Genomic DNA, 57,671 nt, shown 5'->3' with positions numbered 1-57,671 from the left:
GCTGCGCACCTCGCCGGTGGCGATGTACCAGCAGGCATTGCCCACGCAGGGATGGGCCGGATCGGCCTGGGCACGGTTCTTCTGCCGGATCTCGAACAGCGCCAGGCCCAGGTTCAGGTGGCCGCCCAGCAGTGCGCCCTTGATGCCGGCCTCCAGGTTGTTGCCCTGTACCGGGTCCAGCAGTTCACCGGCATAGGTGTAGCTGCTCTGCGGCTGGAGGATGCGCGCATGGCTGGCATAGGCGTTCCACTGCGGGCCGAGTGCGTACACCAGGCCTGCATAGGGGGTGAACTGCGTGCCCATGCGCGTGCGCACGCGGCTGGCGGCTCCGCCTGCGCCGCCCGTCTCTTGCTCCCAGCGCGTGAAGCGCCCGCCCAGCACCAGCTTCAAGGGGTCGGCCAGCTGCAGCCGCGCCATGCCGTACAGGCCGCTTTGCCGCGTCTCGGTGGGGCCGCGCGTGGCGTAGCTGCCGACCAGGGGCAGCGGCACGCCGTGCGGATTCCAGTTCCAGACATCGACCGGGCTTTGCGGCAGATTGAGGATGGAGGCGGCCCATTGCGTGCTGCGCGTGCGCTGGCGGTTGAAGCCGGCCAGCAGCTCGTGCGTGCGGCCCCACAGCTGCACCGGGCCGCTGGCAAAGGCATCCACACTGGTCTGGCTGTCGTCGAAGCGGTAGGCCGCACCCGTGAGGCGCCCGCCCAGGCCCGTGGCGGGATTGACAGCGCCGTTGGCCCCGGCATAGAGCAGCTCGGAATCGCCGGAGAGGTGATTGAGGTTGAGCCTGGCCTGCCACCCGTTGCTCCAGACATGCTCGACGCCGGCAAAGCTGCGCGTGGTGTTCCAGTCGAAGCGGTCCCAGGCCGCGTCCAGATAGGTGCTGCGCGGCAGGCCCACATCGCGGCCGTCTGCATAGAAAGGCACGCCCGCCATGTTGGTGGTGGAGCGTATGCGCTGATGGTGCACCCCGGCGTGCACCGTGGCGCCGGGCGCCAGGTCCAGCTCGGCAATGGCGTAGAGATTGCCGGTGCGCTCGCCAGCCACGTCGTAGAAGAAGTCACGCTCCTCCTGCGTGGCCACCACGCGGGCACGCAGGCTGCCCGAGGCATTGAGCGGGCCGCCGACATCGGCCTCGGCGCGACGCCGGCCCCAGCTGCCCAGGGTCAGCCCCGCGCTGCCGGCAAACTCCCGCGTGGGCCGCTTGGGCACGAGGTTGACCGTGGCGGCAGGGTTGCCCGTGCCATGCAGCAGGCCTGCGGCGCCGCGCACGATCTCCACGCGCTCGTACATGGCCATGTCCATGCGCGGGCTGGCCGTGTTGCCCATGAGAATGGGCACGCCGTCCTGCTGGAACGAATCGATCTTGAAGCCGCGCTGGTAGTAGCCCGTGGTCAGCAGCTGGAAGGGCTGCACGGTGACACCGGGGGCGTTCTGCATCACGTCGTCCAGGCTGTAGAGGTTTTGTTCGCGCATGCGCTCCTGCCCGATCACCGTGACCGACTGGGCGATTTCCTGCAGGCTCTGGCCCAGCTTGTCCACGCCCGTGCCGGTGACTGCGCTGGCGCGGACCGTGATCCCTGGCAGTGCGGCTGTTTCAGGCGCGCTGCCTGCATCAACCGCCTGCGTCTCGGCATGCAGCCGGGCCGATCCGCCCGTGGCAAAGGCCAGGCACAGGGCCAGTGGCAAGGGGCGCAACACCAGGGGCCGCGCCGCTTTCATTGACGATGAATCCATCACTCCTCCCGAATTTCAAATGAGAACCAATCTCATCCAAATTCTGAAAGACGTGGGCAGCGTCCATGCGCGATTGCGTCACGGCCTGCCGCGATCCCGGCACGATCACGGCAAAATCACGGCACGATTGCAGCGTTGCAAAGCGGCAGCGGAGTCTGTCCTGGGATGGAGACTATCCGCGCCGCAAGGCGCTGGGCAGCACGCCATGGTGGCGCTGGAAGACCTTGCTGAAATGCGAGGGGCTGTAGCCGCTGAGCGCGGCCGCCTGGGCCACATCCATCCGCGCAGAGGCCAGCAGCTCGTAGGCGCGCGCCATGCGCTGGGCCTGCAGCCATTCGGCCACCGTGCAGCCAAAGCACTGGCGAAAGCCCTGGGTGAGCTTGTTCACGTTAAGCCCCACCTCACGCGCCAGAGCGCGCAGGCCCGGTGGATCATCCAGGCGCTCGCGCAGCAGCTGCGCCGCACGCTCCAGTTGCTGGCGTCCGCGCCCGGACAGGTCTTCTTCCCCGGGCCGGGGCATGCACAGGGCCAGCAGCTCCAGCCCCTTGCCCGCCAGATAGAGCTGGCGCGCCGCGCCCTGCAGCGGACAGTGCAGGATCTGCTGCGCCACCGCGCGCTGGGCGGCACTGGCCTGGGCATCGCGGATGAGCGAGCCGCAGGCGCCGGATGCACCGGAATCTCCAGGAGCGCCTGCCTCCATCGCATCGGCCAGCCCCTGCGGCGTCAGGCCCAGGCTGGACGCCAGGCCCGACATGGGCAGGCTGGCCGACACGTACTCCAGATCCGAGCCCTGCTCCATCCCATGCAGCACGTCATGGGGTGCATCGCGCAGGCGCAGGTGTACGGAGGGACCGCACAGCCGCACGGGCGCCGAGCGTTCCAGCTGGTAGCTGATGCTGCCGGACAGCACCAGCACGAGCTTGACCCCGGCCTGCTCGCTCTCGCTGAACCACTGCGTGCGGTCAAAGCGCAGCCGGCCTGCCGACAGGCTGAGCATGGGCGTGGGCATTTGAACGGCGCCGCCGGGGGAAGAAGCAGGAAGGGTGCGGTCCTTTTTCATGGGCGGGTCCGGGCAGCTTGCGCCGTGGTGGCAGGGATCATGAGGGGCGCATGTTAATGCAATCCATTCTCATTTGCATAGCAAGGCCGAACAGGTCATTCGCCCGCCGCATGACGTCCTGCCAAAACATTGATTGACGTCAAGACAGCCACCACCCAGCATTGGCCCGCCTGAAAAATCCGCCGCCGGCCCCAGCCGCTGCGCCACCAAAAACACCGACAAGGAGACATCCCCCATGCCCCGCACCCTTTCACGCAAGCAATTCCTGCGCGCTGCCGCGCTGCTCGGCGCCACGCTGCTGCCCCTGCCCCAGGCCTGGGCGGATGCCTATCCCACCCGGCCCGTCAAGCTGGTCGTGCCCTTCGCCCCTGGCGGCAATACCGATGTGCTGGCGCGCATGGTGGCGCAGGGCCTGTCCGAATCGCTGGGCCAGCCCGTGATCGTGGAAAACATCTCCGGCGCCAACGGCTCCATCGGTGCCAGCCGCGTGGCTTCGGCGGCCAATGATGGCTACACGCTGCTGTTCGGCACGGCCGGCACCCAGGCCATCAACCAGAGCCTGTACAAGAACCTGAGCGAGAAGAGCCTGGGCGATTTCGAGTACGTGGCCCTGGTGACCACCATTCCCAATGTGCTGGTCGTCAACGAGACGCGCACGCCCGCCAGGACGGTGAAGGACCTGGTGGCACGCGCCGCCGCGCAAAAGACCGGCATGAGCTATGGCTCGCCGGGCAGCGGCTCCACGGTCCACCTGTCGGGCGAGCTGTTCAAGAGCGCCACCCAGCTGGACATGGTGCATGTGCCCTACAAGGGCAGCGCGCCGGCCCTGACCGACCTGCTGGGCGGCCAGATCGATTTCATCTTCGAGAACGTGACGCCCGCCCTGCCCTTCGTGCAGTCGGGCAAGCTCAAGGCCCTGGCCGTGACCTCCGAGCAGCGCCTGCCCGCCCTGCCCGATGTGCCGACCATGAAGGAAAGCGGCTACCCCACCTTCGTGACCGGCACCTGGAACGGCGTGCTGGCACCCAAGGGCACGCCGGCCGCCATCGTCAAGCGCCTGGAAGAGGCCACGCTCAAGGTGGCGGGCCATGCCGACTTCAAGTCCAAGGTGACGGCACTGGGCGGCGAAGTGCGCCTGCTGGACTCCAAGGCCTTCCGCGAATTCACGCGGGCCGAGTACCAGCGCTGGAATGCGATCGTGCAGACGGCGAAGCTGGAACGGCAATAACGTCGGCTCCGGTCCCCGCCTCCGGCGCCCGCTGGCGGCGGGTCCAGAACGGCTCGGCCGCCCAGCGCTGCTCCAGCGCGTAGTAGTGCTGGTGGTGGGTGCGGTACGCGGCGCGTATCGTGCCGATCCACGCACTCCAGGACGGCAGCGCATCGGCATCGCCCGCCAGGCTGCGGCGCACGGCCTGGGCGGCCTCGCTGCCCGTGACCAGGCTGTTGAGCAGGCCCTGCGATGCCAGGGGATCGAAGGACAGGCCTGCATCGCCCACGGCCAGCCAGTCCGGCCCGCTGGCTGCATCAAGCCATTGTTCGTGGGCGGCGGCCACGCGCAGCGGCTCCAGCAGCCGGCTGCCCCTGCTGCGCGCGCCCACCAGGGCCGTGTGATGCGCCATTTCCAACAGATCGGCCGTGCTGCGCAGGCGCCGGGCTTCAGGCAGATCGATGTCGGTCTGCCAGGCAATCACGCAACTGCCATCGGGCAGGTCGGCGCTGTACCACCAGCCTTCGGCGTCCGACTCGATCATGGTGGTGCCTGCATGCTCATGCGATGGCGGCTCCACCCAGGCGTGAAAGCAGACCAGGCGGCCACCACGGTGGACCTGGGCGCCCGCCTGCCGGGCCACGCGGGCCGCGCGGCCCGTGGCATCGACCACGATGCGGCAGGACAGCTCCAACGGGCCGTGCGCCGGGTCGCCCTGCGCCCTATCGATCAGGCAGCGCCAGCGCATGGGTGCGCCCGGTGGCTGGCGCTGCATGCTGCGCAGCGTGGCGGGCACCAGGCAGGGCACGCCACGGCTGCGCGCAGCCTCCAGCAGCATGGCGTCGAAGCGCTTTCGGTCCAGGTGCCAGCCCGCGCCATGCGGGTCGAACAGTGCGTCCTGAAAGATAACCTCGGAGCTTCCCCACAATGACCGCCGCGACCAGGCAGGACGGTGGCCCTGTGCCGCGAACGCATCCCACACGCCCAGGTCGGACAGAATCACCCGGGCCGCAGCGGGCAGGGTTTCGCCAATGGCCCGCCCAGCCTGCACGGCGCGTCCTACCAGCGCCACGCGGCAGTGCCCTGCCAGTTGCGCGGCAACGGCCGCGCCCGCCGGCCCTGCGCCCACGACGAGCACATCCAGTTCATCCGGCAGCGGCGCGGCGGCCATGGCGTGCGACGGCATGCCCGGCACTCAGCGCGGCAGCACCGGGCCGCGCTGCGTCATGGCGCGCAACTGCTGCTCGTTGTCTGCATCGAAGGGCTCGATGCGGGGAGGCGCCTCCTGCCCGTCCGGTTGCACCGCAGTCTTGAGCATGTGCAACGGCGCCGGGGCGATGCGGTTTTCCACCTGCATCACCGGCGGGAAGTCCTTGTCGCCCCGCACTCCGGGCCGACTCTCGATGACGCCCATGTCACCGAAGTGGCTGATCATGCGGTTGATCTCGCTCTCATAGCCTTCCTCACCCAGTGTGCGGAACCACGACTCGCGGCGGTTGAAGGCAGCGACACGCTGCTCGCGCGGCAGTTCGGTGTCGATGACTCTTTCATAGGCCTCCTGCGTCAGCACCTGGTTGGGCACGCGGGCTGGCCAGAACGTGGGCAGGTAGGGGTCGTAGCGTGGGCCATAGCCGGCGTAATAGCCGCTGCGGCAGCTGGCGGTGTCGGTCTGCCAGGGGACCGCCATCCAGCGCGTGAGGTCGCCGGCCACCTGCGCATACAGCGGCCCGCTCTCGGACAGGGCCACCGCAGGCGTGAGCCGGGAGCCGTAGAGCTGCAGCTCGGGCGGGTTCACTGTCGCCTCGCGGATGCGGAACGGCGCCCGGTACATGCTGGCGTGCCGCATGGGCCAGGTGATCTCGCAGCCCGGGTGGAAGGCGTCGGCCAGGCAGTCGTCCATGGCGGCATGGTCGAGCATGGCCGGCTGCTCCTGCAGCGGCACGTCGGCGAGCTGGGCAGGGTACTGCTGGCCGGGTTTCCAGTCGGACAGGAAATGGCCGCCGGCCCACAGGTCCAGCATTCTCAGCTGCGTGGGGGTCAGTGCCGCATGCTGGCGCGGCGTGTCGGCGGGCGGCACGGCCATGGCGTCGCCATACAGCCAGGGCCAGGGCTGGGGGGATGCGCCATCACGGTCAAAACGGCGGAAGGCATTGGCCACCTGCTGGCGCAGCTCGGCCCAGGTCGTGCCCGGGCTGTTGAGCCTGGCGATCCATGCCTCGTCATCTGCACTGGCCGCCCCGCCCCAGCCGAACTGGGATGCAAAGCCCTTGTTCGCCCACTGCAGGCTGCTCTGGCGCTGGAGTATGGGCAGGATGTGCCGGCTGAAGGAGACGTGCAGCGGGAAGGCGGCCATGCCCGAGTGGATGTACACATCCTCCATCAGGTCCTTCATGGTGCGCACAGACTTCATCTGCGGGCCGTAGTTGGGCGGCGCAACCGTGACCCATGCCGCATCCACCGGCACGGAAACGCCAGCCACGACGACCTTGGCACGCACGGGGCCGTCGGCCACATCGTCATGCCAGCCCTCGTTGTTCGCAAACGTGGTGGCCTTGGAGCCATCCACGGAGGCAGAGACGCCACGGCCTCCCAGCACGAGAAGCTGGCCCGTCTTTTCAATGCGCAATTCGCCCAGATAAACCGGCTTGCCGCAGAAACTGCCGCTGTCGAATGCCACCGGGGCCGAGCCTTTGGCAATGCAGCGGGCTCCGGGTCGAATGGCCAGGCTTTTCCGGTCCTTCACCGTGGCATTGCGCAAAATCGTGGGATCGGCTGCTGCGGCTTCAGGCACGTCCAGCGCCAATTGGAATTGATACCAGGCGGCCTTGGTATTGGCCAGTTCGACTTCCCATTCGATCTGGTCCTGGTCGGCCGTGAGTTCACGCACCACCTCGCCCGCGGCGTTGTAGCCGTAGATGCGAAAGCGCGCAGCCTGCCGCTTGAGCGCGCCCTGCGCATCGCGCAGGCTGCCTGGCGCCATGGGCGGCACATGCATCAGCTCGGGGCCGACATAGTACTCATCCGGACTATTGCCAATACGCGCCACACCAATTCCCGGGTGTATGGCTGCACGCACAATGGTGGAGTCGATTCCCATTCGTCGCCCTTTCAGTTGCTGAGGCACTGATTGCAACAAACAGTATCAAAAAAGCCGAGACAAAGTTAATTATCGGGAATCAACAATCCATAGCAAAGCAAGAATGAGTTCAATTGAACCCATTCATTCGCCAATAGATGAACTGCTATTGATAATGAATTAGCAGGATAAATATCAATTCACAGCAGCACGATGTCGTATTGCTCCTGTGCCATGGCTGTCTCGGCCTGCAGGGAGATGGGCTTCTTGATGAAGTCGGACAGGCCTGCCAAGTGCTGGCTTTCCTCGTCCAGGAACATCTCCACCACCTTGGGCGAGGCCACGATGCGGAACTCGCGCGGGTTGAACTGGCGCGCCTCGCGCAGGATTTCGCGCAGCACCTCGTAGCAGACGCTGCGCACGGTCTTCACATGGCCCTTGCCCTGGCAGACCGGGCAGGATTCGCACAGCATGTGGGCCAGCGATTCGCGCGTGCGCTTGCGCGTCATCTCCACCAGGCCCAACTGCGAGAAACCGCCCGCCATGGTCTTGACGCGGTCGCGCCCGAGCTGGCGCTTGAATTCGGACAGCACCTCGGCCTGGTGGTCGTCGCGCACCATGTCGATGAAGTCCACGATGATGATGCCGCCCAGGTTGCGCAGGCGCAGCTGGCGCGCGATCTGCTGGGCCGCTTCCAGGTTCGTCTTGAAGATGGTGTCGTCGAAATTGCGCGCCCCCACGTAGCCGCCGGTGTTGACGTCCACCGTGGTCAGCGCCTCGGTCTGGTCCACGATCAGGTAGCCGCCGGACTTGAGGTCCACGCGGCGGCCCAGCGCGCGGGCGATTTCCTCGTCGATGGCGAACAGGTCGAAGATGGGCCGCTCGCCGCGGTAGTGCTGCAGCTTGGGAACGGCCGCCGGCATGTATTCCTGGCCGAAGGTCATGAGCAGGGCGAACTGCTCCTTGGAGTCGATGCGGATGCTCTGCGTGCCCTCGCCCACCAGATCGCGCAGCACGCGCTGAAGCAGGTTCAGGTCCTGGTGCAGCAGCGACATGGGCGGCAGGCGCACCGAGGCGTCCTTGATGCGGCTCCAGGTCTTGCGCAGGTAGCGGATGTCGTCGGCCAGCTCGGCGTCGCTGGAGTCCTCGCCATTGGTGCGCAGGATGAAGCCGCCGCCCCCGCCGGTTTCCTTGGTGCCCACCAGGCCCTGCAGGCGGGCGCGCAGCGCGTCGCGCTCGCCCTGCGGGATTTTCTGCGAGATGCCGATATGGTCATCCTGGGGCAGCAGCACCAGCAATCGCCCCGCAATGCTGATCTGCGTGGACAGGCGCGCACCCTTGGTGCCGATCGGGTCCTTGATGACCTGCACCATGATGGTCTGGCCTTCGAAAACCTGCTTTTCGATGGGCACGACAGGCATGTCCTTGCGCGCGAACATGGGGGCCTCGCCCCCTTCCTGCCGCTGCCAGACATCGGCCACATGCAGGAAGGCCGCGCGCTCCAGGCCGATGTCGATGAAGGCCGACTGCATGCCCGGCAGCACGCGCGAGACCTTGCCCAGATAGACGTTGCCGACCAGGCCGCGCTCCAGCGGGCGCTCCATGTGCAGCTCCTGGACGGCGCCGTTCTCGATGATGGCCACGCGCGTTTCCTGTGGCGACCAATTGATCAGAATGTCTTGCTGCATGCTGTGCCTGTGGTGTGCTTTGTCGTTTGTATTTCTCGGCCATGGCGGCCCGGCAATCATTGCGCCGGTGGCCGCTTGCCACTATCTTGCCGCGCCATCCGCTGCCATCGGCGGTCTGCGCATGCCTGCACGCCCCTGCGGGCCCAGGTCGGGGAGCCGGCCTACAGTGCCCAGCCCAGCTCGCGCAGCAGCGCCGCCGTCTCGAACAGCGGCAGGCCCATGATGCCCGAGTAGCTGCCGTGCAGCCACTGCACATGGGCCGCCGCGCGGCCCTGTATGCCATAGGCGCCGGCCTTGCCCATGGGCTCGCCCGAGGCCACATACGCGTCGATCTGCTGCGCGCTCATGGCCGAGAAGCAGACCTGGGACACCGACAGCGCAGCCAGGCGCCGCGTGCCGTGCTGTATGGCGACGGCGGTCAGCACCTCGTGCTCGCGGCCCGCAAGCGCGGTCAGCATGCGGCGGGCATCGGCGGCATCGGCAGGCTTGCCAAGAATGCGGCCATCCAGCGCCACCGTGGTGTCCGAGCACAGCACGGGCGCCACAGCCAGAGCGCGGCGCGCATGGCGGGCCATGGCGGCATCGAGCTTGAGCGCGGTGACGCGCTGCACATAGTCGCGCGCTGCCTCATCGGCCAGCTCGGCCTCTATGGCCTCGGCATCTTCGGCAATGTCGCCCTCGGCGTTGGGCAGCAAAAGCTCATGGGCCACACCCAGCTGCTCCAGCAGCTGGCGGCGGCGGGGGCTCTGGGAGGCAAGGTAGATGAATGGCGGCATGATAAGAATGAGAAATGCCTTCAGCCCTTTGTTGCAAAGCGCTGAAGGCTATCAAAATCATAGTATCACGAGATCCTCGGATCCGCGTGACAGGGCCGCTGGCAGAGGCTGGGAGCCGGGATAGGCCCTATTCCCGGTGGTAGGGATGGCCGGCGTTGACCGACCAGGCACGGTACAGCTGCTCGATGAGCAGCACCCGCACCATGGCATGCGGCAGGGTCAGGTCCGACAGGCGGATGCGCTCGTGCGCAGCCTGCCTGAAGGCGGGGTCCAGTCCGTCCGGGCCGCCGATGATCAGGGCCACGTCGTCGCCCTCCAGCTGCCAGCCCTGCAGGCGCTGGGCCAGTGCCTTGGTCGTCAGATTGGTGCCGCGCTCATCGAGCACGACGATGCGCGTGCCACGCGGAATGGCGGCCTCGATGCGCTTGCGCTCGGCCGCGTACAGGGTCTCGACCGTCTTGGAGCCGCGCGGCTCGGTCTTGACGGCCTTGAGCTCCACCTTGAGCTCCGGGGGAAAGCGCTTGGCATAGTCGTCGTAGGCCGTCTGCGCCCAGTCGGGCACATGCTGGCCCACGGCCACGATCAACAGCTTCATGCAGCGTCAGTCCCGAACCGTTCAGGCCTTCGCGCGGGGAGCGCGCTTGGCGGCCGGCTTTGCAGCAGCACCTGCCTTGGGCTTGGCGGGAGCGCGGTTGACCACCACGGTCTTGATGGCCTTGGGCGCTGCCGTCTTGCGGGCCGGCGCCTTGGCGGCGGCCGACTTCACGGCGGCGGACTTGGGAGCGGCCGACTTTGCAGCAGCCGGCTTGGCAGCCGCGGAACGGGGTGCAGCGGCCTTGGCAGGAGCTGCCTTCTTGGCAGCGGGCTTCTTGCCTGCAGCAGGTGCAGCGGCAGAAGCGGCCTTCTTGGCAGCAGGCTTGGCGGCCGTTGCAGCAGCCTTCTTGGAAGCGGCCTTCTTGGCCTTTTCCTCGGCCTTGTCGGTGGCGGCCGAGCGCGTGGGCTTGGGAGCACCCAGCTTCAGGCGCACAGGCGTCTCGCCCCAGATCTCTTCCAGGCGGTAGTACTGGCGGATGGCTGGCTGCATCACATGGACCACGGCCTGGCCGCAGTCCACGATGATCCACTCGCCGTTTTCTTCGCCTTCCTGGCGTGGCACGGGAAAACCGGCCTGCTTGACGGCGTCGCGCACGCTGGAGGCCAGCGCCTTGGTCTGGCGGTTGGAGGTGCCCGCAGCCACGATCACGCGCTCGAACAGCGGCGAGAGCTTTTCGGTATTGAAGACCTGGATGTCTTGGGCCTTGACGTTTTCGAGGCCGTCAACAATGGCGCGTTGCAGCTTGGTCACGTCGCGCTTGGCTGCGGAATCCGATTTGGTGGAAGTGGTCATCAGGCGGTGATCAGTGGAATAGAAATGGGATCAATATAGCGCGAGCGCCGTGCGGCCCGTAGAGGGCTTGGCTGTAGCGGCGCTCCAAAATGCATGGAGTTCGCCCACAGATCGCCGGAAGATTTCGCGCCGAAGAAAGTGGAGAACGCAGCCAACGCTGCGCCTCAAGCTATTGAAATTATAGTTTTGCCGCCTATTCCCTTGCACGCGCGGATTTCGCCACGCGGCCGGAGATGGCGGCAATGGAACTCAAAGCCAGTCGCGGCGCACCAGGAATTGCTCCAGCAGCGCGCGCTCGGGCGTGCCGGGCGCGTCCTCGCGCTGGTAGCTCCAGCTCGCATGCGGGGGCATGGACAGCAAGATGGATTCCGTGCGCCCGCCGGACTGCAGGCCGAAGTGCGTTCCCCGGTCCCAGACCAGGTTGAACTCCACGTAGCGGCCGCGGCGGTAGCGCTGGAAATCGACCTGCTGCTGCCCGTAGTCCATGGCCTGGCGGCGCTCGACGATGGGCAGGTAGGACTCCAGAAAGGAATCTCCCACCGAACGCAGCATGTCGAAGCTGCGCGCCTGGCCCAGCTCAGAGAAGTCGTCGAAGAAGATGCCGCCGATGCCGCGCTGCTCGTTGCGGTGCTTCAGGCAGAAGTACTCGTCGCACCAGGTCTTGAAACGCGGGTAGAGCGTGTCGCCAAAAGGCGCCAGCGCATCGCGGCAGACGCGGTGAAAGTGCCGTGCATCTTCCTCGAAGCCGTAAACCGGTGTCAGGTCCATGCCGCCGCCGAACCAGCAGGTGGGCTCGTTGCCCGGATGCCCTTCCGCACCTGAGCCGGCCGCGCCTGAGCCGGCCGCACCTAAGCCGGCCGCAATCATTCGCACATTCATGTGTACCGTAGGCACAAAAGGATTGCGCGGATGGAAGACCAGGGACACGCCCATGGCCTCGAACGGCGCACCCGCCAGTTCAGGCCGGTGCTGCGTGGCCGAGGGCGGCAGCTGCGGCCCGCGCACATGCGAGAAGCCGCAGCCCGCGCGCTCGAACACGCGGCCGCCCTCCATGATGCGGGTGATGCCATCGCCCTGCAGGCGCTCGCCGGGGCCCTTGCTCCAGGCGTCGGACAGAAAGCGTGCACCGCCCTCGCCTTCCACCTGCTCCAGCGCCTGCGTGATGCGGGCCTGCAGGCCCGTCAGGTACTCGCGCACCTGGGCCACGGGCAGCGCCTGCCCGGTCGATTGCTCTGCCATGGACTCAGTTCTTCACAGCACGGAAGCCGATGTCGCGGCGGTACTGGGCACCATCGAAATGGATGCCGCGCGCCACGTCATAGACCTTTTGCTGGGCCTGCTTGACGCTGTCGGCCAGCACGGTGACGCACAGCACGCGGCCACCACTGGTGACGGGCACGCCGTCCTTGAGCTGGGTGCCGGCATGGAAGACCATGGCATCGGCGGCGTCCTGCGGCAGCCCGCTGATGGCATCGCCCTTGCGCGGGTCCTCGGGGTAGCCGGCCGCAGCCATGACCACGCCCAGCGCCGTGCGGCGGTCCCATTGCAGCTCGACCTGGTCGAGCTTGGCATCGGTGGCCGCCAGCATGACGTCCACCAGATCGCTCTTGAGGCGCATCATGATGGGCTGGGTCTCGGGGTCGCCCATGCGGCAGTTGAACTCCAGCGTCTTGGGATGGCCGGACGCGTCGATCATCAGGCCCGCATAGAGGAAGCCGGTGTAGGGAATGCCGTCCTTTTCCATGCCGCGGATGGTCGGCAGGATGATCTCGCGCATGGCGCGGGCATGCACGTCGGCCGTGACCACGGGCGCGGGCGAGTAGGCGCCCATGCCGCCCGTGTTCGGGCCCTGGTCGCCGTCCTTCAGGCGCTTGTGGTCCTGGCTGGTTGCCAGGGCCAGGACGTTCTTGCCGTCGCACAGCACGATGAAGCTGGCTTCCTCGCCGGCGAGGAATTCCTCGATCACCACGCGGGCGCCGCCGTCGTTGTGGGCCACGCCGTACTTGTTGTCCACGAGCATGAAGTCCACGGCGTCGTGGGCTTCCTGCAGCGTTGTCGCAACGACCACGCCCTTGCCTGCGGCCAGGCCGTCGGCCTTGACCACGATGGGCGCACCCAGGCGGTCCACGTAGGCATGGGCCGCCACCGGGTCGGTGAAGGTTTCATAGAGCGCCGTGGGGATGCCGTGGCGCGCCATGAAGTCCTTGGAGAAGGCCTTGGAGCTTTCCAGCTGGGCGGCCGCCTTGGAGGGGCCGAAGATGCGCAGGCCGTGGGCGCGGAACTCATCGACCACGCCGGCAGCCAGTGGAGCCTCGGGGCCGACCACGGTCAGCGCGACCTTCTCGGCCTGCGCCCACTCGCGCAGCGCCTGCGGGTCGGTGATGTTGAGGTTTTCCACCTTGCCGCCGGCCAGGCCCGTGCCACCGTTGCCGGGGGCCACATAGACCTTGGTCGATTTCGGCGATTCAGCCAGTTTCCACGCCAGGGCGTGCTCGCGGCCTCCGCCACCAATCACAAGAATTTTCATAGTTCAGCGTTGTGGTAGACGTCCTGTACGTCATCCAGGTCTTCGATCATGTCCAGCAGCTTTTGCATGCGGGCTGCGTCATCGCCTTGCAGGGCGATGGTGTTTTCCGGGCGCATGGTGACTTCAGCCACCTCCGGCGTCAGGCCCTTGGCCTGCAGCGCGTCGCGCACGGTTTCGAACTCTGCGGGTGCGGTCAGCACCTCGATGGCTCCCTCGTCATCGGTGATCACGTCCTCGGCGCCGGCCTCCAGAGCCACTTCCATGATCTGGTCCTCGTCGCTTCCGGGAGCGAAGATCAGTTGTCCGACATGCTTGAACTGGAAGGACACGGAACCCTCCGTGCCCATGTTGCCACCGTACTTGCTGAAGGCGTGACGCACATCCGCCACAGTGCGCACGCGATTGTCGGTCATGGTGTCCACGATGATGGCCGCGCCGCCAATGCCGTAGCCTTCGTAGCGGATTTCCTCGTAGGTCACGCCTTCGAGGTTGCCCGTGGCCTTGTCGATGTTGCGCTTGATGTTGTCGGCCGGCATGTTGGCCGCCTTGGCCTTTTCCACCGCCAGGCGCAGGCGCGGGTTGGCGCTGAGATCGCCCCCTCCCGTGCGTGCCGCCACCATGATTTCACGGATGATGCGAGTCCAGACCTTGCCGCGCTTTTCGTCCTGGCGGCCTTTGCGGTGCTGGATATTGGCCCATTTACTGTGTCCTGCCACAGGCTGTCCTTTGATATTGATTTAACCTTGCGGCTGGGATTTTACTTTTGACCGCATGCTCCCCCGAGGAAACCCGAAATGGCCGCTCCACTTCTGATCGCCCGCCACTCTGCCACAGAATGCCTGCTGCTGCCCGCACTGGCCAATCGACATGGCCTGATCACGGGCGCCACCGGCACCGGCAAGACCGTGACGCTGCAGAAAATGGCCGAGGGATTCTCCGAGATCGGCGTGCCGGTGTTCATGGCCGACATCAAGGGAGACCTTTCCGGCATCAGCCAGGCTGGCAGCACGGGCGCCAAGATGGCCGCCTCCCTGCAGGAGCGCGGCATCGAGACTCCCCAGCCCCTGGCCTGCCCCACCACGCTGTGGGACGTGTTCGGCGAGCTGGGCCACCCGGTGCGCGCCACGGTCTCGGACATGGGTCCGCTGCTGATCGGCCGCATGCTGGCCCTGAACGACACGCAGATGGGCGTGCTCAACCTGGTCTTCAAGATTGCCGACGACAACGGCCTGCTGCTGCTGGACCTCAAGGACCTGCGCGCCATGCTCCAGCATGTGGGCGACAACGCCAAGCAGTTCACCACCGAGTACGGCAACATCAGCGCGGCCAGCGTGGGCGCCATACAGCGCGGGCTGGTCGCCATCGAGTCGCAGGGCGGTGACAAATTCTTTGGCGAGCCCATGCTCGACATCAACGACCTGATGCAGACCGATGCCGGCGGCAAGGGCGTGGTCAACATCCTGGCCGCCGAGAAGCTGATGAATTCGCCGCGCCTGTACTCCACCTTCCTGCTGTGGATGCTGTCCGAGCTGTTCGAGCGCCTGCCCGAGATCGGCGACCCCGACAAGCCCAAGCTGGTCTTCTTCTTCGACGAGGCCCACCTGCTGTTCAACGACGCGCCCAAGGTGCTGCTCGAACGCATCGAGCTGGTGGTGCGCCTGGTGCGCTCCAAGGGCGTGGGCGTGTATTTCGTCACGCAAAACCCAATGGACGTGCCCGACACCGTGCTGGCCCAGCTGGGCAACCGCGTGCAGCATGCGCTGCGCGCCTTCACGCCGCGCGACCAGAAGGCCGTCAAGGCCACGGCCACCACCATGCGGCCCAAGCCCGGCCTGGATATCGAGGCCGCCATCACCGAGCTGGCCGTGGGCGAGGCCCTGGTGAGCTTCCTCGACGACAAGGGACGCCCCGGCATCACCGAGCGTGCCTACGTGATCCCGCCCGGCAGCCAGATCGGCCCCATCAACGAGGAGCAGCGCAAGACCCTGCTGGCACAGTCGCTGGTGGCCGGCGTCTATGAAAAGGCGGTGGACCGCGAGTCGGCCTACGAGGTGCTGCGCGGCCGCACGGCAGCGGCCGGCGACGGCGCAGCGCCAACCGGCACGGGCCCGGCCGGTGCCACGCCTGCGGCGACCGAAGGGGGCGCCATGATGGACGGGCTCAAGGACCTGCTGTTCGGCACCACGGGCCCGCGCGGCGGCAAGCACGACGGCCTGGTGCAGACCATGGCCAAGTCCACCATGCGCACCATGGGCAATTCGCTGGGCAAGGAGATCCTGCGCGGCGTGCTCGGCGGCATCCTCGGCAACAAGAAGCGCTGAAGCACTGACGCACCGGCACTGCGCCGCATCAAACACCATAGCACCCAGCCGTTGCCATGCAACGGCTGGCGCATTTCAGGGCTCTGAAAGCCCGCGCATGCGGCTATGATCGAAAGCGCCTCCATCCACTTTGCGGAACCGCACGCCATGACGACGAACAGCCCTCCCTCGCTGCCCACCTATGACGATGTCGCCGCCGCCGCTCGCCGGCTGGAAGGCGTGGCCCACCGCACACCCATACTGCGCAGCCGCACCGCCGACGAGCTGCTGGGCGCCCAGCTGTTCTTCAAGTGCGAGAACCTGCAGCGCACGGGCGCCTTCAAGATACGCGGCGCCTACAACGCGCTGTCGCAGTTCACGCCCGAGCAGCGCAAGCGCGGCGCACTGGCCTTCTCCTCGGGCAACCATGCCCAGGCCGTCGCCCTGGCCGCGCAGATGCTGGACATGCCCGCGCTCATCGTCATGCCCGAGGATGCCCCCGCCTCCAAGATGGCAGCCACGCGCTCCTACGGCGCCCAGGTGGTGACCTATGACCGCTTCACCGAGGACCGCGAGGCCATCTCCCGCCGCCTGGCCGACGAGCGCGGCATGACGCTGATCCCGCCGTTCAACCACCGCGACGTGATCGCCGGCCAGGGCACGGCAGCCAAGGAACTGTTCGAAGAGGTGCCCGACCTGGACTACCTGTTCGTCTGCCTGGGCGGCGGCGGCCTGCTGTCGGGCAGCCTGCTGGCGGCCGGGCAACTGGCGCCGCGCTGCAAGGTCTACGGCGTCGAGCCCCAGGCCGGCGACGATGCCCGCCAGTCGCTGCGCGCAGGCCAGATCGTGCAGATCCCCACGCCCCACACCATTGCCGACGGCGCCCAGACCCAGTCCATCGGCGATATCACATTCGCCATCATCCGCGAGCATGTGGAAGATATCCTGGCCGTGGCGGACGAGCATCTGGTGCAGGCTATGCGCTTTTACGCGGAACGCAAGAAAATCGTGGTCGAACCCACGGGAGCGCTCTCGCTGGCGGGCGCCCTGCATGGCGGGGTTGCGCTGTCGGGCGCGCGCGTGGGCATTCTGATCAGCGGCGGCAATGTGGACCTGGCGCGCTACGCACGCTTTCTGCACGACTGAACCGCCCCCTGGCGCCGGCCGCAAATGCCAGCGCCCCTTTTTTCCAGAAGAAAACCATGAGTACTCTGCACCTGATCGACCACCCGCTGGTCCAACACAAGCTCACGCTGATGCGCCGCAAGGAAGCCAGCACCAACAGCTTTCGCCGCATGCTGGGCGAGCTGTCCACGCTGATGGCCTACGAGATCACGCGCGACATGCCGCTGCAGGACATCGAGATCGAAACCCCGCTGGAGACCATGACCGGCAAGGTCATCGACGGCAAGAAGCTGGTGCTGGTGTCCATCCTGCGCGCCGGCAACGGTTTCCTCGACGGCATGCTCAACGTCGTGCCCGGCGCGCGCATCGGCCACATCGGCCTGTACCGCGACCCCGAGACGCTGCAGCCCGTCGAGTATTACTTCAAGATGCCTTCCGAGATGGAAGAGCGCGATGTGCTGGTCGTCGATCCCATGCTGGCCACGGGCAATTCGGCCGCCGCCGCCGTGGCGCGCCTGAAGCAGCTGAACCCGAAGTCCATCAAGTTCATGTGCCTGCTGGCTGCGCCCGAAGGCGTGGCCACCATGCAAAAGGCCCATCCCGACGTGGACATCTACACGGCCGCCGTGGACCGCCAGCTGGACGCCCACGGCTACATCCTGCCGGGCCTGGGCGACGCGGGCGACCGCATCTTCGGCACCAAGTAGGCCTGGTGCACGCACCCACAAAAAAGCCGCACATTGTGCGGCTTTTTTGCTGGGGAGCGAGGGGCAGCGGGATCAATCCACCAGGCCCGCGTAGACGTGCTGCACGTCATCATCGTTCTCGATGCCGGCCAGGAAGTCCTGCACTTCCTCCTGCTGCTCGGCCGACAGGCTGGCCATGCTGACCGGCGTCTTGGCCTTGTAGCCCAGCTTGGCAGACAGCACCTTGAAGCCCTGGGCCGGCAGCGCCTTGCTCACGGTATCCAGGTCCGTCGGGTCGGTGATGAACAGCGTCGTGCCCTCTTCCTCGCCGGGCTCGAAGTCCTGTGCGCCGGCCTCGATGGCGGCCAGCTCGGCATCGGCACCGCCTTCGGGCTCGCCCTCGATCATGCCCACATGGTCGAAGTCCCAGGCCACGGCCGTCATCTGGCCCTTGCGGAAGCACACGCGCATGTTCGGCGCCGTGCGGTTCACGTTGTCGGTCAGGCACTCGATCATCACGGGCACGCGGTTGGGGCCGTAGCCTTCATAGACCACGCGCTCGTAGTTGACGGCATCGGCACCCACGCCCGAGCCCTTCTTGATCGCACGCTCGAGCGTGTCCTTGGGCATGGAGGCCTTACGGGCGGCTTCCACGGCCATGCGCAGGCGCGAGTTGCCTGCCGGATCGGCGCCGGCGCGCGCCGCGACGATGATTTCCTTGGCCAGCTTGCCAAACAGCTTTCCCTTGGCATCGGCGACCAGCGCCTTGCCCTTTGCTTTCCATTGCGCGCCCATGGCTGCTTTTCCCTTGCGGATTCTCTGGTGGGTAGGAGGCGCCGCCGACCGCCCCACGCAGGGACCCGGCCCGGCGCCGAAAGAGCGCTGTTTATACACCCGCGCAAGTGGCTGCGCGGGCTTTTTGCACAGTGGTTGACAGGGCGCCGCTGGCTCTGGCCGCGTCGTGCATGATGTTTGCCAGATCAAAGCCGCCCGACTGCGATACAGCGCAGTCGGCCGGGCCGCATGCGCATCGTGCACGGTGACGGGCGCCTCGCGCCGGCACTGGCTGGCCTGCCCCCTGTGGGCCGGCAAGGTAACGGGCAGCGAGCAGGTGCTGACGCGCCTGGGCCAGCGCATCCGTGATGTCCGCCAGGGACAGGACGGCTGGCTTTACCTGCTGCCGGACGCCCAGGGCGGGCAGTTGCTGCACGTCACCGCCCCGCCCTGAGCCCCGTCACGCGCGGTGGCTCACTGCACGGTGATGCCGTTGGCCTTGACCACGGCATCCCAGCGCTTGCGCTCGGCCGCCACGAAGCCCGTGAAGGCGGCGGAGGAACTGCCCACGGGCGTCAGGCCCAGCTTCTCCAGGCTGGCGCGCGTGGCCGGCAAGGCCAGTGCCTTTTGCACCAGGTCCTGCAGCTTCTGCACGGTCTCGGGCGCGGTGCCCGCAGGCAGGAAGAAGCCGTTCCACTCCGTGACCTCGAAGCCCTTGATGCCGCTTTCCGCCACCGTGGGCACGTCGGGCAGGTCCGGCATGCGCTTGGCCGAGGACACGGCCAGCGCCTTGAGCTTGCCGCCCTTGACGTAATTGATGCTGGAGGCCGCGTTGGCAAAGTACACATCGACCTGGCCGCCCATGACATCGACGATGGCGGGCGCCCCGCCCTTGTAGGGAACGTGGACGGCATCGAACTTGGCGTCTGCCTTGAGCAGTTCCGTCGCCATCTGGGCCAGGCTGCCCGGACCGTAGGAGGCATAGGTGAGCCTGCCGGGCTTTTGCCGCGCGGCATTCATGAAGTCGGCCAGGCTGTTGTAGGGCGAGGACGGCGCCGCCACGAGAATGTTGGGCACGCTGATGGCCTGGGACACGGCAATGAAATCCTTGGCCGGGTCATAGGGCAGCTTGCGCAACGCGGGGTTGATGGCGAAGGACGATGCGTCATACAGCACCGTATAGCCATCGGCCTTGGCGCGCGCCACGAGGGCGGCACCAATGGCGCCGCTGGCGCCGGCCTTGTTGTCCACCACCACGGTCTGGCCCGAGACCTCGCCCAGCGCCTTGGCGATGATGCGCGCCGCATTGTCCGCACCGCCGCCGGCCGAGAACGGCACGACGACCGTGATGGCCTGAGCGGCCGGATAGTCGGCCGCATGCAGCGTGCCCTGGAAAAGTCCCAGTCCCAGGCCCAGCCCCAAGGCCAGCACCGTCATGGCGGGCCGCAGTGTCTTGATCTTCTTCACGTTTCTGTCTCCTGTTGCTCAATGGTGAAAACCTGGCTGCGAGGCTTGCGTGCCCCGCGCCCTCAATCGAATCCGTACAGCTCGGCGGCGTTGTCCACCAGCACGCGGGCGCGCAGCGCCGCATCGGGAATCCAGCGTGACAACAGCGCCAGCAGCATGGGGGTCTGCGGCGGATGGGCAGCTTCGGTGACATGGGGCCAGTCGCTGCCCCAGACCAGGCGCTGCGGGGCCTCGGCCACCCAGGCCTGCGCCAGCGCGTCGCAGTCGGCATAGCCTGCGGCCAGGCCCGCCCGGCTGTTCAGATACGGGCCCGAGAGCTTGACCCAGGCCCTGCCCTGCTGCACCAGCCCACGGACCACACCGAAGGCGGACTGGTGCACGCCAGCGCCGTCAGCACTGTCAGCGAGCCGCGCCATGTGGTCGAACACCAGAGTGCATGGCAGCCGCTGCAGCAGCGCCGCATGGGCCTCGATCTGGCTGGCCAGCCAGTGCAGCTGCACATGCCAGCCCAGCGCGGCAATGCGCTCGGCCAACGGCTCCAGCATGTCCAGCCGCACGGCTGCGTCGTGCTCGGTGTGCAGCGAAAAGCGGATGCCGCGAATGCCGCCGTCATGCAGCGCCTGCAACTGTGCGTCGGTGATATCGGGGTGCACCACGGCAATGCCGCGCGTGCTTGCAGCGCCCAGCGACTGGATGGCGTTCAGCGTGACCTGGTTGTCCGTGCCATGCGCACGCGGCTGGACGATGACGGCGCGCTCCAGCCCCATGGCGCCGCGCAGCTGCGCATAGTCGGCAGCCGTGGCATGGGCACCAAAACGCGTATCAAAGCGCGTATCAGAACGCGTACCAAAGCGCGGATCGAAGACATGCAGATGGGCGTCGCAGGCGCCAGCGGGCAGTGCCTGCATCAGCAGCCCTCTTGTGCGGCGGCCTTCAGCGCCTCGGTATGCTGGCCCAGCGTGGGCGCTGCAAAGGCCGGTGGGCCGGGCGTGCGGTCGAATTCGACGGCGCCGGCAAAGCCCCGGTAGCTGCCCAGGGTCGGGTGCTCGAAACGGGTGACCATGCCCTCGGCCTGCACCTGCGGGTCGTCGAACATGTCTTCCACCGTGCGGGCCGCCGCGCAGGGCACTTCCTCGCCGAACAAGGCTTCCCATTCCAGTGCGCTGCGCCCCGCCAGCGCCTGGCGCAGCAGGGGCACCAGCACGTCGCGGTGCTGGGCGCGCTTGCGCACGGAGTCGTAGCGCTCGTCGCTGGCCACCTCGGGCAGATCCAGCTTGCGGCATAGCGCCGCCCAGAAATGCGCGGTGTTGGCCGAAATGTAGAGATATCCTTCGCGCGTCGGGTGGATGCCCGTGATGCCGCCGGAGCGCATGTCGCGCCCCACCTCGCGCGGCTCGCCCTCGGCCCAGACCATGCGTGCGGACTGCATGGTCAGCGCCGCGCGCAGCAGGGACACGCCTACATGCTGGCCCAGCCCGCTTTTCTCGCGCTCGTACAGCGCCGACGACACACCACCCGCCACCAGGGCCGAGGCGTAGTAGTCCACCACGGAGCCGTAGAGAATCTCGGGCGGCCCGCCTGCCTTGCCCTGCATGGCGCACATGCCGGTCATGGTCTGCAGCACCTGGTCGTAGCCCGCCTTGGCCTTGAGCGGCCCGCGGCTGCCATAGCCGGTGACGCTGCAATAGATGAGGCGTGGGTTGATGGCGGCCAGTTGCGCAAAACCGATGCCCAGCCGCTCGGGCACGCCGGGGCGGAAGTTGTGGACCAGCACATCGGCCTCGCGCACCAGGCGCAGCAGCACGGCGTGGTCGGCCTCATCCTTCAGGTCCAGCACCATGCCCCACTTGCTGCGGTTCACGCCCAGGAAGGCGCGGCTTTCCGCCTCCAGCGTGGAGGGGTACTTGCGCAGGTTGTCGCCCACGGGCGGCTCGACCTTGATCACCTCGGCGCCCTGGTCCGCCAGCAGCGAGCAGCCATAAGGCCCCGCGATATAGGCGCTCAGATCCAGCACGCGCACACCGCTGAGCGGGCCTTTCGGTCCCTGGCGTTCACCGGGCACAAAACTCATTCGTTTCTCCTGATAGGGAAGCGGGAAGGCCTGGGGCACCTCCCGCCAAAGGCCGGGTTCAATCGGCCTGGATATTGCGGTCCTTGGCGAGCTGCTTCCAGCGCGCCACGTCGCTGCGGATCACTTGTGCGAACTGCTGCGGCGTCACGGGGTTGGCAATGGCGCCTTCGCGCAGGAAGCTGGCCTGGATGGTCGGCTTGGCCAGCACCTGGTTCACGGCCTGGTTGAGGCGGTCCACGATGTCGGCGGGCGTGCCCGCAGGCGCCAGCAGCCCCCACCACAGATCGAATTCGTAGCCCGGGATGGCCGTTGCCATGGGAGTCAGGTCCGGCGCAATGGGGCTGGGCTTGAGACTGGTGATGCCGATAGCGCGCAGCTTGCCGTTGCGCACCATGGGCAGGATGGACGGGCCGCTGGAGACCAGCATCTGCACCTGGTTGCCGATCACGTCGGTCACGGCCGGACCCTGGCCCTTGTAGGGCACATGCATGATGTCCATGCCCGGCACCATGGAGCGCATCATCTCGGTCGCGAAGTGGTTGATGCTGCCGGTGCCCGAGGTGGCGTAGTTGAACTGGCCCGGGCTGGCCTTGATGGCGCGCACCAGATCCTGCGGCGTCCTGGCCGGGAATTCGTTGTTCACGGCCACCACCAGCGGGCCCTTGGCAAACATGGCCACGGGCGCCAGGTCCTTGACGGGGTCGAAGGGCATCTTGGCCTGTACCGCAGCATTCGTGGTCATGCTGGACGAGACCGCCACCAGCGTGTAGCCGTCCGCCGCCGCCTTGGCTACCGAGGCCGTGCCGGTGTTGCCGCTGGCGCCGGGCCGGTTGTCCACGATCACGGTCTGCTTGAGCAGATCGCCCATTTCCTTGGCCACCTGGCGTGCGAACACATCGTTGGAGCCTCCCGGCGGATAGGGAACCACCATGGTGATGGCCTTGGACGGGAAGGCGCCCTGCGCCATCAATCCCGGCGAAGCCAGCCCGGCCAGCGTGGCCACCGTTGTGGCGGCGGCCAGCGCCACCAGCCTGCGCCGCGCGCGGCAATGGGAAATGCGCATGTCTTTGTCTCCTGTACTGTTTCTTGTCATGGGGATGCCCGGCATGCGGGATGCCGGGGCACCGGATTGCCGGCCGCCCGTTCAGGCCGCCAGCAGCCCCTGTGCATGCGCCGCAGCCACGATGGCCTGGGCGCGCAGCACAAAGGGCTTGTCCACCATCTTTCCGTCCACCACATAGGCGCCCAGGGCGTTGGCATCTGCCTGTCGGGCCGCCTCCACCACCTTCAGGGCGTGCCCGATTTCCTGCTCGGTCGGCTGGTAGACCGCATTGGCCAGAGCGATCTGGCTGGGGTGTATGCAGGTTTTGCCCAGAAAGCCCAGGCCGCGCGACAGGCGGGCCTCGGCGCTGAAGCCCTCGCTGTCGCGGATGTCGGCAAAGGCGCCGTCGTAGGCGTAGACGCCGGCCTCGGCGGCGGCCATGCGCACGGCAAACAGCGCCTGGGCAATGGCGGCGGGCTCACGCCGGTTCACGCCAAAGGGCTCGAACAGATCGCCCAGACCCATCTGCAGGCCGGCCACGCTGGCATGGGCGCTAGCCAGTTCGGCAGCGCAGCGCAGGGCGCGGGGTGTTTCGATGTTGAGCAGCAGGCCAGGCGCCTGGGCCACGCCGTTGGCATCTGCCGCCTCGGCAATGCGCTGTGCGGCCTCGCGCACCTGCTGCACGGTCTCGGGCTTGGGCAGGTTGATGAGGTGCACGCCGTCGCGCACCATCTCGGCGATGTCGGCGCCGAAATGCGGCGTATCCATGGCGTTGACGCGCACGATCAGCGTCTTGCCATGGCCCCGGCTTTCAGGGCTGAGCAGGAAGCTGCGCAGCAGGCCGCGCGCCTCGTCCTTGCGGGCCTCGGCCACCGCGTCCTCCAGGTCGAAGGACAGTGCGTCGGCTTCGACGGCCAGGGCCTTGGCGAACAGCTCGGGACGCGATGCGGGAACAAACAGTTTGCTTCTCATGCACCGCATTGTGGGCGGCAGAAAGCCAAGAGAAACACAGGTAATATTTGTTCAAACCACACAAATTCTTTGTTTATGGAAACCAGCTACCTGCACAGCTTCCTGCTCGTGGTCGAGACGGGCTCCATGGCCGAGGCCGCGCGGCGCCTGAACATCACGGCCGCCGCCGTGGCCCAGCAGATCCGCATCCTGGAGCGCGAGTTCGACGCCCCCCTGCTGGCCCGCGCAGGCCGCACCGTGCTGCCCACCCCAGCCGGCCACCGGCTGTCGCAATCGGCCCCGCTGCTGCTGCGCGAGCTGGCCAACGCCAAGACCCATGTCAACCATGAGGGCGCCGACGGCGAGCTGGTGATAGGCACCATCAACACGGCCCTGCACAGCCTGCTGCCCGACATCCTGGCGGGCTTTGTGAAGAAGTGCCCGCAGACCAAGGTCTTCCTGCGCTCGGCCACCACGCGCGAGCTGTACCAGGCCGTGCAGCAGGGCGAGCTGGATGCCGCTGTCTGCCTGCACCCCTCCTTCGCCCTGGCCAAGACCTTCGACTGGACACTGCTGCGCGAGGAGCCGCTGGTGCTGCTGGTGCCGCACCAGCTGGCGCACCTGGACCCGCACACGCTGCTGCGCACCCAGCCGCTGATCCGCTATGACCGCAGCCTGGGCGGTGGGCAAATGGTGGAGCGCTACCTGCGCGCCGCGCAGATCGCGCCGCAGGAACGCTTTGAACTGAGCTCGCTGGTGGCCATTGCCATGATGGTGGAGCGCGGCCTGGGCGTTTCGCTGGTGCCCGACACGGCACTGAACCTGCCCGATGGCCAGGGCGTGGTGCGCCTGGCCCTGCCCGAGGAATCGCAGTCACGGCGCTTTGGCGTGATGTGGCTGCGCTCGTCGGCACGGTTGCCGCTGATCCACAGGCTGGTGGACTGCGCACGCACCGTGGTCAAGCAGCGCGGCGGCCCGCGCGCTGCCGCACGTGCAGCAACCAGGACACCATAGTCCGCACCTTCAGGACTCTGCCACGGCCGCCGTGGCAACCAGGTCCTGGAACCTGCGCAGCACGGCCGACGCATCGCCCACGCGCGTGGCCAGATGCAGGGGTGCGGCCAACCCGGGGCACTGGGACAGCGCACGGTAGACAATGCCGTCGCTGCGCAGGCGCTGCATGGAGGCCGGCACGATGGACAGCCCCAGCCCTGCCGAGACCAGGCTCAGCGTGGCCGTCATGCGCGGCGCCTCCTGCACCACGCGCGGGCTGAAGCCCGCCTCCAGGCAGGCCTTGAGAATGGCGTCGTACAGGCCCTGCCCTACCCTGCGCCGGTACAGCACGAAATCCTCCGAGGCGAGCTGCGGCAAAGGCACGGGCCGGCGCAATGGGCGTGCCAGCGCATGCCCTGCCGGCAGGGCCAGCAGCATGGGCTCTTCCAGAATCGGCACGGCCTGCAGCCCCTGGCTGCCATGCAGGGGCGAGCGCACAAAGGCCGCGTCCAGCCGCTCGTGCAGCAATGCATCCATGAGTTCACCCGTGCCCGCTTCCTCCAGCGCCACGGCCACGCCGGGCACCTGCTGGCGGAACATGCGCAGCACGCCCGGGACAAAGGGATGCAGCGCGGCAGAGCTGGTGAAGCCCACGGCCAGCCGGCCCGTCTCGCCCCGGGCGGCACGGCGCACCACCTCGGCCAGCACGTCACAGCGCTCCAGCAGCGCCTTGGACTCTTCCAGCAGCGCCAGCCCCGCCGCCGTGGGCCGCACGCCGCGCGGCAGGCGCTGCACCAGCTCCACGCCCAATTCGTGCTCCAGGCCCTGCAGCAATCGCGTCAGCGGCGGCTGCTGCATGCCCAGGCGCTCGGCCGCACGCGTGATGTGGCCTTCCTCGGCGATGGCGACAAAGGCGCGCAGTTGGCGAAGCTCGGGCACATCAATACTTTCAAGGTATGGGAAGACTTCAATTGTGGCATTTGCAATCATGGATGGACGGATTTACGCTCGCGCCCCACAAACACACCTACCTGAAAGGCAACACGATGACCTGGTCCGCAAAGCAGTACACAACGTTCGAGCAGGAACGCACGCGCCCCGTGCGCGACCTGGTGGCCGCCATTCCCGATCTGCCTGACCGCGCCGTGCGGCTGGCCGTGGACCTGGGCTGCGGCCCGGGCAACTCCACCGAGGTCCTGGCCCAGCGCTTTCCCGGGGCCACCGTGACGGGACTGGACAATTCCGAGGACATGCTGGATGCCGCACGCAAGCGGCTGCCGGGCACGGCCTTCTCCCTGGCCGACATCGCCACCTGGCAGCCCGACCAGCCACAGGACGTGATCCTGGCCAATGCCTCGCTGCAGTGGCTGCCCGACCACCAGCAGCTCTACCCGCGCCTTGTCAGCCACCTGGCACCCGGTGGCAGCTTGGCCGTGCAGACGCCGGACAACCTGGAAGAACCGGCCCACCGGCTGGCGCGCGAAGTGGCCGCCAGCGGCCCCTGGGCTGCCACGATTGGCGATGTGCACCACCCCGCACGTCACAGCGCGGACTTCTACTACGCCCTGCTTCGCCCGCACTGCAGCAACGTCGATGTCTGGCGCACCACCTACTTCCATCCGCTGGCGGGCGGCCATGCTGCGGTGGTTGAGTGGTTCAAGGGTTCGGCGCTGCGTCCTTTCGTCGCGCCGCTGGACGAGGAGCAAAAGGCCGGCTTCTACGCAGCGTATCTGCAGGCCATCTCCCAGGCCTACCCCGCGCTGGACGATGGCACGGTGCTGCTGCCCTTCCCCAGGCTGTTCATCGTGGCCAGCCGTTGAAGCAGCGCGCCTTCGGCCCTCAACGCGCCGGATGCGGCTCGATGAGATCCCACAGATTGCCGTAGAGGTCTTCGAACACGGCCACGGTGCCGTGGGGCTTGCGCTGGGGGTCCTGCACAAAGCGCACGCCGCGCGAGCGGTAGGCCTCGAAGTCGCGCAGGCAGTCGTCGGTCTGCAGGAACAGGAACACGCGCCCGCCGGTCTGGTTGCCCACGCGCGCGTCCTGTTCCTCATTCGTGGCGCGGGCCAGCAGCAGGCGAACACCGCCGCCACCGGGGGCCACGGTGACCCAGCGCTTGCCCTCGGACAGGGCGGTGTCCTCGATCAGCACGAAACCCAGCGCGCCCACATAAAAGCGCAGCGCCTCGTCGTAGTCGCGCACGGCGACGCTCACCTGTCCTATCACCTGGGGCATGGAATCCTTTGCAGCAATGGTGCGGTCCTCGGACCACGGGGCCGCGAGGATAACGGAGCCCTGTCAATGCCCTGCCGCCCTGGCCCTTAAGCCCTGCGGCTGGCCCCACAATGGCGGCTTGCAATTGCCTCGTGAGGGACGGGAATCCATGCTGAATGCCTTGTGGCTGGGCTTTTTTCTGGTGGCGGCCGTGGCTGCGCTGGCGCAATGGCTGGTCGGCGGCCAGGCCGGGATTTTCTCGGCCATGGTGCAGGCGCTGTTTGCCATGGCCAGGCTGTCGGTCGAGGTCATGGTGCTGCTGTTCGGCACGCTGACGCTGTGGCTGGGCTTTCTGCGCATCGCAGAGAAGGCCGGCGTGGTCGAGTGGCTGGCGCGCGTGCTGGGCCCGTTGTTCGCCAGGCTCATGCCCGAGGTGCCGCGCGGCCATCCGGCCCTGGGCCTGATCACGCTGAACTTCGCGGCCAACGGGCTGGGACTGGACAACGCGGCCACGCCCATGGGCCTGAAGGCCATGCGCTCGCTGCAGGAGCTCAATCCCCGGCCCGACACCGCCACCAATGCGCAGATCCTGTTCCTGGTGCTCAATGCGTCGTCGCTGACCTTGCTGCCCGTGACCATCTTCATGTACCGCATGCAGCAGGGTGCGCCCGATCCCACCCTGGTCTTTCTGCCGATCTTGCTGGCCACCTCGGCCTCGACCCTGGTCGGCCTGCTGGCCGTGGCCGCCGTGCAGCGGCTGCCGCTGTGGAGCCCCGTGGTGCTGGGCTATCTGCTGCCGCTGGGCCTGGCGCTGGCGGGCTTCATGGCCTTTCTGGCCACGCTGTCGGCGACCGCGCTGGCGCAGCTGTCATCGCTGCTGGGCAACCTGACGCTGTTTGCCCTGATCGTGCTGTTCGTCAGCCTGGGCGCCTGGCGCAAGGTCGCGGTCTACGACAGCTTCATCGAAGGCGCCAAGGAAGGCTTTGACGTGGCCAAGGGCCTGCTGCCCTACCTGGTGGCCATGCTCTGCGCCGTGGGCGTGTTCCGCGCATCGGGTGCGCTGGAGTACGCGCTGTCGGGCATACGCTGGGTGGTCGATGCCCTGGGCATGGACGCCCGCTTCGTGGACGCCCTGCCCACGGCCCTGGTCAAACCCTTCTCGGGCAGCGCGGCGCGCGCCATGCTGATCGAAACCATGCAGACCCAGGGCGTGGACAGCTTCGCCGCCCTGGTGGCCGCCACCATCCAGGGCAGCACCGAAACCACCTTCTACGTCCTGGCCGTCTACTTCGGCGCCGTGGGCATACAGCGCGCCCGCCACGCCGTGCCCTGCGCCCTCATCGCCGAACTGGCCGGCGTGGTGGCGGCCATCGTGGTCTGCTACAAGTTCTTTGGCTGACAGCACAGCGTATTGCATATCATCTCAACGAGATTCGACAAGAAAGGATGCCTATGCGCCCGTCCGTTGTGCTTGACATGAAGCGAAGTGCGGTGCGCGAAGCGGTCAGCCGCTTTCGCACGGCAAACCCGCGAGTCTTCGGTTCGGTACTGCATGGCACCGACCGGGACGGGAGCGACCTCGACCTGCTGGTCGACGCGCTGCCCGGTGCTACCTTGTTGGATTTGGGCGATCTGGAAGACGAGCTGAAATTGCTGCTCGGCGTTGACGTCGATTTGCTGACGCCCGGTGACCTGCCGTCGAAGTTCCGGGCCAAGGTGCTTGCAGAGGCAAAACCGGTATGAGCGAGAACTACCGCCTGCCTGACTACCTGGACCACATCCAGCAGGCTGCGATCGATGCGCGCAGCTTCGTGGAAGGGTTGACCAAGGAGGACTTCTTCGCCGACAAGCGCTCCCAGCAAGCCGTCATCATGAGCTTCATCATCATCGGCGAGGCAGCCACGAAGGTAATGGACGGCTACGCCAAGTTCACCCAGGCGCACCCCGAGGTGCCGTGGCGCAGCATGCGCAATATGCGCAATCGCATGGCTCACGGCTATTTCGACATCAACCTTGATGTGGTGTGGGAGACAGTGCAGGAGTGGCTGCCGGCACTGCTCAGGCAGTTGCCTGCCGTGCGTCTGGGTGCCGACGACGAAGACCGCAACGACTCTGGCATGGAGCCGTGACTGACAACAGCAAGCTGCCGGTGTGCAGCCCCTCTTCGGTGATCGTGATGGAACCGGCCCCCTGACACTCCAGCGTCAGACCTCCGGCATGATGGCTTCCGCATAGTCATACAGCGCCCCCAGGATTTCCTCGCCGCGCTCGTCGGCAGTTTCCGATAGCTGGTCCACCATGGCAAACATCTGCTCGGCCGTGCGTGCGCCGCCCTTGCCTTCGATCAGGCAGGCCGCGCAGTGCTGCAGCCAGCGCTGGCGCTCGGCCGGGTTCAGGCTGGCGGGGAAGTTGCGGGCGCGGTAGCGGAACAGCAGTTCGGTCAGGCGGGCATCGTCGAAGCCCGTGCGGTCCAGCGCCAGCTCCTGCGCGGACAGGCTGCGCAGGTGGTTCAGGCGTCGCCGGTCCTCGTTGCCCACAAAGCCGCCGTACAGGTCCTGGTCGGCATCCAGCCCTTCCTGCGCAGGGCGCTGGTGAACGGCACGCCACAGCGAGCTCATGTCGGGCAGGTCACGTGCAATGGCCGCATGGCCCATGCACTGCTCCACATCGATGCCCCATTGCGCGGCCATGGCCGGGCTCAGCGTCTTGAGGCTGCCAACCACCATGGGCGACTTGTTGACGTGGATGCTCTTGATGGGCAGGCGCTGCATGCCTTCGGGCAGGTCGGCCGCGCGCGAGAACAGGCGCAGGCGCAGCGTGTCCACGTCGATGGAGGCCAGCTCGGACGGGTCCTGCGCCAGATCCCAGCAGATGATCTCGTTCTTGTTGGTGGGGTGCGTGGCCAGCGGCCACATGACGGCGATGCAGCCGCGCTCGGGCCGGATCATGCCGCTGACGTGCAGGAAGGGCCTGGCATGCGCCGGCTCGGCCGGCAGGCCCATTTCCTGCAGCACGCGGTCCTTCTTGTGCAGCGAGAAGGCGAAGTCGAACAATCTGGGCTGGACCTTGCGGATCAGCCGCGCCAGCCCGATGGTGGCGCGCACGTCGGACAGCGCATCGTGCGCCTTTTCGTGCAGGAGGCCGTTGGCGCGGGCCAGGTCCTCGAGCTTGAAGCTCGGAGATCCATCCTCCTTTTTCGGCCAGACAATGCCTTCGGGGCGCAGCGCATAGACCATGCGCACCACGTCGAGCAGGTCCCAGCGCCCGCAGCCGTTTTGCCATTCGCGCGCATAGGGGTCGATGAGGTTGCGCCAGAACATGAAGCGCGTGATCTCGTCGTCAAAACGGATGGTGTTGTAGCCCACGCCCACGGTGCCTGCCTGGGCCAGTTCTGCCTCGATGCGGGCGGCGAACTGGGCCTCGGGCATGCCCTGCTCCAGGCATTGCTGGGGGGTAATGCCGGTGATCAGGCAGGACTGCGGATCGGGCAGGTAGTCGCCTGCCGGCTGGCAGTACCACATGACGGGTTCGCCGATTTCATTGAGCTCCGCATCGGTGCGGATGCCCGCGAATTGCGCGGGCCGGTCATAGCGCGGCTGGGCGCCGAAGGTCTCGTAGTCGTGCCAGAAGAAGGTATGGGCCATCGGGCGAGTATGCCTGCGAAAAACGGGCCACCGGCCCTCACAGCAGGGGCGAACACAGCCGCGCGCCCGAGTCGAACAGGCGCAGCGCAAAGCCCAGGTCACGCTTGAAATGCACGCGCTGGGCCTGCTCCAGATCGGCCTCGAACTGCTTGGCCAGATCGCCGTTGAGCGCAGGCCCGTAGGCGATGGCGCAGACCTCGTAGTTCAGGAAGAAGCTGCGGTAGTCGAAGTTGGCCGTGCCGATGATGGCGATGTTGTCGTCCACCACCAGGGTCTTGGAGTGCAGCATGCGCGCCTTGTACTCGTAGACGCGCACGCCGCAGCGGATCAGCTCGTCGTAGTAGGAGCGCGCAGCCGCCGTGACCAGCGCCGAATCGGAGCGACGCGGCACCAGCAGCTGCACATCGACACCGCGCAGCGAGGCATTGGTGAGCGCTGCCAGCGCGGCCTCCGTCGGCACGAAATACGGCGTGGTCAGCCAGACACGTTCCTCGGCCGCGTTGATGGCCGCCAGATGCGCGCGGTAGATGGCCTGCAGGCCGTTGTCGGGGCCCGAGGTGATGATCTGCACGGGCAGCGGGCCCTCGGGCGCGTCCGGCAGCAGCAGGTCGATGTCGGCGGGCTCGTTCTTGGGGTCCTTTTCCAGCGCATAGGCCCAGTCTTCGAGGAACACGGTCTGCAGCCAGTTGACGATGGCGCCCTCCAGGCGCAGGTGCACGTCGTGGTAGGCATCGGGCATGACACGCGCGTTCTCTTCGTCGGTCACGTTGACGCCGCCCGTGAAGCCCACCTTGCCGTCGCACACCAGGATCTTGCGGTGGGTACGGAAGTTGATGACCGGGCGCAGCCGCCGGCCGATCTTGGTGCCATGGAACAGCGCGACCTCGGCGCCCGCATCCTCCAGCGGCTGCAGAAAGCGCCGTCCCAGCTTCTTGGAACCCAGGGCATCCACCAGCAGGCGCACCTGTATGCCTGCGCGGGCCCGCTGTATCAGCAGGTCGCGCAGGGCCGTGCCGGTCTGGTCGGGCTCGAAGATGTAGTACTCCAGGTGGATGTGATGACGCGCCGCATTCACCGCCTCGATGATGGCGTCGAAGGTGGCAGCGCCGCCCACCAGCAGCCGCAGGTCGGCGGCCGTGCTGACCGGAAAGTCGCTGGTGGCCGCCACCAGCCGCGCGACCTGGTGCAGGCGCTCCGAGCTGCCCGGCATGCGCTCGCGCAGGCGCTGCACGCCTGTTCGCACACGCGATGTCTTTCGCGCACGCAGCCGCTTGATGCGCTGGCGCTTGAGCCGCTGCGGGCCGAAGAAGTAGTAAATGGCCAACCCGCCCACGGGAATCGCCGCCATGGACAGAAGCCAGCTCAGCGTGGCCACGGGCGCACTGCGCTGCAGAAGGATCCACACCGCGACGATCACCACATAGACCGACCAGGTCACCGACAGCAGCAGCAGCGCATTCTCATGGGTCAGGTACTGACGAAGCCACTCCACAAAGACTCCTTCGGGCGGATCAAAGAAAAAGCCGGCAGCCCGGGGGGCTGTCGGCTTGCGCGATGGGCATCAGGCGATGCACATCAGTCGGCGGTGGCCTCTTTGGGCTCGGCCGGCTCGGAAGCCGGGTCCTGCTTGGGCTGGGGCGTGATGTCGAGCTTGACTTCGCCCTTGTCGGCATCGTCGGCGTCGGCCACCCAGTCCACTTCCAGGCGGCCACCGTCGACCAGCTGCCCGAACAGCAGCTCGTCGGCCAGAGAACGCCGGATGGTGTCCTGGATCAGGCGCTGCATGGGGCGAGCGCCCATGAGCGGATCGAAGCCCTTCTTGGCCAGGTGCTTGCGCAGCGCATCGGTGAAGGTGACCTCCACGCGCTTTTCGGCCAGTTGCTGCTCCAGTTGCAGCAGGAACTTGTCGACCACGCGCAGGATGACCTGCTCGTCCAGCGGCTTGAAGCTGACGATGGCGTCCAGACGGTTGCGGAACTCCGGCGTGAACAGGCGCTTGATGTCGCCCATTTCGTCGCCGGCCTGGCGCGGGTTGGTGAAGCCGATCGAGGCCTTGTTGATGGTCTCGGCGCCCGCGTTCGTGGTCATGATGAGGATCACGTTGCGGAAGTCGGCCTTGCGCCCGTTGTTGTCCGTCAGCGTGCCGTGGTCCATGACCTGCAGCAGCACGTTGAAGATGTCCGGATGCGCCTTCTCGATTTCGTCGAGCAGCAGCACCGAATGCGGCTTCTTGGTCACGGCCTCGGTCAGCAGACCGCCCTGGTCAAAGCCCACATAGCCCGGAGGCGCGCCGATCAGGCGGCTGACGGCATGGCGCTCCATGTACTCCGACATGTCGAAGCGGATCAGGTCCACGCCCAGGATGTAGGCCAGCTGCTTGGCCGCTTCCGTCTTGCCCACGCCCGTGGGGCCCGAGAACAGGAAGGAGCCGATCGGCTTGTCCGGCTTGCCCAGGCCCGAGCGCGCCATCTTGACCGAGGAGGCCAGCGCTTCCAGCGCCTTGTCCTGGCCGAAGACCACGCTCTTGAGGTCGCGCTCCAGCGTCTGCAGCTTGCTGCGGTCGTCGTTGGACACGTTGGCAGGCGGAATGCGCGCGATCTTGGCCACGATGGCCTCGATCTCGGCCTTGTCGATGGTCTGCTTGCGCTGCTCCACCGGGATGATGCGCTGCGCGGCACCGGCCTCATCGATCACGTCGATGGCCTTGTCGGGCAGGTGGCGGTCATTGATGTACTTGGCCGACAGCTCGGCCGCAGCCTGCAGGGCGGCGGCGGCGTACTGCACGCTGTGGTGTTCCTCGAAGCGCGACTTCAGGCCCTTGAGGATGTCCACGGTCTCGGCCACGGTGGGCTCGACCACGTCGACCTTCTGGAAACGCCGCGACAGCGCCGCATCCTTTTCGAAGATGCCACGGTACTCGGTGAAGGTGGTCGCGCCGATGCACTTGAGCTGGCCGCTGGACAGCGCCGGCTTGAGCAGGTTGGACGCGTCCAGCGTGCCGCCCGAAGCGGCGCCCGCGCCGATCAGCGTGTGGATTTCGTCGATGAACAGGATGGCGTTGGGCCGGTCCTTGAGCGACTTGAGCACGCCCTTGAGGCGCTGCTCGAAATCACCACGGTACTTGGTGCCCGCAAGCAGCGCGCCCATGTCCAGCGAATAGACCACGGCTTCGGTCAGCACCTCGGGCACCTTGCCCTCGGTGATGCGCCAGGCCAGGCCTTCGGCGATCGCCGTCTTGCCCACGCCGGCCTCGCCGACCAGCAGCGGGTTGTTCTTGCGGCGGCGGCACAGGATCTGGATGGTGCGCTCGACCTCGTAGTCGCGCCCGATCAGCGGATCGATCTTGCCGTCCTTGGCCGCCTGGTTGAGGTTCAGCGTGAACTGCTCCAGGGGCGAAGCCTTTTCGTTGCGCTCGCCACCCGCGCCCTCTTCGGACTCTGCAGGGTTTTCGGCCTTGGCGGGCTCGGGCGGTTCGCCCTTCTTGATGCCGTGGGCAATGAAATTGACCACGTCCAGGCGCGTCACGCCCTGCTGGTGCAGGTAGTAGACGGCGTGCGAATCCTTCTCGCCGAAGATGGCCACGAGCACGTTGGCGCCCGTGACTTCCTTCTTGCCGTTGCCGGTGGATTGCACATGCATGATGGCGCGCTGAATCACACGCTGGAAACCCAGCGTGGGCTGTGTGTCCACCTCATCGGAGCCTGCCACCTGGGGCGTGTTGTCCTTGATGAAGTTGGACAGGGCCGAGCGCAGGTCATCGATGTTGGCTGAGCAGGCGCGCAGCACTTCCGCTGCACTGGGGTTGTCCAGCAGGGCCAGCAGCAGGTGTTCCACGGTGATGAACTCGTGGCGCTGCTGGCGCGCTTCGACAAAGGCCATGTGCAAGCTGACTTCCAGTTCCTGGGCGATCATTGATGACTCCTTTTCGCTTGCTGGGGATTATTGACTGCAACCATAAATCAGGGCGGCCCGGGTTTATTCAACAGGCTCGAACATCGCCTGCAACGGATGGCCTGCCTTCTGGGCCGCCTGCAGCACCTGTTCGACCTTGGTGGCCGCCACGTCGCGCGAGTACACGCCGCAGACGCCGCGGCCATCCAGATGGATCTTGAGCATGATCTGGGTGGCCGTTTCGCGGTCCTTACCGAAGAGTTCCTGCAGGACGATGATGACGAATTCCATGGGCGTGAAGTCATCGTTGAGCATCACGACCTGGTACATCTGCGGCGGCTGGACGCGCTGGCGTCGCCGCTCCAGCACCACGGCACCGTCATCGTCGGACACGGGCCGCACTGTAGGGATGGCAGGAGGGATCGAAGGGGGTTGGGTTGCCATGAAAATCATTCTAGCCATCGGAGCCACTGTTTTCCGGAAGGGATATGCGAGGCATGCCTGAAGAATTCAAGCGCGGTGCCCGCCCGGGCCGGCAAGCACGCACCAAAGCAGTGCCTGCTCGCCGCCATCGGGCGCTGCGCCACCTTGCGGGTTATTCGTAGACCACCTTGACCTGGGCACTGCCAGCCTGGGCGTACCAGGCCGCCAGGGCCGCATCGCTGGGATAGAAGCGGCTGGCATCGCCCAGCGCCAGCTCGCAGCTGGCCGAGCCGCGCTCGTCCTCGCAGACCAGCCCCAGGCGCACTTTCATGCCGCGTTGCAGCTCGCCGTGCTCACCCTGCTCCACCACGGCGGGGAACTGGCGCAGCAGGCCAAGCACGTCAGGCATCTTCTCGCCAACGCTGACCTGCAGGTAGCGCGCAAAGCGGCAGCGCGCGTCCGCCAGATTCCACAGCTGCTGGGCCTTCATGCGCAGGCCGCCGCTGAAATGGTCGAGCTGCAGGCGCCCGGTGATGACGACGAATTCATCGTCCTTGAGCAGTTCGCGGTAGGTGTTGAGCGTGTTCTCGTCGACCGAGGCCTCGATCACGCCCGAGCCGTCATCGATCTTGAACAGGCCCAGCCGCCCGCGCTGGCCGTTGATGGCGCGGAAGTCGCTGATGATGCCGGCCAGCGTCTGGGGCTCGCGGCTGTCGCGCAGCTCGGCCAGGGGCGTGCGCACGAAGCGGCGCACCTCCTTCTCGACCTCGTCGAACAGGTGGCCCGAGAGGTAGAAGCCCACCGCCGTCTTTTCCTGGGTCAGCCGCTCCTTCACGCCCCAGGGCAGTGCCTCGACCAGCGGCGGCTCCTGGGTGCTGGAGCCCACGGCGTCATCGCCCATCATGTCGAACAGGCCGCCCTGATTGGCGTTGGCCAGCGTCTTGTTGCCGAACTCGAAGGCATGGTCGATGGAGGCCACCAGCGACGCCCGGTTGAGCTCGATGGCGTCGAAGGCGCCGCCCTTGATCAGGGCTTCCAGCGTGCGCTTGTTCAGGCGCGTGCGGTCCACGCGCACGCAGAAGTCGGCCAGGCTCTTGAAAGGTCCCTTGTCGGCGCCGCGCGGCCCCACGCCGCGGCCTTCACGCGCCGCAACGATGGCCTCGATGGCCTGCTGGCCCGTGCCCTTGATGGCGCCCAGGCCGTAGCGGATGACCTTGTCGGTGACGGGCTCGAAACGGTACATGCCGCGGTTGACGTCCGGCGGCTCGAAGCTGATGCCCATCTTGAGCGCGTCTTCGTACAACACCTTGAGCTTGTCGGTGTTGTCCATTTCCACGGTCATGTTCCCGCAGTAGAACTCGGCCGTGTAGTGCACCTTGAGCCAGGCCGTGTGGTAGGCCAGCAGCGAGTAGGCGGCGGCGTGCGACTTGTTGAAGCCGTAGCCCGCGAACTTCTCCATCAGGTCGAAGACCTCGTCGGCCTTTTCCTCGCTGATGCCCTGCTTGGCCGCGCCCTCGCGGAAGATCCCGCGGTGCATGACCATTTCCTCGACCTTCTTCTTGCCCATGGCTCGGCGCAAGAGGTCGGCGCCGCCCAGCGAGTAGCCGCCCAGCACCTGGGCGGTCTGCATCACCTGCTCCTGGTAGACCATGATGCCGTAGGTCTCGGCCAGCACCTGCTCGACCAGCGGGTGCGGGTACTCCACCACTTCCTTGCCGTGCTTGCGCGCGACGAAGCTGGGGATCAGGTCCATGGGGCCCGGACGGTACAGCGCGTTCAGTGCGATCAGGTCTTCCAGGCGGCTGGGCTTGGCGTCGCGCAGCATGCCCTGCATGCCGCGCGATTCAAACTGGAACACGGCTTCGGTCTTGCCCTCGGAGAACAGGTGGTAGGTGCGCGCATCGTCCAGCGGGATGTTCTCGAAGGCGAAGTTCTCCTGGCCCTTGTGGCGCTTGATGATGAATTCGCGCGCGATCTCCAGGATGGTCAGCGTGGCCAGGCCCAGAAAGTCGAACTTCACCAGGCCCACGGCCTCCACATCGTCCTTGTCGTACATGGCCACGGCCGAGTCGCTGCCCGGCTGCTGGTACAGCGGGCAGAAGTCGGCGAGTTTGCCCGGAGCGATCACCACGCCGCCCGCGTGCATGCCGATGTTGCGAGTCATGCCTTCGAGCTTCTGGGCCATTTCGATCAGGGTCTTGACGTCTTCTTCTTTTTCGATGCGCTCGGCCAGCATGGGCTCGGCCTCGATGGCGTAGGTGTACTTGTCGCCCTCCTTCTTCGGGTTGGGCGGGTATTTGAGCGTGACGTGCAGGCCCGGCTTGTTGGGAATGAGCTTGGAGATGCCGTCGCAGAAGGTGTAGCTCATGTCCAGCACGCGGCCCACGTCGCGGATGGCCGCGCGCGCGGCCATGGTGCCGAAGGTGGCGATCTGGCTGACGGCGTCGCGGCCGTAGAGCTGCTTCACATAGTCGATGACGCGGTCGCGGTTGGCCTGGCAGAAGTCCACGTCAAAGTCGGGCATGGACACGCGCTCGGGGTTCAGGAAGCGCTCGAACAGCAGGTTGTATTCCAGCGGGTCCAGGTCCGTGATCTTGAGCACGTAGGCCACCAGCGAGCCCGCGCCCGATCCGCGGCCCGGGCCCACGGGGCAGCCGTTGAGCTTGGCCCACTTGATGAAGTCGCCCACGATGAGGAAGTAGCCCGGAAAGCCCATCTTGAGGATGGTGCCGATCTCGAACTCCAGCCGTTCCACGTAGCGCGGGCGCTGCGCCTCGCGCTTGGCGGGATCGGGATACAGGTGGGTCAGGCGGTCTTCCAGGCCGTTGAAGGATTCGCTGCGGAAGAACTCGTCCATGGTCATGCCGTCAGGCACGGGGAAATTGGGCAGCTGCGGCTTGCCCAGCACCAGGGTCAGGCTGCAGCGGCGCGCGATTTCCACGGTGTTGGCAATGGCGCTGGGAATGTCGGCGAACAGCGCCTGCATCTGCGCGGCGGTCTTGAAATGCTGGTCGCGCGTGAAGCGGCGCACGCGCTTCGGGTTGGCCAGAATCTCACCCTCGGCGATGCACACGCGCGCTTCGTGGGACTCGTAGTCGTCGGGGCCGAAGAACTGGATGGGGTGCGTGGCCACCACGGGCAGGTTCAGCCGCTCGGCCAGTTGCACGGCAGCCAGCACGTGCGCCTCATCGTCCTGGCGGCCGGCGCGCTGCAGTTCGATGAAGAAGCGGTGCGGGAACATGCCTGCCAGCCGCTGGGCTACGGCGGCTGCGCCTGCCTCGTCTCCGCGCATCAGCGCCTGGCCCACGGGGCCGGCCTGGGCACCGGCCAGCACGATCAGCCCCTCGCCCAGCTCCTGCAGCCAGGCCCAGGTGTGCACGGCCTGGCCCTTGACCACGTTGCGGGTCCAGCCACGGGCCAGCAGCTCGGACAGGTTGTGGTAGCCCAGCGGGCTTTGCACCAGCACGATGATGCGCGAGACGGCGGCGCCGTTCTCGCCTTCGATCTGGATTTCCGCGCCCAGCACGGGCTTGACGCCCTTGGCCCGCCCTTCGCGGTAGAACTTGACGCCGCCAAACAGGTTGTTGAAGTCTGTGACGGCCAGTGCGACCTGCCCATCCTCGGCGGCGGCCTTGACGATGGCATTGATGCGGTTGGTTCCGTCCACGACGGAGAATTCGGTGTGCAGGCGCAAATGGACAAACATATGGGCGCCATTGTAGAAAGCTCCGCAAGGCCGGGACCCGTTCACGGCCATGCCTTTGCCCCCGCCCCCGCCTGCGGGGCGGTCATCGCAGGCCGTTACAATGCTTCGGCCCGGTTGCGGGAAAATCAGGCTTTGTGCGGCCCCTCAGCGCGGCCCGCGTCCCTGCCCGCCAACCCTCTCACTGCCCTTCGATTGCCCGAGAAACGTCCACCATGCAGCGTATTCCCCTGTCCATCGTTCCCGCCATGCTGGTCGCAGGCGTTCTGACAGCCTGCTCCAGTACGCAGCAAGACCCTACTGCCAAGTGGACCCCGGACCGCATCTATACCGAGGCCCGCGACGAAGCCGCCTCCGGCGCGTTCGACAAGGCCGTTCCGCTGTTCGAGAAGCTCGAAGGCCGTGCCGCCGGCACGCCCCTGGCCCAGCAGGCCCAGCTCGACAAGGCCTATGCCCAGTACAAGAGCGGCGACAAGATCCAGGCCACCGCCACGCTGGACCGCTTCCTGAAGCTGCACCCGGCCAGCCCCGCCACCGACTACGCCCTCTACCTGAAGGGCCTGGTCAACTTCAATGACAACCTGGGCATGTTCTCCTGGCTGTCGCGCCAGGATCTGTCCGAGCGTGACCAGAAGGCCGCCAAGGACTCGTTCGAGTCCTTCCGCGAGCTGGTGACGCGCTTCCCCGAGTCGCGCTACGCCGAGGATTCGCGGCTGCGCATGCAGTACATCGTCAATTCGCTGGCGCAGTACGAAGTGCATGTGGCCCGCTACTACTACGGACGCGGCGCCTACGTGGCCGCCATCGCGCGCGCGCAGACGGCCGTCAAGGACTACCAGGGCGTGCCCGCCGTGCGCGAGGCCATGCAGATCCTGGTGAATTCATACGACGCCCTGGGCATGACGCAGTTGCGCGACGACGCGCAACGCGTGCTGACCGCCTCCTACGGCCAGGAGTCCGACCAGGACCTCACGGCAAAGCAGAAGTCGTGGTGGAAGCTGTGGTGATCTGCGGCGCAGGCTGCGCCAGCGCCTGCAGGGCCTGAACAAAGGCCGCATCGTCCACCAGAGTCCGCATGGGCGGCAGCGCGGCACGCAGCCGCCGCCCGTAACCCATGGTGGCCAACCGGGAATCACAGACCACGAGCACGCCGCGATCCGTCTCACGCCGGATCAGGCGGCCGGCGCCCTGCTTGAGCGCCATGGCGGCCTCGGGCAGCATGTAGTCGGCAAAGGCCTGCCGGCCCACGGATTCCAGACTGCGCGAACGCGCCTCGACCAGCGGATCGTCGGGCGGCGGAAACGGCAGCTTGTCGATGACCACCAGCTGCAGCGCATCGCCCGGCAGGTCCACCCCCTCCCAGAAAGTGGCCGAGGCCACGAGAATGCAGCCCCGCCCCGGGCTTGCGCCCGCGCCTTGCGTGCCCTCCTTGCCTTCTCCGGCCGCGATAAAGCGCTCGATCAAGGCCAGCTTGGGCGCCTGCCCCTGGACCAGCACATCGAGTTCACCAAACAGCCCCAGCGACTGCTGCAGCGCATCGCCTATGGCGTGCAGCGCCCGCAGCGTGGTCGTCAGCACCAGCGTGCGCCCGCCCAGGCGCTGGGCGGCATCCAGCGCCAGGCGCGCCACCTCGGTGCTGTGCGTGGCACTGCCGGCCTGGGCGAAGGGCCGGGGCACGTAGAGCGCTGCCTGCCTCGCATAGTCAAAGGGACTGTCCACGCGCAGCACCTGGGCCTCGCGCAGGCCGCAGGGCTCGGTGAACCAGCTCAGGCGCTCGTCGTCACCCAGCGTGGCCGAGGTGAAGATCCACGCGGTGCCCGATGGCTGCCGGGGCAGGCCTGCAGCTTCGGGAACGGGCGCTGGCGCGCCTCCTTCCTGTGCTTGTGGCTCGGGCTCGGGCTGTGCATCCTCTCGCTCCTGGTCTGCCGATCCCTCCTGCTCCTGCGTCAACCCCAGCAGCCGCGTGCGCATGATGTGCGCAATGGTCAGCGGAGACTCCAGCATGCGCATCTGCTGGCTGCCCAGCTCCAGCCAGCGCACCGTGTCCTGCACGGCGGCTGCGGCAAAGGTGGCCAGGCGCCGCAGCAGCTCGTTGCCGCGCTCGAACAGCCTGCGCAGTTCGGGGTCGCTGACCTGCAGTTGCACCAGCGGTTCCAGCAATGCCCGCAGGCTGCGCCCCAGTGTGACCAGGGCGGTGCGCCAGCGCTGCGCGTCCAGCCCCTGCGGCGTCACGCCCTGCCAGGGCAGGCGCCCGCCCACCGGGGGCTTGCCTGCCGCCAGTCGCAGCTCGCGCAAGGCCTGCTCCACACGTGCCGAAAGCTGCATCCAGTCGGCCATGCCGCGCGCCAGTTCCTGGCCGGCGCGCAGCACATCGCGGGCATAGCCCGTCAGTTGCTGGCCCGACAGGCTCTGGCCCGCGAACTGCACGCCGGTGTCGTTGAGCTGGTGGGCCTCGTCCACCACGACCACGCCCACGCTGGGCAGCAACTGGGCCACGCCCGACTCGCGCACATCCAGGTCGGCAAACATGAGGTGGTGGTTGATGACCACCACGTCGGCCTCCAGCGCAGCGCGGCGGGCCACGTTGACATGGCAGTCCTGCCAATGCGGGCAGTCGGAACCCAGGCAGTTGTCGCGTGTGGAAGTGACCAGGGGCAGCGCGGGCGAACGCTCGTCCAGCGCGGGCAACTCGCCCAGGTCGCCCGTACGCGTGGTGCGTGCCCATCGCTCGACCAGGGCCACGCTGCGCAGCACCTGCGGGTCCTGCGGCGCCGTGCGGCCCTGGCGCACACGCTCCAGCCGCTCCATGCACAGGTAGGCGCTGCGGCCCTTGAGGCGCGCCATGCGCAGCGGCATGCCCAACGCGGCAACGAGGCGCGGCAGATCGCGGGCATACAGCTGATCCTGCAGCGCGCGCGTGGCCGTGGACACCAGCACGCGCTGGCCGCTGAGCAGGGCCGGCACCAGGTAGGCATAGGTCTTGCCCACGCCCGTGCCGGCCTCGACCACCAGGGTCTGGCGCTGCTCGATGGCCTGGGCCACGGCCAGGGCCATGCGGGTCTGCCCCTCACGCGGCAGGAACAGCGCCTCGGCGCGCGACAACAGGCCTTGCGGGGCGAAGGCCGCCTGCACGGCGGCGGTCAGGGAATGCAAAGGGCGGGTCCGTTTGTTGAAAAAGAGAGCGCCGCCGGGGTGCGGCGGGCCAGCGCCGGGGACGGTGCTCCGATAATATGCGCCATGACATTGGTGTGCCCATCCACCGCCCCAAGAGCCCACCAAACCAGAGACCATGCAGCCAGCGTACCGACTCCAAGCCGCCACAGGCATCCATCGCGGTGACAGGCAATACCAGCAAGACCAGGTGATGCTCATGGCCCACCCCTATGTACACGGCTGCCTGCTGGGCGTGCTGGCAGACGGCATGGGCGGGCGCAGTGGCGGGCGCAAGGCCTCCGACCAGGTCATGCTCACGGCGCGCCAGCTGTTCGAGCGCTTCGAGCCGGGCAAGGAAGACTGCACGGCGCTGCTGGAGAGCATCGTCCACGAGTCGCACATGGTGATCCGGCTGACGGCCATCTCGGCCGAGCAGGAGCCGCACAGCACCATTGCCGCCTTCGTGCTGCTGCCCCAGGGCCGCTGCCACTGGGTGCATTCGGGCGATTCGCGCATCTACCACTACCAGGGCGCGACCATGGTCCACCGCACCAAGGACCACTCCTACGTCCAGTCCCTGGTGGACAGGGGAGAACTCACCGAATTCGAGGCCCATGTGCACCCCAAGTCCAACATCCTGCTGGGCTGCCTGGGCACCGAGGCCGAGCCGCCCATGAGCCACCACGTGATCGAGCATGTGCACCCGGGCACCACGCTCATGGCCTGCAGCGACGGCGTCTGGCACTACTACACGGCGGAGGAACTGGGCACCGTGCTCAACGCGCTCACGCCGCGCGAGGCCACGGAATTCCTGATCGACAAGGCACGCGTGCGCGCCCAGGGCGGGGGTGACAACCTGTCGCTGGTGGTGCTCAAGCTCGAGGCACTGGAGCCGGTGACGGCCTGACCACCCGGACTCAGGGCGCGGGAGGCGCGGGCAGTGGCGCTGCCTGCGGGCCGCGATCACGGGCGGCATCGGCGGCGCGGGCCTTGCGCTCGGCAGCCTCTTTTTGCTTGGCCTCGAACTGGGCGCGGGCGGCAGCTCGCCGCTCCTGCTCCTGCGCAGACTGGCGCTGCTCGATCTGCGCCTGGCGATCACGCTGGTGGCTGGCCTGCTGGGCTGCGCGCTGCTGTGCGTCCTGGGCACGCTGGGCCCTGATGGCCTGGGTGTCGCGCTGGGCGGCCGGTGGCCGCTCCTTGGCTTGCATGGACGAGGCGGCCTTCTGGGCCTTCTTGGCCTCGATATCCTCAAGGCGCTGGGCGGCGCGCTCCTTGCGCTCCTCGTCGTTGATCTGCAGCTCGCGTTCGCGCAGCGGCTTGTCCTGCTCGCGGGCCTCCTCGCGCGCCTGCCTGAGGCAGTCTTCCACGGCAAAGCGCTGGTAGCACTCGGACTCCAGGGCCGTGCGCCGCCTGTCGATGACGGCACGCTGGGCCGCGATCTCGGCGCGTGCGGCCCTGCGCTCGGCCTGGACCTGCTTTGCAGCCTGGGCGCGCTCCTGCCGCGCATCGGCATCGCTATCCGCGCCAGCCTCCGCAGCCATGGCCGGGCCGGCCAGCACAAGGCAGGCCAGCGCAGCACCCAGGGGAGCGGGCAGTTTCTTCAAAAGGGCGAAAGCAGAGGTAGGCAGTTTCAGCATGTACAGGTCCGGCAAACGACGCCAGCGGCCGGGACCGGCCTCAGGTCAGGCTGGTGTCCACCACACGGCGCTCCAGCGCCAGGAATTCCTTGGACTGCATCTCGTTCAGGCGCGAGACGGTACGGGGGAACTCATGGGCCAGCGGGCCCTCAGTGTAAAGCTGCTCGGGCGGCACGGCGGCCGAGATGACCAGCTTGACCCTGCGGTCGTACAACACGTCCACCAGCCAGGTGAAGCGCCGCGCGGGCGATGCCATGTTGACGGGCATATAGGGCACGTCGGACAGCAGCACGGTGTGGAACTGGCTCGCGATCTCCAGGTAGTCGTTCTGCGAGCGCGGGCCGCCGCACAGCTCGCGGAAGTCGAACCAGACCACACCACCGGCGCGGCGGCGCGCACGGATCTCGCGCGCCTCGATGTGCAGCACCGGGTCTTCGTCCTTGACTTCGGCCAGCTTGTCGAAGGTTTCGGTCATGGCCGCATCGGCCTGTGCACCCAGGGGCGTGTGATAGAGCCGGGCGTTTTCCAGCGTGCGGCGGCGGTAGTCCGTGCCGTTGTCCACGTTGACGACTTCCATGCGCTCGTTGAGCAGGTCGATGGCCGGCAGGATGCGGTCGCGGTGCAGGCCGCCCGGGTACAGCTCGTCGGGCTTGAAGTTGGAGGTGGTGACAAAGCCCACGCCGTTGGCGAACAGCGAGACCAGCAGCCGGTGCAGGATCATCGCGTCCGTGATGTCGGCCACGTGGAATTCGTCGAAGCAGATCAGCTTGTACTTCTTGGAGATGCGGGCACCCAGCACGTCCAGCGGGTTCTGCGTTCCCTGCAGCACGGCGAGCTCGCGGTGGACCTCGCGCATGAATTCGTGGAAATGCAGGCGCACCTTGCGCCTGAGCGGCACGGCGTTGAAGAAGCAGTCCATGAGAAAGCTCTTGCCGCGCCCCACCCCGCCGTACATGTAGACGCCGCGGGGAATCTCGGGATGGTTGATGAGCTTCTTGAAGGCGTTGGAGCGGCGCTGGCGGTAGACCGCCCAGTCGTCGGCACAGCGCTGCAGCGCCTCGACAGCGCGCAACTGCGCAGGATCACTGTGAAAGCCCTTGGCTACCAGTTCGGCCTCGTAGGCCTCTCGCACTGAAACGCTCATGCAGCATCAACCATTCGCTATGTATTCAGAAGCTGAAAACGCTTGCAGGGCAAGCGCTTTCAGGTCTTTGGCTTGGGCTAGATGGCTAGCCTGGCACTCAGAAATTCAGAGTGCGCTTGTCGACGGCCAGTGCCGCTTCCTTGGTGGCCTCGGACAGCGAGGGGTGGGCATGGCAGATGCGGGCGATGTCTTCGCTCGATGCCTTGAACTCCATGGCGACCACGGCTTCGGAGATCAGCTCCGAGACCATGGGGCCGACCATATGCACGCCCAGGATTTCGTCGGTCTCGGCATCGGCCAGGAACTTGACCATGCCCGTGGTATCACCCAGGGCGCGCGCGCGGCCGTTGGCCAGGAAGGGGAAGGTGCCAGCCTTGTACTTGACGCCCTGCTCCTTCAGTTGCTGCTCTGTGCGGCCCACCCATGCGATTTCGGGGCTGGTGTAGATCACCCAGGGAATGGTGCCGAAGTTCACATGGCCATGCTGGCCGGCAATGCGCTCGGCCACGGCCACGGCCTCTTCCTCGGCCTTGTGCGCCAGCATCGGGCCGCGCACCACGTCGCCCACGGCCCAGACGCCGGGCAGGCTGGTCTTGCAGTCGTCATCGACCACGACGCAGCCGCGCTCGTCCAGAGCCAGGCCCACGGCCTCGGCATTGAGGCCGGCCGTGTTGGCGGTGCGGCCGATGGAGATGATCAGCTTGTCGGCCTCCAGCGCCTGGGCTTCACCCTTGGCGTTGGTGTAGGCGATGGACACGCCCTTCTTGCCGCTCTTGATTTCGCCGATCTTCACGCCCAGCTCGATCTTCAGGCCCTGCTTGTCAAACGCCTTCTTGGCTTCCTTGGCGATCTGCTCGTCCACGGCGGACAGGAACTTGTCCATGCCTTCGAGCACGACCACTTCCGTGCCCAGGCGGCGCCAGACCGAGCCCATTTCCAGGCCGATCACGCCAGCGCCGATCAGGGCCAGCTTCTTGGGGGCCTTGCCCAGGCGCAGAGCGCCGTCGTTGGACAGGATGTTCTCTTCATCGAAGGGCACGCCGGGCAGCGCGCGGGCGCTGGAGCCCGTGGCGACCACGATCTGCTTGCCCGTCAGCACTTCCTCTTCCTTGCCGGCAACCTTGATCTCGTAGCCGCCCTCGACCGCCTTGACGAACGAGCCACGGCCGTGGAAGAAGGTGACCTTGTTCTTCTTGAACAGGTACAGGATGCCGTCGTTGTTCTGCTTCACGACCGCATCCTTGCGGGCGATCATCTTGGCCACGTCCATCTCGACCTTGCCGGTGGAGATGCCATGGTCGGCAAAGTGCAGATTGGCGTGCTCGAAGTGCTCGGACGACTGCAGCAGGGCCTTGGAGGGAATGCAGCCCACGTTGGTGCAGGTGCCGCCCGGAGCGGCGCCGCCCGCGGCGTTCTTCCACTCGTCGATACAGGCCACGTTGAAGCCCAGTTGTGCGGCACGGATGGCGGCGATGTAGCCGCCAGGGCCCGCGCCGATGACGATGACGTCGAATTGCTTGCTCATTTGTCTTCTACCTTTATCAAATCGGCGATCAGCCCCTGAGTCAAAAGGACGTACCCCGTGCTGGAGGAAATCGGAACACCAGCGTTCAGATTTTTGAAAACCGGGGTGTTCAAGGAAACCCTGCACACGGCAAGAAACGGTGCGTTGATGCAGGCATTGCCTTCATCGACCGTCAGTTTCCACTCTCCATGGGGCGAAAGAGGCAGACCGGCGAGGTCCAATACGCTCCAATTGCCAGAATCATCCTGCCTGATCCTGACGCTGGGTTTGCCAGCTTGATTTTCACAGGCCTGCTGCAGCGCAGACGCCATCTCGGCAGACGCACGAATGGACTGGCAGTCCATCCGGTAGTCGCCGATCAGTCGAGCCTGCGCTGGCTGCACCGTTGGACGGAACGTCCCGCACGATGCAAGCAGCAGTGCCGATGCCACAGTTGCCATGGCAGTCTGCAGCATGTCTTCTCTTCGATTTACAGGTCGAACAGCAGGCGCGAAGGATCTTCCAGCGCGTCCTTCATGGCCACCAGGCCCAGCACGGCTTCGCGGCCGTCGATGATGCGGTGGTCATAGGACATGGCCAGATAGTTCATCGGGCGCACCACGACCTGGCCGTTCTCGACCATGGCGCGGTCCTTGGTGGCGTGCACGCCCAGGATGGCCGACTGGGGCGGGTTGATGATGGGGGTGGACATCATCGAGCCGAAGGTGCCGCCGTTGGAGATGGAGAAGGTGCCGCCGGTCATGTCTTCAATGCCCAGCTTGCCGTCTGCCGCCTTCTTGCCGAATTCGGCAATCTTCTTTTCGATGTCGGCGAAGCTCATCTGGTCTGCATTGCGCAGGATGGGCACCACCAGGCCACGGGGCGAACCCACGGCGATACCGATGTCGAAGTAGCCGTGATAGACGATGTCGTTGCCGTCCACGGAAGCATTGAGCACGGGGTACTTCTTCAGGGCGTGCACTGCCGCCTTGACGAAGAAGGACATGAAGCCCAGCTTGGTGCCGTGTTCCTTGGTGAAGGCGTCCTGGAACTTCTTGCGCAGATCCATCACCGGGGCCATGTTCACTTCGTTGAACGTGGTCAGGATGGCGTTGGTGGACTGCGACTGCAGCAGGCGCTCGGCCACGCGGGCACGCAGGCGGCTCATGGGCACGCGCTGCTCGGGACGGCCGCTGAGGTCTTCCTTGGCAGCGGGAGCCGACACCTGGGGCAGCGCCTTGGTGGGCACGCCGGTGGGGATGACGGCAGCCGTGGACTGCACGCCGCCCTTGACGGCGGCCAGGGCGTCGCCCTTGGTCACGCGGCCATCCTTGCCGGAGCCAGCCACGTTGGCGGCCGACAGGTTGTTCTCGGCCAGCAGCTTGGCAGCGGCGGGCATGGCGACATCGCCCTTGCTGCCGCCAGTGGCAGCAGCAGCGGCGGGAGCAGCAGCAGGCGCTGCGGCAGCGGGAGCGGCGGCTGCGGCAGGAGCGGCAGCGGCCACGCCGGCCACGCCTTCGGTGTCGATCTTGGCGATCAGCTGCTCGGCCACCACGGTGGCGCCGTCACCTTGCACGATCTCGGCCAGCACGCCAGCGGCGGGTGCGGGCACTTCGAGCACGACCTTGTCGGTTTCGATTTCGATGAGGATCTCATCGATTGCAACCGCTTCGCCGGCCTTCTTCTTCCAGGTCAGCATGGTGGCCTCAGCGATGGACTCGGACAGCTGGGGAACTTTGACTTCAACGATAGCCATTTGTGATTCTTTCCAAAAGTGTTCTGTACTGATACGTAGCGGGTGGGGGCTGCCTTACTTGTTCAGGACAAAACCCTTGAGCTTGGAGAACGCGCCTTCCACCAGGGCCTTTTGCTGCTCCTGGTGCAGGTGTGCGTAACCCACGGCGGGCGATGCCGAGGCAGCGCGGCCGGAGTAGCCCAGCTTCTGGCCATCGAGCATGTTCTCGTGGATGTAGTGCTGCACGAAGAACCAGGCGCCCTGGTTCTGCGGCTCGTCCTGGCACCAGACGATCTCGGTGGCGTTGCCGAACTTCTTGAGTTCAGCGGCGAAGGCCTTGTGCGGGAAGGGGTACAGCTGTTCGACGCGGATGATGGCGACGTCCTTGCTTTCCTTCTCGGCGCGCTTCTTGACCAGGTCGTAGTAGACCTTGCCCGAGCATGCGATCACGCGCTTGACCTTGGCCGCGTTCTTCACGACGGCTTCGTCCTGCTCGGGGATCACGGTCTGGAAACCACCGCTGGTGAACTCGGACAGCGGCGAGGTCGCATCCTTGTTACGCAGCAGCGACTTGGGCGTCATGATGACCAGCGGCTTGCGCAGCGGGCGCACCATCTGGCGACGCAGCACGTGGAAGATCTGGCTGGCCGTGGTGGGCTGCACGATCTGCATGTTGGCGTCGGCGGCCAGCTGCATGAAGCGCTCCAGGCGTGCCGAGCTGTGCTCGGGGCCCTGGCCTTCATAGCCGTGCGGCAGCATCAGCGTCAGGCCGTTGATGCGGCCCCACTTGACTTCACCGGAGGCGATGAACTGGTCGATCACCACCTGGGCGCCGTTGGCGAAGTCGCCGAACTGGGCTTCCCAGATCACCAGGGTGTTGGGATCGTTCGACGCGTAGCCGTACTCGAAGCCCAGCACGGCCTCTTCGGACAGGATGGAGTCGATGACGGTGAACGGAGCCTGGCTGTCGGCCACGTTCTGCAGCGGGATGTAGGTGCCTTCGCTCCACTTTTCACGCTTTTGGTCATGGATGACCGAGTGGCGGTGGGTGAAGGTGCCGCGGCCGCAGTCCTCGCCCGACAGGCGCACGGGGTAGCCCGATGCGACCAGCGATGCGAAGGCCATGTGCTCGCCCATGCCCCAGTCCACGTTGACATCGCCGCGGCCCATGGCTGCGCGGTCGTCATAGACCTTCTTGACCAGCGCGTGCGGGGTCACGGTCTCGGGGATCGTGGTGATGCGTTCGGCCAGGCGCTTCCATTCGGTCAGCGGGATGGCGGTGTCGCCAGCGTCGGTCCAGGTCTTGCCCAGGAACGGGCTCCAGTCCACGGCGTACTTGCTCTTGAAGTTCGTCAGCACCGGGTCCACGGTGTGGCGGCCTTCGTCCATGGCGGCGCGGTAGGCCTTGGCCATGTCGTCGCCCAGCGATTCGCCCAGGCCTTGCGTGGCCAGCTTGTCGGCGTACAGCTTGCGGGTGCCGGGGTGGGCGCCGATCTTCTTGTACATCAGCGGCTGGGTCAGGGCAGGCGTATCCTGCTCGTTGTGGCCCAGCTTGCGGAAGCAGACGATGTCCACGACCACGTCCTTGGAGAATTCCATGCGGAATTCCAGCGCCAGCTGCACGGCCAGTGCCACGGCTTCCGGATCATCGCCGTTCACGTGCAGCACGGGCGACTCGATCATCTTGACGATGTCGGTGCAGTACAGCGTGGAGCGGGTGTCGCGCGGATCGGAGGTGGTGAAGCCGATCTGGTTGTTGATGATGATGTGCACCGTGCCGCCCGTGGTGTAGCCACGGGTCTGGGCCAGCGCCAGGGTTTCCTGGTTCACGCCCTGGCCGGCAAAGGCGGCATCGCCGTGCACCAGCACGGGCAGCACCTGCTTGCCGTGCGGGTCGTCGCGGCGGTCCATGCGCGAGCGCACCGAGCCTTCGACCACGGGGTTGACGATTTCCAGGTGCGAGGGATTGAAGGCCAGCGACAGGTGGACAGGGCCGCCAGCGGTGGACACATCGGAGCTGAAGCCCTGGTGGTACTTCACGTCGCCCGAGGGCAGATCTTCGGGAGCGGTGTGATCGAACTCGGCGAACAGGTCCTTCGGCATCTTGCCCAGGGTGTTGACCAGCACGTTCAGGCGGCCGCGGTGGGCCATGCCGATCACGACTTCCTGCACGCCCTTCTGGCCGGCAGCGTTGATCAGCTCGTCCATGGCGACGATGAAGCTTTCGCCACCTTCCAGCGAGAAGCGCTTTTGGCCGACGTACTTGGTGTGCAGGTAGCGTTCCAGGCCTTCGGCAGCCGTCAGGCGGTCGAGGATGCGCTTTTTCTGGTTGGCGTCAAAGCTGGGCTTGGTACGGCTGGTTTCCAGCTTTTGCTGCCACCAGCGCTTTTGCGTCTGGTCGGTGGCATACATGTACTCGGTGCCCAGGGTGCCGCAGTAGGTCTCGCGCAGCGCGTTCATCAGCTCGCGCAGCGACATGCTTTCCTTGCCGAAGAAGGTGTTGCTCGTGTTGAACACCGTTTCCTGGTCGGCATCGGTGAAGCCGTAGAACGACGGCTCCAGCTCGGGAATTTCGGGGCGCTCGGTGCGCTTGAGGGGATCGAGATCGGCCCAGCGTGCGCCGACATTGCGGTAGGCGGCGATCAGCTGCTGGACGGCGGTGCGCTTGCGGCCCAGCTCGGAGTCGGCGCCGGAGGCCACGACCACCTTGGTGCCGCCTTGCTTGGCGCGCTCGGCGAAAGCGTTGATGACGGGCTGGTGCGGGACGTCCTTGGAGTCCGTGCCGTCGACTGCGGGCACATGTTGCAGTGCATCAAAGTACTCGCGCCAGGAATCCGGCACGCTACCGGGGTTGGCCAGGTAGTTCTCGTACATTTCTTCGACGTAGGGGGCATTGCCGCCGAAGAGGTAAGTATTGCCTTGATAGGCTTGGTAGACCGACGTCTGATCGCTCATATTGCGCTGACCTCCGCCTCCCTGAAGGAGGCATTAGCTGGTTTGTAGAACCTTCCGCGACACGGCTGTACCGATTGGCGGATGCGACTGTGGCTGGGGAAGGGCCTGGTTGCGACCGCCATTGTGCCACCGTTCAAACATCGCAGCAGGGCAGTTACCAAGCGATTACCTGGACCCTCCGGGAGTTCCCGCAGTCGCGTACATTGGCGCATCTTCCGAACGGACCGACAGATGAACCTGCTGCCCTTACACAAACGCACTTTCATGCTGCTGCTGATCGCGGCGACCATAGGCTTCGGTGCCGTGCTCTGGGAATTCATGGGGGCCATCTTCTGGGGCGTCGCCCTGGCCATCCTGTTCTCGCCGCTGCACCGGCGCCTGCTGGCGCGCATGCCCCGGCGCACCAATCTCGCCGCCCTGTCCACCCTGCTGCTGTGCCTGGTCGTGGCCATCCTGCCGCTGGCGCTGATCGGCGCCTCGCTGGTGCGCGAGGCCTCGTTGATCTATGAGCGCGTCAACAGCGGCAACCTGGATGCAGGCACCTATCTGCAACAGATCATGGACGCCCTGCCCTCCTGGGTCACACCCTGGCTGGAGAGGTTGCACCTGGGCTCGCTGGCCGAGCTGCAGGACAAGCTGTCCAGCATCGCCATGCAGGCATCCAAGCTGGCCGCCACCAAGGCGCTGGGCATAGGCCAGAACACGTTCGGCTTCCTGGTGGGCTTTTGCGTGATGCTGTACCTGCTGTTTTTCCTGCTGCGCGACGGCCGTGACCTGACACAGCGCATCCGCATGGCCATTCCGCTGCAGGCCGACCACAAGGCCGAGCTGTCGAGCAAGTTCACCACCGTGATCCGTGCCACCGTCAAGGGGAACCTGGCCGTGGCGGCCGCCCAGGGCGCGCTGGGCGGGCTGATCTTCTGGATTCTGGGCATCCAGGGACCCGTGCTGTGGGGCGTGGTGATGGCCTTCCTGTCGCTGCTGCCCGCCGTGGGCGCCGGCCTGATCTGGGCACCCGTGGCCATCTACTTCCTGGCCACCGGCGCCATGGGCAAGGGCCTGATCCTGATCGCCTACGGCGTGCTGGTGATCGGCCTGGTGGACAACGTACTGCGCCCCTTGCTGGTGGGCAAGGACACGAAGATGCCCGACTACATCGTGCTGATCTCGACGCTGGGCGGCATGGCTCTCTTCGGACTGACGGGTTTTGTGATAGGCCCCGTGATCGCGGCCCTGTTCATGGCAATCTGGGACATGTTCTCGCGCATGCAAGTGCAAGATGAGGAAAAGCGCCGCCAACTTGCCCAGGCAGGTTTGGCGCATGCTGAATATCAGACATCGGATGATATGGACCTCAAGCAAGCACCGCACGATCCGCGCCCGCCGGCACGCTGAGCCTGCTCCGGCCCCTCCCTCTGGAAGGGGCCGGAAATCCATTTTCAGGCATTCAATGGGTGCAAATGGATCGCATTCGCGCAATAGCCTGGATCCATCGACCTCATTCATCCACTCAATGAATGGCGGATTGATATAAAACAAAATGTCCGAAGCCCTGAATCCAGATAATCATTTCAACTGATGATCCCGCCGGGCGGCGCCCCGGCAAGCCCCGCGCAGCAAGGCCTGGCGTGGAGCTTTCGCGCGAATGCCGCACAGGCCGACTCAGGATTAAGGGTTATTTCCCGGATTGATTCCGGGGTGCACTCGTAGAATTTGCTTACAAGCGTCAATTTCTATTAGAAGGTACCCCACATGGTCCAATTCTCCAGACGCCAGTTCATGAAAGTGACTGGTTCGACTCTGGCCGGATCCAGCCTGGCGTTGATGGGCTTCTCGCCCACTGCCGCCCTGGCTGAAGTGCGCCAGTTCAAGCTGGCCGCCACCACGGTCACCCGCCAGACCTGTACCTACTGCTCGGTAGGCTGCGGCATCCTGATGTATTCGCTGAGCGACGGCGCCAAGAACGCCAAGCTGTCGGTGATCCACGTCGAGGGCGATCCGGACCACCCCGTCAACCGCGGCACGCTGTGCCCCAAGGGCGCATCGCTGCTGGACTTCGTCCACAGCCCGCACCGCCTGAAGTACCCCGAGTACCGCGCCCCCGGCTCCAACGAGTGGAAGCGCATGTCCTGGGACGAGGCGCTGACGCGCATCACCAAGCTGCTCAAGGACGATCGCGACGCGAACTTCGTCGAGCAAAACGACAAGGGCCAGACGGTGAACCGCTGGCTGACCACCGGCATGCTGGCCGCCTCGGCCTCCAGCAACGAAGCCGGTTACGTCACACACAAGGTTGCCCGTTCCTGGGGCCTGCTCGCACTCGATAACCAAGCACGTGTCTGACACGGCCCGACGGTGGCAGGTCTTGCCCCGACGTTTGGCCGTGGAGCGATGACGAACCATTGGGTCGACATCAAGAACGCGGACGTTATCCTGATCATGGGCGGCAATGCCGCTGAAGCACATCCCTGCGGTTTCAAGTGGGTGACCGAAGCGAAGGAGCACAACGGTGCGCACTTCATGGTGGTCGATCCGCGCTTCAACCGCTCCGCCTCCGTGGCCGATTTCTATGCCCCCATCCGGTCGGGCTCGGACATCGTGTTCCTGGGTGGCGTGATCAACTATCTGCTGACGAACGACAAGATCCATCACGAATACGTGAGGAACTACACCGACTTCTCGTACATCGTGAAGGAGGAGTTTGCGTTCGACGAAGGCATCTTCTCGGGCTACGACCCGCAGACACGCAAATACGACAAGTCCAGCTGGGACTATGAGCTCGACGCCGACGGCTACGTGAAGGTGGACGCCAGCCTGCAGCATCCGCGCTGCGTGTACCAATGGCTCAAGCGCCACTACGCCAGCTACACGCCCGAGAAGGTGGAGAGCGCCTGCGGCACGCCCAAGGAAAAATTCCTGCACGTGTGCGAGAAGCTGGCATCGACCGCCGTGCCGGGCCGCGTCGCGACCATCCTGTACGCACTGGGCTGGACACAGCACACCACGGGCGCGCAGATCCTGCGCACGGGCGCCATGGTCCAGCTGCTGCTGGGCAATATCGGCGTGGCCGGTGGCGGCATGAACGCGCTGCGCGGGCACTCCAACATCCAGGGCCTGACGGACCTGGGCATCCTGTCGGCCTCGCTGCCCGGCTACCTGACGCTGCCCAACGAAGGCGAGCAGGACTACCAGAAGTACATCGACGCGCGCACGCCCAAGGCCATGCGCCCGGGCCAGATGAACTACTGGTCGAACACGCCCAAGTTCCACGTGAGCCTGATGAAGGCCTGGTGGGGACCGGCGGCCACGGCCGAGAACAACTGGGCCTTCAACTACCTGCCCAAGCTGGACAGGCAGTACGACATGCTGCAGGTGTTCGACCTGATGGCGCAGGGCAAGATCAACGGCTACATCGCCCAGGGCTTCAACCCGCTGGCGGCCCTTGCGAACAGCAACAATGTGCGCGAAGGCCTCAAGAAGCTGAAGTTCCTGGTGATCATGGACCCGCTGGTCACCGAAACGTCGGAGTTCTGGCAGAACCACGGCGAGTTCAACGACGTGGATCCGGCATCAATCCAGACCGAGGTGTTCCGCCTGCCCACGACCTGCTTTGCCGAGGAAGACGGCGCCGTCGTCAGCTCCTCGCGCGTACTGCAGTGGCACTGGAAGGCGGCCGAGCCCCCGGGCGAGGCCAAGACCGACATCGCCATCATGTCGGCCCTGCACCTGCGCCTGAAGCAGGCCTATGAGAAGGACGGCGGCAAGTTCCCCGAGCCGATCACCAAGCTGTGGTGGCCCTATGCCCATGCCGATCATCCGACCTCGGAAGAGATCGCCAAGGAGTACAACGGCCGCGCCCTGGTGGACCTGTTCGACCCCAAGGACCCGACCAAGCTCATCCGCAAGGCCGGCGAGCAGCTGGCCGGCTTCGGCGAGATGCGCGACGACGGCACGACGATGGGCGGCTGCTGGATCTGGGCAGGCTGCTGGACCTCGTCCGGCAACCAGATGGCCCGGCGCGACAACAGCGACCCCACGGGCATAGGCAACACGCTGAACTGGGCCTGGGCCTGGCCGGCCAACCGCCGCGTGCTCTACAACCGCGCCTCCTGCGACCGCAACGGCCAGCCGTTCGATCCCAAGCGCACGCTGATCCGCTGGAACGGCAAGAACTGGGGCGGTGCCGACGTGCCCGACATGGGCCCGACCATGCCGCCGGAGACCACCGATCCGTTCATCATGAACCCCGAGGGCGTGGCGCGCTTCTTCGCCCGCAAGGGCATGAACGAGGGACCGTTCCCCACCCACTACGAGGCCTTTGACAACCCGCTGGGATACAACCCCATGTATCCCGACAACAAGCTGGCAGTCATCAACCCGGCCACGCGGATCTTCGACTCCGTCAAGGATTCGGCGGGCTCGCCCAGCGAGTTCCCGCACGTGGGCACGACGTACCGCCTGACCGAGCACTTCCACTACTGGACCAAGCACGTTCAGCTGAACAACATCGTTCAGCCCGAGCAGTTCGTGGAAATCGGCGAGGCGCTGGCCAAGGAGCTGGGCATCGAGACCGGCCAGCATGTGAAGGTCAGCTCCAAGCGCGGCTTCGTCAAGGCAGCCGCCGTGGTGACCAAGCGCATCAAGCCCATGAAGATCGATGGCAAGACCATCCACCACGTGGGCGTGCCCATTCACTGGGGCTTCTCGTCGACGGGCCGCAAGGGCTACATGGCCAACAACCTGACGGCATCGGTGGGCGATGGCAACAGCCTTACCCCGGAATCCAAGACCTTCCTCGTGAAGGTGGAAAAGGTTTAAGGAGCAGCTGATGTCATCAACCATGTCTCTCGATATCAAGCGTCGCTCGGCCACGACGACGCCTGCTCCCAGTGCGCGCGAAACGCACAGCGGCGAGGTGGCCAAGCTCATCGATGTCTCCAAGTGCATCGGGTGCAAGGCCTGCCAGACCGCCTGCATGGAGTGGAACGACCTGCGCGACGAAATCGGAACCTGCGCGGCCGGCGTCTATGACAACCCGACCGATCTGACCGATCAGTCGTGGACCGTCATGCGCTTTACCGAGTACGAGAACGAAGCGACCGGCAACCTGGAGTGGCTGATCCGCAAGGACGGCTGCATGCACTGCGAGGACCCGGGCTGCCTGAAGGCCTGCCCTTCGCCGGGCGCCATCGTGCAGTACAGCAACGGCATCGTGGACTTCCAGCAGGACCAGTGCGTGGGCTGCGGCTACTGCGTCACAGGCTGCCCGTTCAACATCCCGCGCATCTCCAAGAAGGACCACAAGGCCTACAAGTGCACGCTGTGCTCGGACCGCGTGGCCGTCGGCCGCGAGCCTGCCTGTGTCAAGACCTGCCCCACGGGCGCCATCATGTTTGGCACCAAGGAGGCGATGAAGGACCAGGCCGAGCACCGCATCGGCGACCTCAAGCGGCGCGGCTATGCCGAAGCCGGCCTGTATGACCCGCAGGGCGTGGGCGGCACCCATGTGATGTACGTGCTGCATCACGCGGACAAGCCTTCGCTGTACAAGGGCCTGCCCGACGACCCGAAGATCAGCCCCATGGTGTCCCTGTGGAAGGGCGTTGCCAAGCCGCTGGCCATGGCCGCGCTGGGCGCAGCTGCCGTCGGCAGCCTGTTCCACTACATCACCAAGGGCCCGAACGACGTGTCCAAGGAACTGGAAGACGAAATGGACCGCAAGGACCAGGAAGCCGCTGAAAAGGAGGCCCGCCGATGAAACGCAATCCACGTGACCTGGTGCGCTACAACGCATCGGAGCGTGCCAACCACTGGGTGGTCGGCATCTGCTTCATCCTGCTGGCGCTGTCGGGCCTGGCGTTCTTCCACCCGGCCTTCTTCCCGCTCACGCAGCTGTTCGGCGGCGGGCCGTGGACGCGCATCCTGCACCCCTACATCGGGGTGGTGATGGCGCTGTTCTTCATCATTATGGCGCTGCGCTTCTGGCGCCTGAACGTGGTCGAACCTCGCGACATCGAGTGGCTCAAGAACGTCAACAAGATGATCGACGGCGATGACCACGACATGCCCGAGCAGGGCAAGTACAACGGCGGCCAGAAGCTGCTGTTCTGGGGCCTGGTCATCGGCATGCTGGCGATCACCGTGACCGGAGCGCTCATGTGGCGCGCCTGGTGGACGCTGCCCGTCAACGTGGTGCGCGCCGCCTCGGTGGTGCATGCCATTGCGGGCGTGTGGATGATCGGCCTGATCATCATGCACGTGTACGCGGCCATCTGGACCCGGGGCACCATCCGCGCCATGCTGTACGGCACGGTGACGCGGGCCTGGGCCAAGCAGCATCATCGGGGGTGGTATCGCAAGATGACCGGGGATAATGACTGACACCCCCTGAGCGGCTTACGCCGCTTCCCCCTCTCTACTCGCTGCGCGAGGGAGGGGGACGGCACCCTCGGTGCGGGGCGGCCCTTCCTCGGTGCCCCCCCGCCTTGGGCCGCGCCAGTTTTCACAGACATGGCGTCATACTAGGCATCAGCCTGAGCACCCAGCCGCCCAGCGATCCGGGCGGCTGTTTTTTTGGGATTCATTCCAATGCAACGCATTCTTCAACCTGGCGATATCGAGTCGCTGGACCACACCAGTTTTCCGCGCGTGCTGCTGCCGCAGTTGCCGGGGCTGTTCGTCGAGCGGGCGGCACGGCTTCGGCAGCTGGCCGAGGGCAATCCGATTGCCGATTACCTGCGGTTCGTGGCGCAGATCGTGGACGCACAGGCCAAGGCGGCCGGGCAGTTGACGCTGGCCGCGCCCGAT

Annotated in this window: 47 protein-coding genes and 1 pseudogene (2 of these 48 running past the window's edge); 17 read left to right on the top strand and 31 right to left on the bottom strand. The window is 66.3% G+C overall.

Annotated features, from left to right (window positions below):
• Together ACM14_RS07070 and ACM14_RS07065 are read right to left on the bottom strand one after the other, a co-directional pair.
• A protein-coding gene (locus tag ACM14_RS07070; protein ID WP_065345723.1) for a TonB-dependent siderophore receptor crosses the window boundary here: on the bottom strand, positions 1-1,731 show its 5' portion. Its footprint begins 438 nt before the window's first position; only the first 1,731 of its 2,169 coding nucleotides appear in the window; it begins with the start codon at positions 1,729-1,731; the stop codon falls past the left edge of the window.
• A 172-nt stretch (positions 1,732-1,903) separates the two neighbouring features.
• Positions 1,904-2,791 (bottom strand): AraC family transcriptional regulator, encoded by an 888-nt coding sequence (locus ACM14_RS07065; protein ID WP_013802631.1) that lies wholly within the window; start codon positions 2,789-2,791, stop codon positions 1,904-1,906.
• A gap of 235 nt (positions 2,792-3,026) precedes the next feature.
• On the opposite strand from ACM14_RS07065, the gene ACM14_RS07060 reads away from it, so the two are divergent.
• Positions 3,027-4,019: a tripartite tricarboxylate transporter substrate binding protein gene (locus tag ACM14_RS07060; protein ID WP_065345722.1), complete on the top strand. Its 993-nt coding sequence runs from the start codon at positions 3,027-3,029 to the stop codon at positions 4,017-4,019.
• On the opposite strand, the gene ACM14_RS07055 is transcribed toward ACM14_RS07060, so the two are convergent.
• From ACM14_RS07055 to ACM14_RS07015, 9 genes are all read right to left on the bottom strand, one after another.
• Positions 3,955-5,184 carry an FAD-dependent monooxygenase gene (locus ACM14_RS07055; protein ID WP_065345733.1) on the bottom strand — a complete coding sequence of 410 codons (1,230 nt, stop codon included), beginning with the start codon at positions 5,182-5,184 and terminating at the stop codon, positions 3,955-3,957. The two genes, ACM14_RS07060 and ACM14_RS07055, sit on opposite strands and share 65 nt — an antisense overlap.
• A 9-nt stretch (positions 5,185-5,193) precedes the next feature.
• Complete coding sequence (locus tag ACM14_RS07050; RefSeq protein WP_065345721.1) at positions 5,194-7,095, bottom strand: LodA/GoxA family CTQ-dependent oxidase; 1,902 nt, start codon at positions 7,093-7,095, stop codon at positions 5,194-5,196.
• Between the two features lie 179 nt (positions 7,096-7,274).
• Positions 7,275-8,762, bottom strand: a complete 1,488-nt coding sequence (gene rng / locus ACM14_RS07045) for a ribonuclease G (protein ID WP_013802635.1) — start codon at positions 8,760-8,762, stop codon at positions 7,275-7,277.
• Positions 8,763-8,923: 161 nt separating this feature from the next.
• On the bottom strand, positions 8,924-9,538 hold the full coding sequence (locus tag ACM14_RS07040; RefSeq protein WP_065345720.1) for a nucleoside triphosphate pyrophosphatase: 615 nt from the start codon (positions 9,536-9,538) through the stop codon (positions 8,924-8,926).
• A 127-nt stretch (positions 9,539-9,665) separates the two neighbouring features.
• Positions 9,666-10,133, bottom strand: a complete 468-nt coding sequence (rlmH, locus tag ACM14_RS07035; protein ID WP_012205361.1) for a 23S rRNA (pseudouridine(1915)-N(3))-methyltransferase RlmH — start codon at positions 10,131-10,133, stop codon at positions 9,666-9,668.
• 21 nt (positions 10,134-10,154) lie between these two features.
• Complete coding sequence (rsfS, locus tag ACM14_RS07030) at positions 10,155-10,925, bottom strand: ribosome silencing factor (RefSeq protein ID WP_065345719.1); 771 nt, start codon at positions 10,923-10,925, stop codon at positions 10,155-10,157.
• A 249-nt stretch (positions 10,926-11,174) separates the two neighbouring features.
• A complete protein-coding gene (gene hemF, locus ACM14_RS07025) occupies positions 11,175-12,164 on the bottom strand; it encodes an oxygen-dependent coproporphyrinogen oxidase (RefSeq protein WP_065345718.1) in 990 nt (329 codons plus the stop codon).
• Between the two features lie 4 nt (positions 12,165-12,168).
• A complete protein-coding gene (gene purD, locus ACM14_RS07020) occupies positions 12,169-13,452 on the bottom strand; it encodes a phosphoribosylamine--glycine ligase (protein ID WP_012205358.1) in 1,284 nt (427 codons plus the stop codon).
• Positions 13,449-14,168 (bottom strand): YebC/PmpR family DNA-binding transcriptional regulator, encoded by a 720-nt coding sequence (locus ACM14_RS07015; protein ID WP_012205357.1) that lies wholly within the window; start codon positions 14,166-14,168, stop codon positions 13,449-13,451. Before ACM14_RS07015 ends, purD begins: the two co-directional genes overlap by 4 nt.
• A 78-nt stretch (positions 14,169-14,246) precedes the next feature.
• Here ACM14_RS07015 and ACM14_RS07010 point away from each other — a divergent pair, with 78 nt between their 5' ends.
• From ACM14_RS07010 to upp, 3 genes are all read left to right on the top strand, one after another.
• Positions 14,247-15,773: a helicase HerA-like domain-containing protein gene (locus ACM14_RS07010; RefSeq protein ID WP_065345717.1), complete on the top strand. Its 1,527-nt coding sequence runs from the start codon at positions 14,247-14,249 to the stop codon at positions 15,771-15,773.
• Positions 15,774-15,920: 147 nt separating this feature from the next.
• Positions 15,921-16,898: a threo-3-hydroxy-L-aspartate ammonia-lyase gene (locus ACM14_RS07005; RefSeq protein ID WP_034398468.1), complete on the top strand. Its 978-nt coding sequence runs from the start codon at positions 15,921-15,923 to the stop codon at positions 16,896-16,898.
• Positions 16,899-16,954: 56 nt separating this feature from the next.
• Positions 16,955-17,584, top strand: coding sequence for a uracil phosphoribosyltransferase (upp, locus tag ACM14_RS07000; RefSeq protein WP_012205354.1), 630 nt, complete (start codon positions 16,955-16,957; stop codon positions 17,582-17,584).
• Between the two features lie 72 nt (positions 17,585-17,656).
• On the opposite strand, the gene ACM14_RS06995 is transcribed toward upp, so the two are convergent.
• Entirely contained in the window at positions 17,657-18,358 is a 702-nt protein-coding gene (locus tag ACM14_RS06995; protein WP_012205353.1) for a YebC/PmpR family DNA-binding transcriptional regulator, read from the bottom strand.
• A 292-nt stretch (positions 18,359-18,650) separates the two neighbouring features.
• Here ACM14_RS06995 and ACM14_RS32725 point away from each other — a divergent pair.
• Positions 18,651-18,791 (top strand): annotated as a pseudogene (locus ACM14_RS32725) (PQQ-dependent sugar dehydrogenase); the annotation flags it as partial.
• A 20-nt stretch (positions 18,792-18,811) separates the two neighbouring features.
• On the opposite strand, the gene ACM14_RS06985 reads toward ACM14_RS32725, so the two are convergent.
• From ACM14_RS06985 to ACM14_RS06965, 5 genes are all read right to left on the bottom strand, one after another.
• Positions 18,812-19,804, bottom strand: coding sequence for a tripartite tricarboxylate transporter substrate binding protein (locus ACM14_RS06985; RefSeq protein ID WP_016446879.1), 993 nt, complete (start codon positions 19,802-19,804; stop codon positions 18,812-18,814).
• Positions 19,805-19,866: 62 nt separating this feature from the next.
• Entirely contained in the window at positions 19,867-20,712 is an 846-nt protein-coding gene (locus ACM14_RS06980; RefSeq protein ID WP_065345715.1) for an amidohydrolase, read from the bottom strand.
• Complete coding sequence (locus tag ACM14_RS06975; RefSeq protein WP_065345714.1) at positions 20,712-21,875, bottom strand: CoA transferase; 1,164 nt, start codon at positions 21,873-21,875, stop codon at positions 20,712-20,714. Before ACM14_RS06975 ends, ACM14_RS06980 begins: the two co-directional genes overlap by 1 nt.
• Before the next feature lie 58 nt (positions 21,876-21,933).
• Positions 21,934-22,938, bottom strand: coding sequence for a tripartite tricarboxylate transporter substrate binding protein (locus ACM14_RS06970; RefSeq protein WP_065345713.1), 1,005 nt, complete (start codon positions 22,936-22,938; stop codon positions 21,934-21,936).
• 81 nt (positions 22,939-23,019) lie between these two features.
• Positions 23,020-23,889 carry a CoA ester lyase gene (locus tag ACM14_RS06965; protein WP_065345712.1) on the bottom strand — a complete coding sequence of 290 codons (870 nt, stop codon included), beginning with the start codon at positions 23,887-23,889 and terminating at the stop codon, positions 23,020-23,022.
• Positions 23,890-23,964: 75 nt separating this feature from the next.
• On the opposite strand from ACM14_RS06965, the gene ACM14_RS06960 reads away from it, so the two are divergent.
• Positions 23,965-24,882 carry a LysR family transcriptional regulator gene (locus tag ACM14_RS06960; protein ID WP_013802646.1) on the top strand — a complete coding sequence of 306 codons (918 nt, stop codon included), beginning with the start codon at positions 23,965-23,967 and terminating at the stop codon, positions 24,880-24,882.
• 9 nt (positions 24,883-24,891) lie between these two features.
• Here the strand turns inward: ACM14_RS06960 and ACM14_RS06955 are convergent, their stop codons facing one another.
• Positions 24,892-25,800 (bottom strand): LysR family transcriptional regulator, encoded by a 909-nt coding sequence (locus tag ACM14_RS06955; RefSeq protein WP_193760945.1) that lies wholly within the window; start codon positions 25,798-25,800, stop codon positions 24,892-24,894.
• Between the two features lie 107 nt (positions 25,801-25,907).
• On the opposite strand from ACM14_RS06955, the gene tam reads away from it, so the two are divergent.
• The gene (tam, locus tag ACM14_RS06950; RefSeq protein ID WP_175403246.1) at positions 25,908-26,681 is read left to right on the top strand and encodes a trans-aconitate 2-methyltransferase; all 774 of its coding nucleotides are present in this window, start codon (positions 25,908-25,910) and stop codon (positions 26,679-26,681) included.
• A 19-nt stretch (positions 26,682-26,700) separates the two neighbouring features.
• On the opposite strand, the gene ACM14_RS06945 is transcribed toward tam, so the two are convergent.
• Positions 26,701-27,096, bottom strand: a complete 396-nt coding sequence (locus ACM14_RS06945; protein ID WP_065345710.1) for a VOC family protein — start codon at positions 27,094-27,096, stop codon at positions 26,701-26,703.
• Between the two features lie 148 nt (positions 27,097-27,244).
• Here ACM14_RS06945 and ACM14_RS06940 point away from each other — a divergent pair, with 148 nt between their 5' ends.
• From ACM14_RS06940 to ACM14_RS06930, 3 genes are read left to right on the top strand one after another with little or no spacing between them, the layout of a single operon-like run.
• A complete protein-coding gene (locus tag ACM14_RS06940) occupies positions 27,245-28,474 on the top strand; it encodes a nucleoside recognition domain-containing protein (protein WP_013802650.1) in 1,230 nt (409 codons plus the stop codon).
• A gap of 53 nt (positions 28,475-28,527) precedes the next feature.
• A complete protein-coding gene (locus ACM14_RS06935; protein ID WP_013802651.1) occupies positions 28,528-28,818 on the top strand; it encodes a nucleotidyltransferase in 291 nt (96 codons plus the stop codon).
• Complete coding sequence (locus ACM14_RS06930; RefSeq protein WP_065345709.1) at positions 28,815-29,204, top strand: DUF86 domain-containing protein; 390 nt, start codon at positions 28,815-28,817, stop codon at positions 29,202-29,204. Before ACM14_RS06935 ends, ACM14_RS06930 begins: the two co-directional genes overlap by 4 nt.
• Before the next feature lie 75 nt (positions 29,205-29,279).
• On the opposite strand, the gene sbcB is transcribed toward ACM14_RS06930, so the two are convergent.
• The 5 genes from sbcB to dnaE form a co-directional block, all read right to left on the bottom strand.
• On the bottom strand, positions 29,280-30,719 hold the full coding sequence (sbcB, locus tag ACM14_RS06925; RefSeq protein WP_065345708.1) for an exodeoxyribonuclease I: 1,440 nt from the start codon (positions 30,717-30,719) through the stop codon (positions 29,280-29,282).
• Positions 30,720-30,756: 37 nt separating this feature from the next.
• Positions 30,757-32,211 (bottom strand): cardiolipin synthase, encoded by a 1,455-nt coding sequence (gene cls / locus ACM14_RS06920; protein ID WP_012205340.1) that lies wholly within the window; start codon positions 32,209-32,211, stop codon positions 30,757-30,759.
• 83 nt (positions 32,212-32,294) lie between these two features.
• The gene (gene clpA / locus ACM14_RS06915; protein ID WP_012205339.1) at positions 32,295-34,631 is read right to left on the bottom strand and encodes an ATP-dependent Clp protease ATP-binding subunit ClpA; all 2,337 of its coding nucleotides are present in this window, start codon (positions 34,629-34,631) and stop codon (positions 32,295-32,297) included.
• Positions 34,632-34,694: 63 nt separating this feature from the next.
• A complete protein-coding gene (clpS, locus tag ACM14_RS06910) occupies positions 34,695-35,072 on the bottom strand; it encodes an ATP-dependent Clp protease adapter ClpS (protein ID WP_012205338.1) in 378 nt (125 codons plus the stop codon).
• Between the two features lie 133 nt (positions 35,073-35,205).
• A complete protein-coding gene (gene dnaE, locus ACM14_RS06905; protein ID WP_043820947.1) occupies positions 35,206-38,739 on the bottom strand; it encodes a DNA polymerase III subunit alpha in 3,534 nt (1,177 codons plus the stop codon).
• Positions 38,740-38,951: 212 nt separating this feature from the next.
• Here dnaE and ACM14_RS06900 point away from each other — a divergent pair, with 212 nt between their 5' ends.
• Complete coding sequence (locus ACM14_RS06900) at positions 38,952-39,743, top strand: outer membrane protein assembly factor BamD (protein WP_012205336.1); 792 nt, start codon at positions 38,952-38,954, stop codon at positions 39,741-39,743.
• Here ACM14_RS06900 and ACM14_RS06895 read toward each other — a convergent pair.
• Entirely contained in the window at positions 39,706-41,889 is a 2,184-nt protein-coding gene (locus ACM14_RS06895) for an ATP-dependent DNA helicase (RefSeq protein WP_065345707.1), read from the bottom strand. The two genes, ACM14_RS06900 and ACM14_RS06895, sit on opposite strands and share 38 nt — an antisense overlap.
• A 136-nt stretch (positions 41,890-42,025) precedes the next feature.
• Between ACM14_RS06895 and ACM14_RS06890 the strand changes: the two genes are divergently transcribed.
• On the top strand, positions 42,026-42,796 hold the full coding sequence (locus ACM14_RS06890) for a PP2C family serine/threonine-protein phosphatase (protein ID WP_012205334.1): 771 nt from the start codon (positions 42,026-42,028) through the stop codon (positions 42,794-42,796).
• Between the two features lie 10 nt (positions 42,797-42,806).
• On the opposite strand, the gene ACM14_RS06885 is transcribed toward ACM14_RS06890, so the two are convergent.
• The 6 genes from ACM14_RS06885 to ACM14_RS06860 all read right to left on the bottom strand — a co-directional run bounded on the left by ACM14_RS06885 (position 42,807) and on the right by ACM14_RS06860 (position 50,864).
• Positions 42,807-43,526 carry a hypothetical protein gene (locus tag ACM14_RS06885; protein ID WP_065345732.1) on the bottom strand — a complete coding sequence of 240 codons (720 nt, stop codon included), beginning with the start codon at positions 43,524-43,526 and terminating at the stop codon, positions 42,807-42,809.
• Between the two features lie 40 nt (positions 43,527-43,566).
• A complete protein-coding gene (gene zapE / locus ACM14_RS06880) occupies positions 43,567-44,670 on the bottom strand; it encodes a cell division protein ZapE (protein ID WP_013802657.1) in 1,104 nt (367 codons plus the stop codon).
• 97 nt (positions 44,671-44,767) lie between these two features.
• Positions 44,768-46,195: a dihydrolipoyl dehydrogenase gene (gene lpdA, locus ACM14_RS06875; protein ID WP_013802658.1), complete on the bottom strand. Its 1,428-nt coding sequence runs from the start codon at positions 46,193-46,195 to the stop codon at positions 44,768-44,770.
• Positions 46,192-46,650, bottom strand: coding sequence for a hypothetical protein (locus ACM14_RS06870; RefSeq protein WP_065345706.1), 459 nt, complete (start codon positions 46,648-46,650; stop codon positions 46,192-46,194). The genes lpdA and ACM14_RS06870 overlap by 4 nt, the downstream gene beginning before the upstream one ends.
• Positions 46,651-46,664: 14 nt before the next feature.
• Positions 46,665-47,930 (bottom strand): 2-oxoglutarate dehydrogenase complex dihydrolipoyllysine-residue succinyltransferase, encoded by a 1,266-nt coding sequence (gene odhB, locus ACM14_RS06865; RefSeq protein ID WP_013802659.1) that lies wholly within the window; start codon positions 47,928-47,930, stop codon positions 46,665-46,667.
• Positions 47,931-47,984: 54 nt separating this feature from the next.
• The gene (locus ACM14_RS06860) at positions 47,985-50,864 is read right to left on the bottom strand and encodes a 2-oxoglutarate dehydrogenase E1 component (protein ID WP_034393004.1); all 2,880 of its coding nucleotides are present in this window, start codon (positions 50,862-50,864) and stop codon (positions 47,985-47,987) included.
• A 231-nt stretch (positions 50,865-51,095) separates the two neighbouring features.
• On the opposite strand from ACM14_RS06860, the gene ACM14_RS06855 reads away from it, so the two are divergent.
• The 5 genes from ACM14_RS06855 to fdhE form a co-directional block, all read left to right on the top strand.
• Complete coding sequence (locus tag ACM14_RS06855; RefSeq protein WP_012205328.1) at positions 51,096-52,259, top strand: AI-2E family transporter; 1,164 nt, start codon at positions 51,096-51,098, stop codon at positions 52,257-52,259.
• A gap of 357 nt (positions 52,260-52,616) precedes the next feature.
• Positions 52,617-55,682 (top strand): formate dehydrogenase-N subunit alpha, encoded by a 3,066-nt coding sequence (gene fdnG, locus ACM14_RS06845; RefSeq protein ID WP_081816151.1) that lies wholly within the window; start codon positions 52,617-52,619, stop codon positions 55,680-55,682.
• A 10-nt stretch (positions 55,683-55,692) separates the two neighbouring features.
• Positions 55,693-56,622: a formate dehydrogenase subunit beta gene (gene fdxH / locus ACM14_RS06840; protein ID WP_012205325.1), complete on the top strand. Its 930-nt coding sequence runs from the start codon at positions 55,693-55,695 to the stop codon at positions 56,620-56,622.
• Positions 56,619-57,245, top strand: a complete 627-nt coding sequence (locus ACM14_RS06835) for a formate dehydrogenase subunit gamma (protein WP_012205324.1) — start codon at positions 56,619-56,621, stop codon at positions 57,243-57,245. The genes fdxH and ACM14_RS06835 overlap by 4 nt, the downstream gene beginning before the upstream one ends.
• Positions 57,246-57,452: 207 nt before the next feature.
• Positions 57,453-57,671, top strand: partial view of a formate dehydrogenase accessory protein FdhE gene (gene fdhE / locus ACM14_RS06830; protein WP_065345705.1) — the beginning only. 756 nt of this gene lie beyond the right edge of the window; only the first 219 of its 975 coding nucleotides appear in the window; the start codon lies at positions 57,453-57,455; the stop codon falls past the right edge of the window.

Source organism: Delftia sp. JD2, from assembly GCF_001682645.1.
GTDB classification, from domain to species: domain Bacteria; phylum Pseudomonadota; class Gammaproteobacteria; order Burkholderiales; family Burkholderiaceae_C; genus Comamonas; species Comamonas acidovorans.
Note: the sequence above shows the minus strand (reverse complement) of the source record. Positions and strands in the feature narration are given on the sequence as shown.

Excerpts from the sequence above, each read along its gene's own strand:
- ACM14_RS07065 (WP_013802631.1), bottom strand. The coding sequence starts at position 2,791 with ATGAAAAAGGACCGCACCCTTCCTGCTTCTTCCCCCGGCGGCGCCGTT.
- ACM14_RS07060 (WP_065345722.1), top strand. The coding sequence starts at position 3,027 with ATGCCCCGCACCCTTTCACGCAAGCAATTCCTGCGCGCTGCCGCGCTG.
- ACM14_RS07055 (WP_065345733.1), bottom strand. The coding sequence starts at position 5,184 with ATGCCGTCGCACGCCATGGCCGCCGCGCCGCTGCCGGATGAACTGGAT.
- ACM14_RS07050 (WP_065345721.1), bottom strand. The coding sequence starts at position 7,095 with ATGGGAATCGACTCCACCATTGTGCGTGCAGCCATACACCCGGGAATT.
- rng (WP_013802635.1), bottom strand. The coding sequence starts at position 8,762 with ATGCAGCAAGACATTCTGATCAATTGGTCGCCACAGGAAACGCGCGTG.
- ACM14_RS07040 (WP_065345720.1), bottom strand. The coding sequence starts at position 9,538 with ATGCCGCCATTCATCTACCTTGCCTCCCAGAGCCCCCGCCGCCGCCAG.
- rlmH (WP_012205361.1), bottom strand. The coding sequence starts at position 10,133 with ATGAAGCTGTTGATCGTGGCCGTGGGCCAGCATGTGCCCGACTGGGCG.
- rsfS (WP_065345719.1), bottom strand. The coding sequence starts at position 10,925 with ATGACCACTTCCACCAAATCGGATTCCGCAGCCAAGCGCGACGTGACC.
- hemF (WP_065345718.1), bottom strand. The coding sequence starts at position 12,164 with ATGGCAGAGCAATCGACCGGGCAGGCGCTGCCCGTGGCCCAGGTGCGC.
- purD (WP_012205358.1), bottom strand. The coding sequence starts at position 13,452 with ATGAAAATTCTTGTGATTGGTGGCGGAGGCCGCGAGCACGCCCTGGCG.
- ACM14_RS07010 (WP_065345717.1), top strand. The coding sequence starts at position 14,247 with ATGGCCGCTCCACTTCTGATCGCCCGCCACTCTGCCACAGAATGCCTG.
- ACM14_RS07005 (WP_034398468.1), top strand. The coding sequence starts at position 15,921 with ATGACGACGAACAGCCCTCCCTCGCTGCCCACCTATGACGATGTCGCC.
- upp (WP_012205354.1), top strand. The coding sequence starts at position 16,955 with ATGAGTACTCTGCACCTGATCGACCACCCGCTGGTCCAACACAAGCTC.
- ACM14_RS06995 (WP_012205353.1), bottom strand. The coding sequence starts at position 18,358 with ATGGGCGCGCAATGGAAAGCAAAGGGCAAGGCGCTGGTCGCCGATGCC.
- ACM14_RS06980 (WP_065345715.1), bottom strand. The coding sequence starts at position 20,712 with ATGCAGGCACTGCCCGCTGGCGCCTGCGACGCCCATCTGCATGTCTTC.
- ACM14_RS06975 (WP_065345714.1), bottom strand. The coding sequence starts at position 21,875 with ATGAGTTTTGTGCCCGGTGAACGCCAGGGACCGAAAGGCCCGCTCAGC.
- ACM14_RS06970 (WP_065345713.1), bottom strand. The coding sequence starts at position 22,938 with ATGCGCATTTCCCATTGCCGCGCGCGGCGCAGGCTGGTGGCGCTGGCC.
- ACM14_RS06965 (WP_065345712.1), bottom strand. The coding sequence starts at position 23,889 with ATGAGAAGCAAACTGTTTGTTCCCGCATCGCGTCCCGAGCTGTTCGCC.
- ACM14_RS06960 (WP_013802646.1), top strand. The coding sequence starts at position 23,965 with ATGGAAACCAGCTACCTGCACAGCTTCCTGCTCGTGGTCGAGACGGGC.
- tam (WP_175403246.1), top strand. The coding sequence starts at position 25,908 with ATGACCTGGTCCGCAAAGCAGTACACAACGTTCGAGCAGGAACGCACG.
- ACM14_RS06945 (WP_065345710.1), bottom strand. The coding sequence starts at position 27,096 with ATGCCCCAGGTGATAGGACAGGTGAGCGTCGCCGTGCGCGACTACGAC.
- ACM14_RS06940 (WP_013802650.1), top strand. The coding sequence starts at position 27,245 with ATGCTGAATGCCTTGTGGCTGGGCTTTTTTCTGGTGGCGGCCGTGGCT.
- ACM14_RS06935 (WP_013802651.1), top strand. The coding sequence starts at position 28,528 with ATGCGCCCGTCCGTTGTGCTTGACATGAAGCGAAGTGCGGTGCGCGAA.
- ACM14_RS06930 (WP_065345709.1), top strand. The coding sequence starts at position 28,815 with ATGAGCGAGAACTACCGCCTGCCTGACTACCTGGACCACATCCAGCAG.
- sbcB (WP_065345708.1), bottom strand. The coding sequence starts at position 30,719 with ATGGCCCATACCTTCTTCTGGCACGACTACGAGACCTTCGGCGCCCAG.
- clpA (WP_012205339.1), bottom strand. The coding sequence starts at position 34,631 with ATGATCGCCCAGGAACTGGAAGTCAGCTTGCACATGGCCTTTGTCGAA.
- clpS (WP_012205338.1), bottom strand. The coding sequence starts at position 35,072 with ATGGCTAGAATGATTTTCATGGCAACCCAACCCCCTTCGATCCCTCCT.
- dnaE (WP_043820947.1), bottom strand. The coding sequence starts at position 38,739 with ATGTTTGTCCATTTGCGCCTGCACACCGAATTCTCCGTCGTGGACGGA.
- ACM14_RS06900 (WP_012205336.1), top strand. The coding sequence starts at position 38,952 with ATGCAGCGTATTCCCCTGTCCATCGTTCCCGCCATGCTGGTCGCAGGC.
- ACM14_RS06890 (WP_012205334.1), top strand. The coding sequence starts at position 42,026 with ATGCAGCCAGCGTACCGACTCCAAGCCGCCACAGGCATCCATCGCGGT.
- ACM14_RS06885 (WP_065345732.1), bottom strand. The coding sequence starts at position 43,526 with ATGCTGAAACTGCCTACCTCTGCTTTCGCCCTTTTGAAGAAACTGCCC.
- zapE (WP_013802657.1), bottom strand. The coding sequence starts at position 44,670 with ATGAGCGTTTCAGTGCGAGAGGCCTACGAGGCCGAACTGGTAGCCAAG.
- lpdA (WP_013802658.1), bottom strand. The coding sequence starts at position 46,195 with ATGAGCAAGCAATTCGACGTCATCGTCATCGGCGCGGGCCCTGGCGGC.
- ACM14_RS06870 (WP_065345706.1), bottom strand. The coding sequence starts at position 46,650 with ATGCTGCAGACTGCCATGGCAACTGTGGCATCGGCACTGCTGCTTGCA.
- odhB (WP_013802659.1), bottom strand. The coding sequence starts at position 47,930 with ATGGCTATCGTTGAAGTCAAAGTTCCCCAGCTGTCCGAGTCCATCGCT.
- ACM14_RS06860 (WP_034393004.1), bottom strand. The coding sequence starts at position 50,864 with ATGAGCGATCAGACGTCGGTCTACCAAGCCTATCAAGGCAATACTTAC.
- ACM14_RS06855 (WP_012205328.1), top strand. The coding sequence starts at position 51,096 with ATGAACCTGCTGCCCTTACACAAACGCACTTTCATGCTGCTGCTGATC.
- fdxH (WP_012205325.1), top strand. The coding sequence starts at position 55,693 with ATGTCATCAACCATGTCTCTCGATATCAAGCGTCGCTCGGCCACGACG.
- ACM14_RS06835 (WP_012205324.1), top strand. The coding sequence starts at position 56,619 with ATGAAACGCAATCCACGTGACCTGGTGCGCTACAACGCATCGGAGCGT.